General features: G+C 69.8%; 55 protein-coding genes (2 of these 55 cut by a window edge). 24 read left to right on the plus strand and 31 right to left on the minus strand.

The window, feature by feature from the left end:
* The 9 genes from OG878_RS21380 to OG878_RS21420 form a co-directional block, all read right to left on the minus strand.
* On the minus strand, window positions 1-1304 hold the 5' portion of the coding sequence (locus OG878_RS21380) for a type VI secretion protein (RefSeq protein ID WP_328888262.1). Its footprint begins 193 nt before the window's first position; 1304 of the gene's 1497 nt are visible here — the first part of the coding sequence; the start codon lies at window positions 1302-1304; its stop codon lies off the left edge, out of view.
* Between the two features lies 1 nt (window position 1305).
* On the minus strand, window positions 1306-2724 hold the full coding sequence (locus OG878_RS21385) for an ATP-binding protein (protein ID WP_328888263.1): 1419 nt from the start codon (window positions 2722-2724) through the stop codon (window positions 1306-1308).
* A gap of 19 nt (window positions 2725-2743) precedes the next feature.
* Window positions 2744-4294 carry an SCO6880 family protein gene (locus OG878_RS21390; RefSeq protein WP_328888264.1) on the minus strand — a complete coding sequence of 517 codons (1551 nt, stop codon included), beginning with the start codon at window positions 4292-4294 and terminating at the stop codon, window positions 2744-2746.
* Window positions 4291-5661 (minus strand): hypothetical protein, encoded by a 1371-nt coding sequence (locus tag OG878_RS21395; RefSeq protein WP_328888265.1) that lies wholly within the window; start codon window positions 5659-5661, stop codon window positions 4291-4293. The genes OG878_RS21390 and OG878_RS21395 overlap by 4 nt, the downstream gene beginning before the upstream one ends.
* Window positions 5651-6526 carry a hypothetical protein gene (locus OG878_RS21400; RefSeq protein WP_328888266.1) on the minus strand — a complete coding sequence of 292 codons (876 nt, stop codon included), beginning with the start codon at window positions 6524-6526 and terminating at the stop codon, window positions 5651-5653. Before OG878_RS21400 ends, OG878_RS21395 begins: the two co-directional genes overlap by 11 nt.
* 184 nt (window positions 6527-6710) lie before the next feature.
* A complete protein-coding gene (locus OG878_RS21405) occupies window positions 6711-7025 on the minus strand; it encodes a hypothetical protein (RefSeq protein WP_030924923.1) in 315 nt (104 codons plus the stop codon).
* A 287-nt stretch (window positions 7026-7312) separates the two neighbouring features.
* Window positions 7313-7564 carry a DUF397 domain-containing protein gene (locus tag OG878_RS21410; RefSeq protein ID WP_328888267.1) on the minus strand — a complete coding sequence of 84 codons (252 nt, stop codon included), beginning with the start codon at window positions 7562-7564 and terminating at the stop codon, window positions 7313-7315.
* The gene (locus OG878_RS21415; protein WP_328888268.1) at window positions 7557-7745 is read right to left on the minus strand and encodes a DUF397 domain-containing protein; all 189 of its coding nucleotides are present in this window, start codon (window positions 7743-7745) and stop codon (window positions 7557-7559) included. The genes OG878_RS21410 and OG878_RS21415 overlap by 8 nt, the downstream gene beginning before the upstream one ends.
* 11 nt (window positions 7746-7756) lie before the next feature.
* Complete coding sequence (locus tag OG878_RS21420; protein ID WP_328888269.1) at window positions 7757-8602, minus strand: helix-turn-helix domain-containing protein; 846 nt, start codon at window positions 8600-8602, stop codon at window positions 7757-7759.
* Between the two features lie 203 nt (window positions 8603-8805).
* Between OG878_RS21420 and OG878_RS21425 the strand changes: the two genes are divergently transcribed.
* Window positions 8806-9270 (plus strand): ATP-binding protein, encoded by a 465-nt coding sequence (locus OG878_RS21425; protein WP_328888270.1) that lies wholly within the window; start codon window positions 8806-8808, stop codon window positions 9268-9270.
* Window positions 9271-9345: 75 nt separating this feature from the next.
* Here the strand turns inward: OG878_RS21425 and OG878_RS21430 are convergent, their stop codons facing one another.
* A complete protein-coding gene (locus tag OG878_RS21430; RefSeq protein ID WP_328888271.1) occupies window positions 9346-10080 on the minus strand; it encodes a TetR/AcrR family transcriptional regulator in 735 nt (244 codons plus the stop codon).
* Window positions 10081-10202: 122 nt separating this feature from the next.
* Between OG878_RS21430 and OG878_RS21435 the strand changes: the two genes are divergently transcribed.
* A complete protein-coding gene (locus OG878_RS21435) occupies window positions 10203-11702 on the plus strand; it encodes an MFS transporter (protein WP_328888272.1) in 1500 nt (499 codons plus the stop codon).
* Between the two features lie 70 nt (window positions 11703-11772).
* Here the strand turns inward: OG878_RS21435 and OG878_RS21440 are convergent, their stop codons facing one another.
* From OG878_RS21440 to OG878_RS21455, 4 genes are all read right to left on the minus strand, one after another.
* Window positions 11773-12357: a DUF4328 domain-containing protein gene (locus OG878_RS21440; protein ID WP_328888273.1), complete on the minus strand. Its 585-nt coding sequence runs from the start codon at window positions 12355-12357 to the stop codon at window positions 11773-11775.
* Between the two features lie 171 nt (window positions 12358-12528).
* Window positions 12529-13593 carry a type III polyketide synthase gene (locus OG878_RS21445; protein WP_328888274.1) on the minus strand — a complete coding sequence of 355 codons (1065 nt, stop codon included), beginning with the start codon at window positions 13591-13593 and terminating at the stop codon, window positions 12529-12531.
* 596 nt (window positions 13594-14189) lie between these two features.
* On the minus strand, window positions 14190-15395 hold the full coding sequence (locus OG878_RS21450; RefSeq protein WP_328888275.1) for a cytochrome P450: 1206 nt from the start codon (window positions 15393-15395) through the stop codon (window positions 14190-14192).
* Between the two features lie 275 nt (window positions 15396-15670).
* Window positions 15671-16681 carry a DUF1259 domain-containing protein gene (locus OG878_RS21455; RefSeq protein ID WP_328888276.1) on the minus strand — a complete coding sequence of 337 codons (1011 nt, stop codon included), beginning with the start codon at window positions 16679-16681 and terminating at the stop codon, window positions 15671-15673.
* A 276-nt stretch (window positions 16682-16957) separates the two neighbouring features.
* Between OG878_RS21455 and OG878_RS21460 the strand changes: the two genes are divergently transcribed.
* From OG878_RS21460 to OG878_RS21480, 5 genes are all read left to right on the plus strand, one after another.
* Window positions 16958-17353, plus strand: a complete 396-nt coding sequence (locus OG878_RS21460) for a hypothetical protein (protein ID WP_328888277.1) — start codon at window positions 16958-16960, stop codon at window positions 17351-17353.
* Window positions 17350-19146: an alpha/beta hydrolase gene (locus tag OG878_RS21465; protein WP_328888278.1), complete on the plus strand. Its 1797-nt coding sequence runs from the start codon at window positions 17350-17352 to the stop codon at window positions 19144-19146. The genes OG878_RS21460 and OG878_RS21465 overlap by 4 nt, the downstream gene beginning before the upstream one ends.
* Before the next feature lie 17 nt (window positions 19147-19163).
* Window positions 19164-19685: a hypothetical protein gene (locus OG878_RS21470; RefSeq protein ID WP_328891322.1), complete on the plus strand. Its 522-nt coding sequence runs from the start codon at window positions 19164-19166 to the stop codon at window positions 19683-19685.
* An 81-nt stretch (window positions 19686-19766) separates the two neighbouring features.
* Window positions 19767-20777, plus strand: a complete 1011-nt coding sequence (locus OG878_RS21475; protein WP_328888279.1) for a C40 family peptidase — start codon at window positions 19767-19769, stop codon at window positions 20775-20777.
* Between the two features lie 273 nt (window positions 20778-21050).
* Entirely contained in the window at window positions 21051-21782 is a 732-nt protein-coding gene (locus OG878_RS21480) for a phosphatase PAP2 family protein (protein WP_328888280.1), read from the plus strand.
* A gap of 52 nt (window positions 21783-21834) precedes the next feature.
* On the opposite strand, the gene OG878_RS21485 is transcribed toward OG878_RS21480, so the two are convergent.
* Entirely contained in the window at window positions 21835-23439 is a 1605-nt protein-coding gene (locus OG878_RS21485; RefSeq protein ID WP_328888281.1) for an FAD-binding oxidoreductase, read from the minus strand.
* Window positions 23440-23553: 114 nt separating this feature from the next.
* Window positions 23554-23748, minus strand: a complete 195-nt coding sequence (locus OG878_RS21490) for a hypothetical protein (protein WP_328888282.1) — start codon at window positions 23746-23748, stop codon at window positions 23554-23556.
* A gap of 179 nt (window positions 23749-23927) precedes the next feature.
* Here OG878_RS21490 and OG878_RS21495 point away from each other — a divergent pair, with 179 nt between their 5' ends.
* Together OG878_RS21495 and OG878_RS21500 are read left to right on the plus strand one after the other, a co-directional pair.
* Complete coding sequence (locus tag OG878_RS21495; RefSeq protein ID WP_328888283.1) at window positions 23928-24836, plus strand: hypothetical protein; 909 nt, start codon at window positions 23928-23930, stop codon at window positions 24834-24836.
* Window positions 24837-24985: 149 nt separating this feature from the next.
* Entirely contained in the window at window positions 24986-25180 is a 195-nt protein-coding gene (locus OG878_RS21500; RefSeq protein ID WP_328888284.1) for a hypothetical protein, read from the plus strand.
* An 81-nt stretch (window positions 25181-25261) separates the two neighbouring features.
* Here OG878_RS21500 and OG878_RS21505 read toward each other — a convergent pair whose 3' ends face one another.
* Complete coding sequence (locus OG878_RS21505; protein ID WP_328888285.1) at window positions 25262-25645, minus strand: metal-sensitive transcriptional regulator; 384 nt, start codon at window positions 25643-25645, stop codon at window positions 25262-25264.
* Window positions 25646-25845: 200 nt separating this feature from the next.
* On the opposite strand from OG878_RS21505, the gene OG878_RS21510 reads away from it, so the two are divergent.
* Both OG878_RS21510 and OG878_RS21515 read left to right on the plus strand, forming a co-directional pair.
* Window positions 25846-26466 (plus strand): DUF47 domain-containing protein, encoded by a 621-nt coding sequence (locus tag OG878_RS21510; protein ID WP_037695792.1) that lies wholly within the window; start codon window positions 25846-25848, stop codon window positions 26464-26466.
* A 5-nt stretch (window positions 26467-26471) separates the two neighbouring features.
* Window positions 26472-27470 carry an inorganic phosphate transporter gene (locus tag OG878_RS21515; RefSeq protein ID WP_328888286.1) on the plus strand — a complete coding sequence of 333 codons (999 nt, stop codon included), beginning with the start codon at window positions 26472-26474 and terminating at the stop codon, window positions 27468-27470.
* A 196-nt stretch (window positions 27471-27666) separates the two neighbouring features.
* Here OG878_RS21515 and pstB read toward each other — a convergent pair whose 3' ends face one another.
* From pstB to mshD, 8 genes are all read right to left on the minus strand, one after another.
* Complete coding sequence (gene pstB / locus OG878_RS21520) at window positions 27667-28443, minus strand: phosphate ABC transporter ATP-binding protein PstB (protein WP_328888287.1); 777 nt, start codon at window positions 28441-28443, stop codon at window positions 27667-27669.
* Window positions 28444-28470: 27 nt separating this feature from the next.
* Window positions 28471-29556, minus strand: a complete 1086-nt coding sequence (gene pstA / locus OG878_RS21525) for a phosphate ABC transporter permease PstA (RefSeq protein WP_328888288.1) — start codon at window positions 29554-29556, stop codon at window positions 28471-28473.
* Window positions 29553-30551: a phosphate ABC transporter permease subunit PstC gene (pstC, locus tag OG878_RS21530; protein WP_328888289.1), complete on the minus strand. Its 999-nt coding sequence runs from the start codon at window positions 30549-30551 to the stop codon at window positions 29553-29555. Before pstC ends, pstA begins: the two co-directional genes overlap by 4 nt.
* Window positions 30552-30697: 146 nt before the next feature.
* The gene (gene pstS / locus OG878_RS21535) at window positions 30698-31834 is read right to left on the minus strand and encodes a phosphate ABC transporter substrate-binding protein PstS (protein ID WP_328888290.1); all 1137 of its coding nucleotides are present in this window, start codon (window positions 31832-31834) and stop codon (window positions 30698-30700) included.
* Between the two features lie 988 nt (window positions 31835-32822).
* Window positions 32823-33227, minus strand: coding sequence for an NUDIX hydrolase (locus OG878_RS21540; protein ID WP_328888291.1), 405 nt, complete (start codon window positions 33225-33227; stop codon window positions 32823-32825).
* Complete coding sequence (locus OG878_RS21545) at window positions 33224-34312, minus strand: CHAD domain-containing protein (RefSeq protein WP_328888292.1); 1089 nt, start codon at window positions 34310-34312, stop codon at window positions 33224-33226. The genes OG878_RS21540 and OG878_RS21545 overlap by 4 nt, the downstream gene beginning before the upstream one ends.
* Window positions 34299-36545, minus strand: coding sequence for an RNA degradosome polyphosphate kinase (locus tag OG878_RS21550; RefSeq protein ID WP_328888293.1), 2247 nt, complete (start codon window positions 36543-36545; stop codon window positions 34299-34301). The genes OG878_RS21545 and OG878_RS21550 overlap by 14 nt, the downstream gene beginning before the upstream one ends.
* 653 nt (window positions 36546-37198) lie before the next feature.
* Window positions 37199-38122, minus strand: a complete 924-nt coding sequence (gene mshD, locus OG878_RS21555; RefSeq protein WP_328888294.1) for a mycothiol synthase — start codon at window positions 38120-38122, stop codon at window positions 37199-37201.
* 429 nt (window positions 38123-38551) lie between these two features.
* Between mshD and OG878_RS21560 the strand changes: the two genes are divergently transcribed.
* Window positions 38552-40381, plus strand: a complete 1830-nt coding sequence (locus OG878_RS21560; protein ID WP_328888295.1) for a bifunctional metallophosphatase/5'-nucleotidase — start codon at window positions 38552-38554, stop codon at window positions 40379-40381.
* Between the two features lie 95 nt (window positions 40382-40476).
* Window positions 40477-40896, plus strand: a complete 420-nt coding sequence (locus OG878_RS21565; RefSeq protein ID WP_328888296.1) for a DUF302 domain-containing protein — start codon at window positions 40477-40479, stop codon at window positions 40894-40896.
* Between the two features lie 234 nt (window positions 40897-41130).
* Here OG878_RS21565 and OG878_RS21570 read toward each other — a convergent pair whose 3' ends face one another.
* The 5 genes from OG878_RS21570 to OG878_RS21590 form a co-directional block, all read right to left on the minus strand.
* Entirely contained in the window at window positions 41131-42507 is a 1377-nt protein-coding gene (locus OG878_RS21570) for a sensor histidine kinase (protein WP_328891323.1), read from the minus strand.
* A 50-nt stretch (window positions 42508-42557) separates the two neighbouring features.
* Entirely contained in the window at window positions 42558-43289 is a 732-nt protein-coding gene (locus OG878_RS21575; protein ID WP_328888297.1) for a response regulator transcription factor, read from the minus strand.
* Between the two features lie 175 nt (window positions 43290-43464).
* The gene (locus OG878_RS21580; protein WP_328888298.1) at window positions 43465-44598 is read right to left on the minus strand and encodes a S1C family serine protease; all 1134 of its coding nucleotides are present in this window, start codon (window positions 44596-44598) and stop codon (window positions 43465-43467) included.
* A gap of 105 nt (window positions 44599-44703) precedes the next feature.
* Window positions 44704-45750 carry a LacI family DNA-binding transcriptional regulator gene (locus OG878_RS21585; RefSeq protein ID WP_328888299.1) on the minus strand — a complete coding sequence of 349 codons (1047 nt, stop codon included), beginning with the start codon at window positions 45748-45750 and terminating at the stop codon, window positions 44704-44706.
* A 24-nt stretch (window positions 45751-45774) separates the two neighbouring features.
* Entirely contained in the window at window positions 45775-46587 is an 813-nt protein-coding gene (locus OG878_RS21590) for a response regulator transcription factor (RefSeq protein WP_328888300.1), read from the minus strand.
* Window positions 46588-46896: 309 nt separating this feature from the next.
* Between OG878_RS21590 and OG878_RS21595 the strand changes: the two genes are divergently transcribed.
* The 7 genes from OG878_RS21595 (at window position 46897) to OG878_RS21625 (ending at window position 52312) form a co-directional block, all read left to right on the plus strand.
* Window positions 46897-47790 carry an alpha/beta hydrolase family protein gene (locus OG878_RS21595; RefSeq protein WP_443049139.1) on the plus strand — a complete coding sequence of 298 codons (894 nt, stop codon included), beginning with the start codon at window positions 46897-46899 and terminating at the stop codon, window positions 47788-47790.
* A gap of 41 nt (window positions 47791-47831) precedes the next feature.
* Window positions 47832-48086, plus strand: coding sequence for a MoaD/ThiS family protein (locus tag OG878_RS21600; RefSeq protein ID WP_328888301.1), 255 nt, complete (start codon window positions 47832-47834; stop codon window positions 48084-48086).
* 10 nt (window positions 48087-48096) lie between these two features.
* Entirely contained in the window at window positions 48097-49392 is a 1296-nt protein-coding gene (locus tag OG878_RS21605) for a hypothetical protein (RefSeq protein ID WP_328888302.1), read from the plus strand.
* A gap of 170 nt (window positions 49393-49562) precedes the next feature.
* A complete protein-coding gene (locus tag OG878_RS21610) occupies window positions 49563-50252 on the plus strand; it encodes an LmeA family phospholipid-binding protein (RefSeq protein ID WP_328888303.1) in 690 nt (229 codons plus the stop codon).
* A 501-nt stretch (window positions 50253-50753) separates the two neighbouring features.
* Window positions 50754-51599, plus strand: coding sequence for a sulfurtransferase (locus OG878_RS21615; protein WP_328888304.1), 846 nt, complete (start codon window positions 50754-50756; stop codon window positions 51597-51599).
* Between the two features lie 50 nt (window positions 51600-51649).
* Window positions 51650-51937, plus strand: a complete 288-nt coding sequence (locus OG878_RS21620; RefSeq protein WP_030925040.1) for a DUF1416 domain-containing protein — start codon at window positions 51650-51652, stop codon at window positions 51935-51937.
* A gap of 114 nt (window positions 51938-52051) precedes the next feature.
* Window positions 52052-52312 (plus strand): DUF3099 domain-containing protein, encoded by a 261-nt coding sequence (locus tag OG878_RS21625; RefSeq protein WP_328888305.1) that lies wholly within the window; start codon window positions 52052-52054, stop codon window positions 52310-52312.
* A gap of 40 nt (window positions 52313-52352) precedes the next feature.
* Here OG878_RS21625 and OG878_RS21630 read toward each other — a convergent pair whose 3' ends face one another.
* A complete protein-coding gene (locus tag OG878_RS21630; protein ID WP_328888306.1) occupies window positions 52353-52715 on the minus strand; it encodes a DsrE family protein in 363 nt (120 codons plus the stop codon).
* A 105-nt stretch (window positions 52716-52820) separates the two neighbouring features.
* Here OG878_RS21630 and OG878_RS21635 point away from each other — a divergent pair, with 105 nt between their 5' ends.
* The 4 genes from OG878_RS21635 to OG878_RS21650 all read left to right on the plus strand — a co-directional run.
* Window positions 52821-53705 carry a hypothetical protein gene (locus OG878_RS21635; protein ID WP_328888307.1) on the plus strand — a complete coding sequence of 295 codons (885 nt, stop codon included), beginning with the start codon at window positions 52821-52823 and terminating at the stop codon, window positions 53703-53705.
* Complete coding sequence (locus OG878_RS21640; protein ID WP_328888308.1) at window positions 53702-54526, plus strand: hypothetical protein; 825 nt, start codon at window positions 53702-53704, stop codon at window positions 54524-54526. The genes OG878_RS21635 and OG878_RS21640 overlap by 4 nt, the downstream gene beginning before the upstream one ends.
* The gene (locus OG878_RS21645) at window positions 54523-55494 is read left to right on the plus strand and encodes a hypothetical protein (RefSeq protein ID WP_328888309.1); all 972 of its coding nucleotides are present in this window, start codon (window positions 54523-54525) and stop codon (window positions 55492-55494) included. Before OG878_RS21640 ends, OG878_RS21645 begins: the two co-directional genes overlap by 4 nt.
* A 281-nt stretch (window positions 55495-55775) precedes the next feature.
* Window positions 55776-56061, plus strand: partial view of an FABP family protein gene (locus tag OG878_RS21650; protein ID WP_328888310.1) — the 5' end (the start) only. 287 nt of this gene lie beyond the right edge of the window; 286 of the gene's 573 nt are visible here — the first part of the coding sequence; the start codon lies at window positions 55776-55778; its stop codon lies beyond the right edge, outside the window.

Here is a 56061-nt window from a genome sequence, read left to right on the forward strand (position 1 = left end):
CGGCCGTGCTCGACCACGTGTGAGGCGAGGGCGGTGAGCAGAGGCATCGCACCCGGGGCGGAGCGAGGATCCTCGATGGGTTCACCTACCACATAAAGAGTGCCCCCTTCGCCCGTAAAAGATTCCAGTGCGAGCGCATCGGATCGGTTCGGTGTGCAGGCTTCGCGGATGTGGATCGAGGAGAGCGCGGCGAAGGCCCGTACCGTCAACTCCTGTGCCATCTCTCTGCGTTCGGGGTGGCCGGTGAGCGCGGACTCCAGCAGGCCGGCGAGTCCGGAGGAGGCCTTGGGGTGTGTCCGGAGCAGGCGTACCGGTTCGTGGGCGCTGGAGCCGAGGGCCCAGCGGTGGACCTGACGGAACGGGCGGCCGTCTATGGCAGCGGCGTGGAGCCAGCACTGGAGGAGGGTCTCCGCGGTCTCCGCCGTCATGGCGTCGATACGGGCCTGCGGCCGGACCGGGGCGAGGAGCGCGAGGGCGCGGGCGGCTGCCGTGTGCGGTGCTTCGCACCCGGCGGTGGGGGACCAGTGGAGGCGGGCCGGGGTGTCGCAGAGATGACCCGGGTCGTAGACGAGAACGGGGCCGAGTTTGGCGCGGGCGTCCTTCGTCTCGGCCCAGACGGTGGGGTCCGAGGTGACGACCAGGGCCGGTCCGTCGGCTTCCCGGATGGCCTGTACGACGGTGGGGCGGCGGGTGGCGGCCGGGCCGTAGACGATGTGGGGCGTACGGGGGGAGGGGACGGCCGGGGAGAGGAGAAGGGCTTCTGTCGCGCTGGGTGCGCTGGGTGCGCTGAGTGTGCTGGACGTCCCGGGTCCGGCTTCTGCCGGAGACTCTGTGGGTGTCGGGGCCATGGTTACCGGAGCCTGCTCGGGGGCGGGTGCCTGCATCATGACGGGCTCGTCGTGTTCCGTGCGCGCCGTCTGCCGCGCGTGCCGGCGCTGGGTCCGTACCGCGCGCCAGCGGGTCACCACTCCCATCACGAATACCGTCAGAACCATGAGCACCATGAGCTCACCGATGAACAGGCCCCAGAACAGCCCGTATCCGGAGAGCTCGCCCGCCGGTGTGTCGGGCCAGGCGGCCGGGATGTCATGCGGCGACGCCGCCAGCCGGCGCATGGCGAGCGGGGTCTCGGTGAAGATGACGCCCTTCGGCCAGGCGCCGTGGGCGAACAGGCCGGACATGCCGGTGGCCGTCCAGACCAGGACCGTCAGCCCGAGCAGGAAGCCCAGCAGGCCGACCAGCAGACCGTCAGGGATGCCGCCGGTGCCCTGCTCGTTGCCCCGGTCCGGAGTGCGACCCGCCATGTCATGCCACCGTTGACTCGGACGACTCGTTCAGCCGTTGCTGGTGCTCGATGCGTGCCGCGCGCTGTTCCGCCTCCAGGTCTGCGGCGCGTACGTCCTCCGGGCGCAGGTCGGCGGTGGAGGACTCGGTCATGGCGCGGTCGGTGTAGACGAGGGGGCGTTCCGCCTCGGTGATCAGGTGTTTGACGACCTGTACGTTGCCGTTGACGTCCCATACCGCGATGCCGGGGGTGAGAGTGGGAATGATCTCGACCGCCCAGCGCGGCAGACCGAGCACCCGCCCCGTCGCTCTGGCCTCGTCGGCCTTCTGCGCGTAGATCGTGCGGGTCGAGGCCATCTTGAGGATGGCCGCCGCCTCACGTGCCGCGGCACCGTCGACCACATCGCTGAGGTGGTGGACGACGGCGACGAACGACAGACCCAGCCGTCGCCCGAACTTCAGCAGGCGCTGGAAGAGCTGGGCGACGAACGGCGAGTTGATGATGTGCCAGGCCTCCTCGACCAGGAAGATGCGCTTCTTCCGGTCGGGCCTGATCCAGGTGTGTTCCAGCCAGACGCCGACGATCGCCATCAGGATCGGCATCGCGATGGAGTTCCGGTCGATGTGCGACAGGTCGAAGACGATCAGTGGTGCGTCCAGGTCGATGCCGGCGGAGGTCGGGCCGTCGAACATGCCGCGCAGGTCGCCGTCGACCAGCCGGTCCAGGACGAGGGCGACATCGAGGCCCCAGGCCCGTACGTCGTCTATGTCGACGTTCATCGCCTCGGCGGACTCGGGTTCCGGGTGACGCAGTTGCTCGACGATGTCGGTCAGCACGGGCTGCCGGTCGGTGATCGTCTCGTTGACGTAGGCGTGCGCGACCTTCAGAGCGAACCCGGACCGTTCGTCGAGGCCGTGTCCCATCGCGACTTCGATGATCGTGCGGAGCAGGGCGAGCTGGCCGGTCGTGGTGATCGAGGGGTCCAGCGGGTTGAGCCGGATCCCGCCGTTCATGGCCGAGGTCGGGTCGAGCCGTACGGGGGTGAGGCCGAGTTCCTGGGCGATGAGGTTCCACTCGCCGACGCCGTCCTCGCCCTGCGCGTCGAGGACGACGACCTGACGGTCACGGAACCTGAGCTGGCGGAGCACGTACGTCTTCTCCAGCGCGGACTTGCCGTTGCCGGACTCCCCGAGCACCAGCCAGTGCGGGGCGGGGAGCTGCTGTCCGTACAGCTGGAAGGGGTCGTAGATGTAGCCCTTGCCGGAGTACACCTCGCGGCCGATGATCACGCCGGAGTCGCCGAGGCCGGGGGCCGCGGTGGGCAGGTAGACGGCCTGCGCCTGGCCGGTCGAGGTGCGTACGGGCAGCCTGGTCGTCTCCACCTTCCCGAAGAGGAAGGAGGTGAAGGCATCCGACAATGCGGACAGCGGATCTCGCATGGCGTGACTGCCCTCTCGGTTAGCGACGGATGCCGGTGGCGAACGGCAGGGTGTTCACAAAGGCGCGGTGGTGCTCGCGGTCGCACCACTCCAGCTTCAGATACGACTTGCCGGCCGAGGCGCGGATCGTCCGCTTGTCACGGGCGAGGGACTCGGGAGATCGCGACGACACGGTGATGTACCCCACGAGGTTCACTCCGGCCGCCCCGCTCGCGAGATCTTCACCCCGCTGGTCCAGCCTGCCGTGGGCGGCGATGTCGCGCGGGTCGACGGTCCGGTTCATCTTGGCCTGGCGGCTGGCCTCGGCCTCGTCGTTCGTCTTCTCGGTGAGCATGCGCTCGATGGCGACCTCGGTGGGTTCGAGGTCCATGCAGACGGCGACCGTGCGGATCACATCGGGTGTGTGGACGAGGAGCGGGGCCAGGAAGTTGACGCCGACGGGCGTCATCGGCCACTCCTTCACCCAGGCCGTGGCGTGGCACCAGGGGGCGCGGGTCGCCGATTCGCGGGTCTTGGCCTGCAGGTACGTCGGCTCGACGGCGTCCAGCTCGGCGGGCCAGGCGTTGCGCTTCGTCATCGCCTGGATGTGGTCGATGGGGTGGTCGGGGTCGTACATCGAATGCACCAGGGAGGCGAGCCGGCTCTGGCCGAGCGGCTGGCGCACCCGGATGTCCGCCTCGGCGAGGCGGGCGCAGATGTCGGTCAGTTCGCGTGCCATGACGACGGCGAGGCCGGCGTCCCGGTCGAGCTTGCGGCCGGCCTGGGGGCGGGCGGCGCGGGCCATGGCGTTGGCCTCGGCGGCGAGTTCGCGTCCGTAGTGCATGCATGCGACGAGGTAGGCGCGGTGCTGTTCGCTCGAGGTCGAGACCATCGACTGGAGCTGGTCGTACGACTCCTGCAGCCAGCCCGGGGCCGCCTGGTCGCCGCGCTGGGCGACGTCCTTGGCGTGGGCGTCGGGGTCGGCGGGAAGGGTGCGGGCCAGCATCTGAATACGGGTCACGAAGCCGTCGCCGTTGGCCACATGCTTCAGCAGCGTGCCGAAGCGGTCGACCAGTGCCTCCTGGTCCTCGCTGTCGCGCAGTCCGACGCCGGGACCCTCGATCTCGATCGCGGCGGTGACGGTGCGGCGGTCGGCGTGCAGCAGTACGGCGATCTCGTCCGGGCCGAAGGGCGCGGCCAGCCAGCTGATCCGTCCGATGCCGGGGGGCGGGCCGATCTCGACCTCGCGGCCGTCGGCCCGTACGCCCGCCTCCATGGCTGCGGACCGGTACGTCGTGCCTCGGCGGAGAGACCGCTTGAAGCTGCGGTTGATCTCGAACCACTTGTAGAAGGTGCGGTGCTTGTACGGGACGTACACCATGGTGAGCGCCAGCAGCGGGAAGCCCGTGAGGAGCACGATCCGCAGGGACAGGACGGGGACGATCAGCCCGCTCATCATGCCGAGGAACGCGCCGACGATGATCAGCGCGATCTCGCCGGTCTCGCGGTTCTTGCCGACGATCGCGTTCGGCCGGGCCCGGCCGATGAGATACGTGCGGCGGGGCGCGACCGGATGGGACTGGGTCGTCAACGCCCTCCACCTCCTGTGCGGTTGGTGCCTGAGTTACCTGATCCGCCGCGCGGGCTGCGGCTGCTGTGGGGGGTGCCGGCGGTGGGGCCGGACCCGCTGCGGGGCGGAGGTGCGGCGGAGGGGACAGATCCGCCGCCGACCCCGCTCCCGCCGGGGTTGCGGGAGCTGTGCGCGGCCACCCCGCCGCTGACCGGGTTGGCGGGCCGGCCGCCGGTGCCGCCTCCGCTGTTGTCGGCGCCTCCGCTGCGGCTGCTGTGGGTCTTGATGCCCTGCGAGACGAGAGCGGCCGGCGAACTGATCAGGGCGGCGGCCTGGGCGCCGTCGGTGGCCTGCTTGCGGTTGGTGCGGGCGCCCTGGATCTCGTCGCCGAAGCCGGGTACGAAGCGGTAGATCATCGCCGAGGCGAAGATCGCGAGCAGGATGATGGCGAGGCCGGAGACGACGGCGGAGAACGCGTTCGGGCCGCCGTCGGAGGAGAGCGCTCCGGCCAGCCCGAGCACGATGACGATGACCGGCTTCACCATGATCACAGCGATCATGATGCCTGCCCAGCGGCGGACGTGACCCCACATGTTCTTGTCGACGAGTCCGGAGTAGACGACGACACCGAGGAGAGCGCCCACGTAGAGCAGCGCGGCCCGGATCACGAGCTCGAGCCAGAGCACGCCCGCGGCGAGGATCGAGACGAGCGAGACGACGATCAGCATGATCGGTCCGCCACCGATGTCCGAGCCCTTGTTGAGCGCCTCGGCGAACGACCCGAAGAAGACGTCCGTCTGCCCGCCGGAGGACGACGCGATGACGTCGGTGACACCGTCGGTCGCCGAGACGACCGTGTAGAGGATCAGCGGCGTGAACGCGGAGGCGAGCACGGTCAGCCAGAGGAACCCGACGGCCTCGGAGATCGCGGTGGCCACCGGGACGCCGCGGATGGCGCGCTTGGCGACGGCGAGCAGCCAGAGGACCAGCGTGAGGAAGGTGGCGGCGGCGAAGACGACCGCGTACTGCTGGAGGAACTTGGGGTTCGTGAAGTCGACGTTCGCGGTGCCCTTGACCGCTTCGCTGAGCTTGCCGACGATCCAGGCCGCGGCGTCGGCGCAGCCGCGGGCGAGGGAGGAGAGGGGGTCGAGGGCGTTGGTGGCGTCGTCGGGGGAGACGGTTTTGGGGCTGCCTGCGTCGCCGTTCTCGCAGTAGTCCTTGGCGAGCCCGACGATGAGGTCGCACGCGTTGTTGCTCTTGCTCGGTGACGGGCTCGGAGTGGGACTCGGTGCCGCGGCGGCGTTGGAGGCCAGCAGGATGACTGCCGCTGGGAGGCTGCCCAGGACGGTCGCGAGCGGGATCGCGTGGGGGCGACGGCTATCGGGCATAGGTGAAGCCTCCGTACTGCTCAACCGCACCGGCGATTTCGTCCGCAGTCGAGGCCCTGTTGCCGCCGCTGACCGGCGTCGGGCCTTCTTTCTGGTTCGACGACTCAATTTTCCAGTCGTTCGCGACCCACTTCAGGTGCTCCGTGATGGTGAACCAGGTCTCAGTGACAGGCTTGGTGGACCCTTGCCCGGCCATCCCAACAAGGCCTGTGCACCACACCTCGACGGTGGCCGTCTCGTTGCTCTGATCGACCACCTTGGTACCAACCGGCACCGTCCGGGACACGAACGTCAGTCCACTGGGCGTGCTGCCGTCCTCGTTCAGGCCGACGTTCTTGAAGAGGCTTGCGGAGTAGGCCTTGTCCATGTCGGTCTGGAGACGGCCGACGACCGCCGGGTCGTGGGTAGCCTGCAGGATTTCCTGGCGTGAGGTGGCGTTGAACATCTCAGCGGAGCCCAGCGCGACCGCGTAATTCGTTGCCGCGCTCTGCGCCCCCTGCTCGTTGTGCGCGAACCCCGACGCGATCGTGCCGTTCTTTCCCGTCACCGGCTTCGTCCCCGTCGCCGCCGTCGGGGCCGCGCCCGCCTTGCTGTCGCCGCTCCCGCCGGCGCCCGAGGCGTCGTCGTCCGTGCCACCGCCCATGTTCGCGAATGCGATGGCCGCGAGGAGCAGAACGACCACGCCGACCATTGTCACCAGGGACCGTGAGCTGCGGGCCGGCCGACGGGTGCCGCTGTAGCCGTCGCTGTCGCCCTCGGCGAATCGGGTACGGGTCTGGCGCGTACCACCGAGGGTGCTGTATCCATCATCCGTACGGCTTGAACCGGAATCGCTGCCGTAGCCGTGACCGTCACCATGACTCATACCGCGTAGGCCCCCTCAACCGTGTGCGATTCCGCGTAGTACGACGGTAGCCGTGCTGGTTCCCGCGTGAGTGCGGTGTGGTGACTCGACATCAGGGAGACACAACCTCTGCCGGTGGGCACGACGGACGGATGGTGTGGAAGGCGGATGCGGTGGAGGGAGCTCCGATCAGGCCGATGGGTGGCTAGATGGCCATGCCATAGACGATGGTGAACAGGGTCCCGAGCGATCCGATGATGAACACACCGGTCAGACCGGCAACAATCAGACCCTTGCCCTGTTCGGCGCTGAACGTGTCGCGCAACGCCGTGGCACCGATGCGTTGTTTGGCCGCTCCCCAGATGGCGATGCCGAAGCAGAGCAGGATGGCGACGGCCATGACGACCTCGATCATCACCTTGGCTTCGTCGCCCAGGGCTCCGAACGGCCCCCACTTGGGCGCGATGCCGTTGATGATGGTGCTGATGCCGCCCTTATCAGTGTCAGCTGCCAGGACCATGTAAGTCACCGCCCCTGTTGGGTAGTTCATGCCCCTGCCACATGGCACGGGTCACCCTCTATCTTCGCTGATGAAACCGCTCTCGCACGACGACTTGGCGGCTCTCTTTCCTCGGACCCCGCACGTTTGACCGGTTCGACCGCCCTGACCTGCGGATCGAATCGGTGTGTGACCGAACACGTATGGTTACTCTGTGTATCACGGAGCGTGACCCCGAGCAATGATCGGCATCCCGCCACCCTGGCCGGGACGCACTTCGTGGGCCGAAAGTGCGAGGTGACGGGCGATCAGGAGGGAGCGTCCGAGCCCGCTCCGTCGAGCTCCGCGAAGTGGTCGAACTCGCCGGCCGTCACTCCCCTGGTGAAGGCATCCCATTTCGTCATGGTGGTCGTCACGACGTTTCCGGGGTCGCTGGTCTCCCGTAGATAGACGAACTCGTCCGGCCCGAATGCCACCTCGATCCAGGGGCCGGGCCCCTGTTCGCCGTCGGGTGCGGCGCGGATCCAGCGGAGGTCGGCCGGGATCGCCGGGTCAGCCACGGCAGGTGCCGTCCTTGACGGTTTGGATGAGCGCGGCCCAGGCGGTGGGGGTGGTGCGGAGTATCGCTCCGCTGGGATCGCCGCTCTCGGTGACGTTGATCGTGCCGTGATGGGCGGCGACGTGTACGCAAGAGTTCCCCTGGGCGCAGTAGGAGGACTTCTGCCAGGTGGGAGCGTCCATCGTGGATTCCTTCACAGGCTGCGGGCGATGTTGTGGATGAAGTCTCGCGAACGGTCGGCGTCGAGCGCTGTGGATTCCATGCGGCCGAGGAGTACGCGGTACTTCGTCAGCTGAGCCTCGGCGTCCAGGAAGACGGGCCCGTGCGACTGGTCGAGATTGACGGTGTCGAGCTGAGGTACCGGCCCGAAGAAGTAGTAGATCGACTGACCGGACCCGGCGAAGGTTCCCGCGGAAAACGGAATCACGTGGAGGGTGATGTGCTCTCGCTCGCCCATGTCGAGTAGGTGCCGAAGCTGTTGCCGGGTCACCGCTGCGCCGCCGAACTGCATCCGCAGCGCGGCCTCGTGGACGACTGCCTGGTGTGGCGTCGGTGACTCGCGGAACAGGACTGCCTGTCGCTTGATACGAAAGGAGATGCGGTGCTCGATGTCGGGCGGCGACAGCTCCGGAACGTCCTGGCGGAAGACTTCGCGCGCGTATTCCGCGGTCTGGAGGAGGCCGGGAATGTGGACGGTGACAGCGGTGCGAAGCCGGTGCGCATGGTGTTCGATCTCGGCCAGATCGAGCAGGGGGGCGGGCAGGATCTCCCGGTACTCCTCCCACCAGCCGCGCGTACGGTCGGCGGTCATCTCGCTGAGCGCTGTGATGAGGCCCTTGTCCGTGCAGTCGTAGTGGCAGGCAAGCGTGTGTACCCGCTCGGGGCTCACGCCGACGCGACCGGCCTCCATGTTGCTGATCTGGTTCTGTTTCACACCCAGCAGTCGACCGGCCTGGGTGGCGGTGAGGCCTGCGCGCTCGCGGAGCTTGCGCAGTTCGCCGCCGAAGCGGAGTTGACGACCCGTTGGGTTGGTTCTCACGGGCGGGTTCGCCTCCTTGAGCGGCTGGTCACCCACACGGGTGTCAGTTCATGGATTCTCTGGGAATCGGTTAACACGTTAGCCGTGAATCGCTACGTTGATGCTCAGGCCTTCGCCCGGAAGTACCCCGCTCGACGGAGCGGCCTCGTCACCGGGCAATCGGAAACGCACGATCCAACTTCCCTCCGTGATCGGAGACTTCCATGGTCCTGGCCACCGTAACGCCGCCCTGGGCGTACACCCTCCAACTCCCGCAAGATCCCCGGGCTCCCGGTATCGCCCGTGCCACTCTCCGTTCCGTGCTCCGGGTGCATGGCATGGGGGATCTGATCGAGACCGCTGAACTGATCGCGAGTGAACTCGTCACCAACGCGTACCTGCACTCCTCGGGCCCGTACTCGCTCCGGCTGCGCGACGCCGGACGGCACCGGATCAGGCTGAGCGTCTGGGACACCAACCCGGACATCCCGCCGCCGTTCCGGGGTGGCGCGCATACCCCGTCGGCGCTCGCCGAGCGGGGGCGGGGGCTGCACCTCGTCACCCTGTGGGCGGACAGCTGGGGCGGGTACCCGTTGCACGGCGGGCTGCCGGGGCACGGCGGGAAGCTGCTCTGGGTGGAGTGCGCATGGCGGCCGGGTGGGGGCGCGCTGTACGGCGTTCAGGACTGAGGCTGCCCGAAGTGCCCTGTGGTGTCGGGCGGTTCATGGCGGGCGAGGTGGTCGACCGTGACCCGCCGGTCGCGATCACGCCGACGGCGAACCCTGGTTCGGGAGCCGCATGGCCAGGCCGTCGAGGACGACGTCCAGGCCGTAGGCGAACTTGTCGTTGCGGACCTCGGCGGGGTTGGGGGCCGCGGCGGCGTAGGAGCCGGCGAGGTGCTCGTGATCGGCCGCGGCGCGCTGGGCGGCAGGCATGAGGCGGGCGATGAAGGCCGCCTCGGTCTCGCCGGAGCGGGCGACCGTGGTGAGCCACGCCGCTTCCGTGGTGCTCATGCCGATGACGTAGGAGAGGACGGTGTCGATCGCGCGGCTCGGCTCGGGGAAGCCGGCGGCCGTGAACAGGGCGGCCAGTCGCTCGGAGAAGGACATGAGGTTGGGGCCCAGGTAGGCGAGGCCCGCCTGGCCGAGGACCGAGGCCAGCCACGGGTGGCGCAGGGCTGTCGCGCGGAAGGACCGGGCGGCCTCGGTGGTGGCGGCGCGCCAGTCGGGACTGCCGGCCGAGGGGACGGCGATCTCCGCGAAGGCCTCGTCCACCGCGAGCTCCATCAGCTCGTCCTTGGTGGCGACGTGGCGGTAGAGGGAAGTGGCGCCCGCGTTCAGGCGCGCCCCGAGCTTGCGCATGCTCAGCGCCTCGATGCCCTCGGCGTCCAGCATGGCGATCGCCTCGCGAACGATCGCGGCCCGGCTGAGCGTGGGCTGATCGGGCTCGCTCTGCTGCCGGGCCCACACGGACGGGATCGGGTTCGTCTTGGCGGCCATGGCGCTCCTTAGTGCGTACACCGTTCGCATCCAGCGTACATGAGTGAGGCTTGCGCACGCCGTACCCATCTGCGTACAGTGTTCGCATCGAAGGAACAGTGTGCGCAGCCGAAGGGAAAACCATGGAAACCCGCAACCCACGCCGCTGGTGGATCCTCATCGTGCTGTGCCTCAGCTCGCTGGTCCTGGTGGTCGACAGCATGGCGCTGACCGTCGCGTTGCCGGCGATGGCCGAGGACATCGGCGCGAGCGCCCAGGACACCCAGTGGATCCTCGACTCCTACATCCTGGTCTTCGCCGGGCTGCTGCTCACCTCGGGCAGCCTCGGGGACCGGTTCGGCCGACGGAAGATCATGATCATCGGCCTGCTGCTCTTCGGGGTGGCGTCACTGGCCGCGACGTTCTGCACGAACCCCGGCGAAGTGATTGCCGCGCGGGTCGCGATGGGGGTCGGCGGGGCGCTGATCATGCCCTCGACGCTGTCGATCCTCATCACCGTCTTCGACGACGAGGAACGCGGCAAGGCGATGGCGGCGTGGAGCTCGGTGTCGATGCTCGGCCTCGTCGGCAGCCCGGTGCTCGGTGGCGTGCTGATCAACCACTTCTCGTGGCACTCGATCTTCTTCATCAACGTCCCGGTCGTCGCACTGGCCGTCCTGGCGGGTCTCACCCTGATGCCGGAGTCGAAGGGGCCGTGGCAGAAGCCCGACCCGCTCGGCGCGGTGCTGTCCGCGGCCGGCATGACCGCCCTGGTCTGGTGGATCATCGAGCTTCCGCAGCACGGTGCCTTCGGCGGACGGTCGACGGTCACCCTGGCCGTCGCGGTCGCCGCCCTCGGCGGGTTCGTGGTGTGGGAGAACGTCACCTCCGCGCCGATGGTGCCGCTGGTCCTGTTCAAGCACCGCAACTTCAGCGGCGGCTCACTGTCGCTGACCCTCGTCCAGATCGGCAACGGCGGCCTGCTGCTGGTGCTCACCCAGTACCTGCAGTTCGTCCTCGGCTACTCGCCGGTCAAGGCGGGCCTCGCGTTCGTACCGCTGGCCGTCACCGCGCTGGTCGGCAACCTCGCGGGTGCGGGGCTCGCCGCCAGGACCGGCAACCGGCTGCTGGTTCTGGCCGGGATGCTCGTCATGGCCTCGTCCTTCGCGCTGCTCACCACCGTCTCGGCCGACACCGCCTTCGCCGTCCCGGCGATCGCGCTCGGCCTGCTCGGACTCGGCGCGGGCCTTGCGATGCCGGCCGCGGTCGGCGCGCTGATGGGCACCATTCCGGCGGACAAGGCGGGCGTCGGCTCGGCCCTGAACGACACCATCCAGCAGGCGGGCACCGCGCTCGGCATCGCGATTCTCGGCTCGCTGCTGTCGAGCGGATTCGCCCGTGAGATGTCCGCCGACGCACCCGAGCAGGCGAAGCACTCGATCGCCGGCGCGCTGGCCGTGGCCCACGGCGACACCGGCCTGATCCAGGCCGCCCGGGACGCCTTCACCGCCTCGATGGCGACCACCTTCACGGTCGGCGCGATCGGCGTCGTCGCCGCCGCGGTCCTGGCCGCCCTGGTCATGCGCGACGCCGAGCCCGAGCCTGCCGCGGACCCGGCGGGCGAGGCCGAGCTCGTCGCCTGACCTCGGGCGGGAAGGCCGGTGCCCCTGTGGGTGCCGGCCTTTCTGCCGTTGCCGGAGACCCGGCACCGGTTCAGCGGACGGCTGGTGCGTACGTGGTCACGGCGCTCGTCTGGGCGACGGTGATCCGCTGGATGACCAGGACGAGGAGTACCGCGGCGATCAGATACAGCGCCTGGCTCGCCGCCGACACGACGACGGAGCCGGCGTAGGCCGAGGAGGCGGCCATCATGGCTCCCACCATGTGCGCGATCCACGCCGCCCACCAGGCGTTGATGAGGGTGATGGTGGTGTCCGGGGCGGGGTCGTGGCCGATGGCTCGATGGATGTCGAGGGCGATGCGGCGAGGCCGCCACCACATCAGCACCGGAGTGAACCAGGCGCCCACCGCCCAGCCCGGCGAGTGGGCGAACGGGCCGACCGACAGTGCCTGGGCGTTGTACCGGCATCGGCGGAACCAGAGGAGGAAGGTGATGAGCGTGGCGATCCCCACGACGAAGGAGACCGACAGGTAGCGGGAGTAGAAGAGCCCGTGGTCGGTCGCACTGAAGAGCCTCGGCCGCATGGGGTCGAGCAGGGCGTACAGCCCTATGAGGATCTGTGCGGCCCGGGCGAGCGACTGAGGGGTGCTGGGTATGGCACGGGGTGATCTTGTCATGGCCGGTGAATGTAGCCCAGAGGAGGACGTCACCCCGGGTGGTGTCGATCTTCGGGGACGGCCCCCGGTCCACAGGCCGGTGACGGTGCCTGAGGGCCGGGGGCCGGAGGTGCTGTGGGTGCCGGGTCTCCGGTCACGTTGCCGGATGTGCGTACCCCGCCGATGTGCGGATCACGCCTCCGCTTCGGGCTCCGAGGTCCAGCTGCCCAGGGAGATCTCGGCGGTGATGCCCGGGCCGAAGCCGGCCATCATGCCGCGTTGGCCGTGGAGGGTCGATGCCTCGTCGAACATCCGGCCCAGGGCGTCGAGCACCACCGCGCTGGCAATGTTGCCGTACTCGGTGAGTGTCGCCCGGCTGAAGCGGAACGCCTCGGGCGGAACGTCGAGGAAGCGGCTCAGGTCGTCGAGGATGCGCGGCCCGCCTGCGTGGATGATGTAGAAGTCCATTTTGCTGGCGTTCCATTGGTGCTGTTCCGCGAGGGTGCTCAGGGCCGGGGCGAGTGGTTCCATGGTCCCGGGCACGCGCTTGTCGAGCTGGAAGTGGAAGCCCGTGGACCGGACTGCGTAGGAGATCCAGTCCTCGGTGTCCGGGATGACGTACGAGCCGTTCCGTTCCAGGCGGATCCCGGTGCCGCCCCTGCCCCGTACCGCGACGGCTGCGATTCCGTCGCCGAACAGGCCGTTGGACAGCAGGGATCCCACGCCCAGATCGGTGGGCTGGTAGCAGAGCGAGCAGAACTCGCAGGCGACGATGAGCACGTTGGCGTCGGGGTGTGCCGTGCAGAAGTCGTGGGCCCGGTTGACGGCCGCACCGCCCGCGGCGCAGCCGAGTTGGGCGATCGGCAGTTGCCGTGTCTCCGGACGGAAGCCCATCTTGCCTATGAGCCACGCCGTCGGCGGAGGCATCATGAAGCCGGTGCAGGAGACGTAGATGATCAAGTCGATCTGTGACGGCTCGAGTTCCGCCTGGTCGAGTGCCTGGCGGACGACAGCCGGCACGCGGTCCTTGGTCTGCTGCTCGTAGATGATGCTCCGAGCGTCGAACCCCGGATGTTGCAGCACTTTTTCGATCGGCTGGATCAGGTGCCGCTTCTGCACACCGGTGTTTTCGATCAGGCGCAGTACGAGACCGAGCTGCGGATGGTCGCCGTGCAACCGTTTTGCCAGTTCGAGCGTTTCGTCGTTGGTGATGACGTACTCGGGAACTGCGATTGCCGGTTTGCAGAGTACCGCCATGGATCTCCTCCTAGCGGACGGTGGTCCACACGGCCGGGCCCTGCCGGTACGGGGGCATGCGGTCGACGACAGCAGCCACCACGGCGCCGCGCGGGTCGGCGCGAAGCCTGTTGTCTTCGGTGGTTGCGGTGCCGGGTTCGATGCTCCTGGAGTGGGCGCGGACGGGCCGACCGACGAAAGACCAAGTTCTCACCGTGTGGGCAGATGTATTTCCGCCTCACCTCGGCTGGCCTCCGCATCACGCTACGGCAGGCGCATGAGGGTCGCATGTCGGGCAGAACGCGCTGTCGGCCCGGCCCGGAATATGCCGGATTCCGTCGGCTCGGCGAGGGCGACGCGGGGCTGGTGGCGGGCCTTTCAGGACCGCCGTGGGGCGATGACAGCCCTTTCCTCAGCCACAGTGAGCCGGGCTCCGGGATCGGGTGCTGTCCCAGTTGTCCCGCCCGCGCACGGTGCCCCGCTGTCCCCGGCGGTGCGTTCCGCGGCCGGCGGGACGCACCGCACTTCACCTGATCGGCGCCTCTCCTGTTGCGCCTTCCCGGCCGGCCGTGTCCCGGCCGGCCGGGAGGGGCCGGTGCCTCGTCCGGGTACCGACGTCACCAGGTGACAGGCAGTGCAAGCGGATAGCGCCAGATCGACGTCTTGTTCCACCGCACTTCCTCGGCCGGCTTCGCGAGCTGCAGGTCCGGGAAGCGCTCCAGGAGGGTGCCGAGCGCGACCTCGAGTTCCGTGGCGGCGAGCGGGGCGCCGAGACAGTGATGGCCACCCCAGCCGAAGGTCATATGGGACGGACCCGTGCGCTCCAGATCCAGCTCGTCGGGACGGTCGAACTTCCGTCCGTCCCGGTTGGCTGTCAGGTAGGAGACGTGCACCACGTCGCCCGCCCGGATCTTCACGCCGCTCAGCTCCACGTCCTCCATGGCGATGCGGGGGATGCCGACGCCCTTGCGGAAGGGGATGAAGCGCAGCATCTCCTCGATGGCCTGCGGGAGCATCGCGGGCTCGGCGCGCAGCATGGCGAGCTCCTTGGGGCGGGTGAGCAGGGTGTAGGCGAGGTTCCCGATCTCGTACGTGGTGGTGTCCTGGCCGGTGATGAGCAGGACCATGGCCATGACGGCCAGTTCCTTGTCGTTGAGGAGCTCGTCCCCGTCGCGGGCGGTGGCCAGCGCGCTGATCAGGTCGTCGCCCGGGTTGGCCCGCCGGTCCGCCGTCAGCGTCGTGAAGTAGGCGCGGAGATCGGCCTTGGCCCGTACCGCGTTGTCCTTGTTGTCGATGGTGAGGTCCATCATGGTCCGCGCATGAGCCCGCAGTTGTGCGCGGTCGGCCTCGGGAATGTCGAGGACCTCGCAGATGGTGGTCAGGGGAAGCGGGGCCGCCAGGTGCTCGAAGAGATCGGCGGGGGAACCGTGCTCCTCCATCCGGTCCAGCAGCTCGTCCACGACATGCTGGGTCCGTGCCCGCATGCGTTCCATGTGGCGCGGCGCGAAGCCCTTGGAGATCAGGCTGCGCAGGCGGCTGCTGGCCGGCGGGTCCATCACGTTGATCGCCTCGTCCTGAACGATGGGTTCAGGAGTCATGCGGGGGAAGTCGGTGCCGATGATGGCGTTGCGGCTGAAACGCCGGTCGGTGGTCACCGTGCGCACGTCGTCGTAGCCGGTGACGAGCCATGCCTCACCCTCACCGTGGGGGAGCACGATGCGGGCTACGGGTTCTTCGTTCTGCAGTTGTCTGAGCACCGGGTCGAATTCGAGGGCCTCGGCGTAGTCGAACGGACAGTCACGGGCGGTGGAGACTGGTTCCATACGGAGCTCCAGATATGGGTTCTGAGGGGTGATTCAGTACCTACCGCAATGAAGCAGGGCATAGGTATGTCGTGGGTACCCGATCGACCGCCGGGACACTCACCGCTGTGCGGCAATTGGCCCCATAGGTCCCTGTGAAGCGGCCGCGGCCCGCCCCCGGTGAACCCCTGCGGGGCCGGTGGGGGCGGGCGGCCGACAGCGAGCGGTGCCACTGACAGCGAGGGGCAGTCACCGGCAGCGCGGAGACGCCGTGGCGGCCATGCGCTGCCTGCTCGTCATACTCCGCTGGTTGGCACGACGTTGGTGGCTTTCACCGCGCGGCCCAGCGCTCTGGCGAGCTTGACGGCGTCGCCCACGGCCCAGAAATGGGTGAAGAACAGGCGGGGGCTCTCCGTCAAGTGGTGGTTGTGCAGTTCGACGAGCTTGATCCCGCCCCGTCGCAGGGCCCCCAGCACGTGCTGGACCTCCTCGGCGAGCATGACGCAGTCGCCGCTGAGCGCGGCCCGGCCGCCACCCAGCGGCTGGAAGATGAACGCACTGGTCGCGCCCAGACCGGAGGGCAGGACCAGATGGCCGTCGCAGATCGTCTCGCGACGGGCGAAGACGGCCTTGTAGACCACGCCGTCGCTGGAACCCTTGGCGCCCAGCGCGGCGTCGATTGCGGCAGTGTTCAGGGCGACGGGGCGCGGCGGGCCGGCCGGCTTGGCCGGCGGGATGCCGGTTCTGTCGAATCCCGCGCGCAGGCCGCGTGCCAGGGCCAGTTCGTCACGGCCGTGTCCGTGGACGTGGACCCACCAGATGTCGGGGTGCTGGGAAGGCAGATGCTTGTGGAGCGCGGTCTGCGCGATTCCGTGTTCCTGCCAGGCGTCGATCACATGCTGCAGTTCCCGCTCGGTGACCGCCACGTCACCCATGCACATCGTGGTGCCGTCGGCGTAACGGACGAAGGCCACGTGCGCGCCCAGGGCGAGCGCCGGTGTGATGGCGACTCCCTCGGCGACGACATGGAGATCGTCGCGGGGGAAGGGTGTGTGGTAGGTCGTTCCCCGCAGCAGGTTGCCGCTGCGGCCCAGCACTTTGGCCACGCCTGCCCAGTCCGACATACGGGTGGTCAGCGGCTTGACCATCTTCTGCTTTCGCGACCCGGTCATCCCGCCGGGCATCGCGCCGGCCGCAGCCGGCGAGATGGCCGCCAGTGTCGGCGCCAGTGCGGCTGCGGTGAGAATGCGCCGCCGCGACGTGGCCCACCGCGGGTTGGTGTCCTGCTGTTGGTCTCCAGTCATCATCTGATTTCCTCCATGGCGAGATGGAACCATGCGGAATGGTAAGAAACGTGATATCTCGCCATCGAATGGGACTAGATGGGCTATGCGTGTTCTTTCGGGCCAGGTCGGGGGCGTTGGCGGGGGATGACGGCCCATCATTCGGGTGAATGCCGCGGCGGGTGCGGCGGGCGTACACCCTTGCAATTCGGGGCCGTACGCCTGTGACGGGTGCTGATGCGGCTGGCATGTCGGGTGTCCCGTCTTTGGCACAGTGCCGCTCCACGATCAAGGAGCGGGGTGAGCGGCGTGGCCGTGGTGAGCGGGCAGAGGCTGAGTGATCTGGGTGGGGCAGGAGGGGCCGGCGGTGGCTGTGGCCGGGACGAGCTGAGACACAGCGACGGTCCCTGGCGGCGGGCCGCCGGGGGAGCGGAGGCGGTGCACACGCTGCTGGGGCCGGTGAAGTCCGAGCTGGGGACCGCGCACGAGGGCGTGGTGACGGGGACCGCCGGACTCGGTGCACTGGCCGAGCTGGGCGCCGTACGCGAGTCGTGGGAGCGGCGGTTCGAGGCCGCGCGGGACGAGTGCCGGAGCCTCGCCGGGAAACTGCGGGACGTCGCGCGGGCGCAGGGCGAGACGGACGAGGCCGTGAGGTCGTCCTTCGCACCGGTCGCAGGGCAAAGGGGCGGCCGATGAGCTCCACGCTCACGTGGGCGCAGTTACGGGACCTGAAGTGTGCCGAACTGGAAGGCGCCGCCGACGGGTGGGGCCGGGCGAGCAACCTGGCCGACGCGGGCCGGGACCACATCGACAAGCAGCTGCTGAACGCGTTGCGGGGCACGCAGCAGGGCGAGGCGGCGGACGCGGCGGTGGGGCGGCTGCGGCAGTTGGGCCGGAACTTCCAGTACGTCTACACGGAGTGCGGACTGCTCCGTACCGCGCTGAACAGCCTGGCGCACGAGTTGAGGGCCCAGCAGCGGGCGTTGCGGGAGGCGCTGGACGACGCGGATGCCCTGAGGCTCACGGTGCACGCGGACGGCTCGGTGACGTACCCGGAAGCGGGCGAGGGCCTGATCGACGGGAAACCGCTGCCGGGCGGGACGCTGACGGGCGGCGGGGTGCCGGGGGTGCTGCCGGCGTCGGGGCTGGTCGCGCCCAACCCGAACGCGGCGAAGGCGCAGGACATCGCGGACCGGGTGCAGAAGGCCGTACGGACGGCGGCGGAGATCGACTGGCGGTACACACGGATCCTGCGGAAGTTGAAGGCCGAGGACGGCCTGAAGGTCCCGGACGCCACCTGGACGGACGCGGCGGCGGACGCGGCCTCCGTACGGGGCGCGGCGCGCGGGTACCTGAAGGACGCCATCCCGCACAACGCGAGTCCGGCTGAACGCAAGGCGTGGTGGGCCGGGCTGACCCAGGAACAGCGGGAGGAGTACCTCGCGGTGTACCCGGACCAGATCGGCAACCTGGACGGGATCCCCGCGGTGGTACGCGACGCTGCGAACCGGGACAACCTTCAGTTGCTGATCGGGAAGCTGGAGGGGCAGGGCGACGAGAAAGCGGAGACGCAGCTGGCGGGGCTGCGGGAGATCGACCGGCAACTGAACGATGGCCGGAAGCCGCCGATGTATTTGCTGGGGATCGGGGACGAGGGGAATGGGCGGGCGATCGTCTCGTACGGGAATCCGGATACGGCTCGGAATGTGTCGGCTTATGTGCCGGGGCTGGGGACATCGTTGGATGAAGAGTTTGCGAAGAACGATCTCAAGCGTGCGCGAGATACGGCGATTGGAACTCAGCGCCACGATTCGTCCAGCGCTGCGATTGTCTGGCTCGGGTACGACGCGCCACAGGCGCCGGTCGATGATCCCCTGGGGAGCTTTGCCGTTGCGGGCGATGAAAGGGCTGAAAAAGGTGGAACGGCCTATAACGGCTTCATGAGGGGCTTGGTAGCCACGAATGAGAACGAGAACCCACATCTGACTGCGATCGGTCACTCCTATGGTTCGCGCACTGTAGGCGCTGCGACGCAGCAAGGTGGCGGGATCCCCGGGGTGGACGACATCGTCTTGGTTGGCAGCCCAGGGGTGGGCGTGGACCGAGCGGAGGATCTCGGGGTGGGGAAGGGTCACGTCTTCGTTGGTGCTGCCGAGCACGATGTGGTGACAAAGCTCCCTTCCAAGCAGCAGGCCGCCGCCGGCGCTATGGGACTGGCTGTTGGCGGGCCGACCGTTGCCTACCTGGCTGGAGATATTGCTGACCAGGGAGACGACGATCTGTGGTTCGGAAAGGACCCGGCGAGTAAGGCCTTCGGCGCAAGGCGTTTTCATGTGGATGAGGGTCCACAGCTGGTAAGTGGTGATGGTTTGTCTATCGATGCACACTCTCAGTATTTCGACCCGGAGCGAAATGCTGTATCGGCGGACAGCATTGCTCTAGTTGCTGCAGGGCAGTCTCGCGAACTCAAGATGGAGGAGTTGCGATGAGGTGCAAATTCATGATTATGGCATCGGTGGCTCTGTTGTGTGTTTCCTTGTCCAGTTGCGTCAATAGTGGGAAGAGGGTGGATATGAATATGCAAGAGGCGGCGGCGCATGCAGACGGGATGCTCGACGCAGTGTTAAACGCTATCCAACCGGAAGTGCAGTGGGCTCATGGACCGACGACTACGGGGAGCTGTGACGTGTCCCGGAGGCGGACGGTGATGACCATCGTGTCTGCAGAGCGTCGCGGAAGCTTCCTGGGCGTCGTGGACCGCTACTGGCGGAAGAGTGGTTACAGAATCAAGGCGATCAATAACAGTACGGAAGTCCCTGCGATCTATGCGCAAACCAAGGACGGCTTTGGGGTCAGCCTTGTCATCGGCGGCAAGGGCCAAGCCTTCTTCGAGGTCGACAGCCCCTGCGTGAAGGAATCAGAGGTGGCCGAGTCCACCACCAAGCCCAACGGTCCTGCCTACGAAGACGTCTATCCGCTCCCTCGACCCAACGTGCACTCCGACTTCTGGTCCAGTGGCGCCGCCTGATGGCTGGTCAGTGATTCGGACAACTCGCACACACCCGCGAAACGGCCCTTGAACCCCGCCCCGATGGGGGATGGTTGAGGGGTGCGTAAATTCTGGGTGGTCGGTGGGATCGGCGTCGGGTTGGCCATGTGCTTCGTGGCGCTGCTCGTCGTCGGTACGTACTCGGCTGCCGCCGGTCTCTTCGGCGCCGGCGCCAACGGGGCCGTCGGCCTGGCCAAGGGAGCCGTGCCGGCGCAGTTCCAGCCGCTCGTCCAGAAGTGGGGCAACCTCTGCCCGGCCATCAACCCCGCACTGCTGGCGGCCCAGTTGTACCAGGAGAGCGGCTGGAACCCCCGCGCCCAGAGTCCGGCCGCCGCGCAGGGCATCGCGCAGTTCATCCCGGGGACGTGGGCCGGGCACGGGATCGACGGGGACGACGACGGGGACCGGGACGTATGGGATCCGGCCGATGCGATCCCGTCGGCCGCCAGCTACGACTGTGAACTCGCCGGATACGTCAAGAAGGTGCCGGGGGATCAGACGGACAACATGCTCGCCGCGTACAACGCCGGTGCGTACCGCGTGATCCAGGCGGGCGGTGTACCGCAGATCGCCGAGACACAGAATTACGTCAAAATCATCCGGACCCTGGAGAAGAGCTTTGCCCGGCCGGTCGGGCGGGTCGAGCCGTCGCGGCAGGCGGCCGGAGCCATCTACTTCGCGCAGAAGAAGCTCGGTACGAAGTACCTGTGGGGCGGGAACGGGACGGCCGAGCAGGGTGGGCGGTTCGACTGTTCCGGGCTGACGCAGGCCGCGTACCGGACGGTCGACATCGAACTGCCGCGCGTGGCGAACGATCAGTACAACGCCGGGCCGCACCCTTCACGGGACGAGCTGCTCCCCGGTGACCTGGTGTTCTTCTCCGACGATCTGACGAACTCCCGGGCGATCCACCATGTCGGGCTGTACGTCGGCGGCGGGTACATGATCAACGCGCCGTACACCGGGGCCGTGATCCGGTTCGACAAGATCGACACGCCCGACTACTTCGGTGCGACGCGTGTCACCAAGGACGGGGCCGCGGCTCTTCCGACGACGCAGCCGGCAGTATGACGCAGCGTCGGCCGTGGCCGGAACTCTCCGTGAAGCCTGGGCCCTGAGCTGCGACGATGAGTCACTCTTCGATAACGTCATGGTGATCATTCGGTGGAGAGCGGAACGTACGCCCGGAGCGTGTCGTTCCCTGGACTGGGACAGCGTGCGCACTGACCACGCGGCGCTGTCCGATGACGTCACACAGGTGATCGAATCGAACACGGGGGTTCGTCATGAGCGGTGCACACGGGCGTGCACCGCGGCAGCAGACAAGGCAAGGGGCCGCAGCAGATGGCTGGACTCGCACTGGATGGGTCGAACCCCGATGTCAGCCTGCTCTACGACATCAATGGGCTCGCGAAGTCCGCTCCGACCTGGTTCGACCGGGTCATGGAGTTCGTCGGTGAGTACGGGATCATGCTCGGCATGGTCCTGGTGGTCCTGTGGTGCTGGTGGAGCGTCCGCCGGCGCGGCACGGCCGAGGACTCGGTGACGGCCGTCGCCGGGCTCGTCTGGGCGCCTCTCGCCGCCGGAATCGCGCTGCTGGTCAACATCCCGATCCGGGGCTTCGTGGAGCGGCCGCGCCCGTTCCGCGACCATCAGGGACTGGATGTCCTGGTGTCGGGGAAGAACGACTTCTCCTTCGTGAGCGACCACGCGACGATGGCGATGGCCCTGGCCGTCGGAGTGTTCGTGGCCCACCGGAAGTTCGGCTTCGCCGCGATCGCCCTCGCCCTGGCGGAGGGGTTCTGCCGGATCTACATGGGTGTCCACTACCCGACCGATGTCATCGGCGGATTCGCCCTCGGTACCGCCGCCGCGCTGCTGCTCGCGCCGCTTGCGATGGCGCTGCTCACCCCGGTGGTGACGGCCGTCGCGCGGTCGGAGCGGGTCGGGTGGCTGGTGCGGTCGCGCCGGCCCGTGCCGGTGACGGCCGGGAGCCGGGGCGGGGCGCTCGGGATCCCCGAGCCGCGCCCGGGGTCGGGCGGCGGCGGGGCCGGCGAGAAGGATCTGGCGGCGTAGGAGGTCCGGCGGTGGTGGGCTGCGGGGCGGGGACGCTCCCGCAGCCCCGACGTCAGAGCGCCTGCGGGAACGAGAACAGGCGCCCGGGGTCGTACTGGTTCTTCAGACGGGTCAGGCGGTCGGCCGCCGAGCCGTAGTACGCCTGCCGCCAGTCGGTCAGCGTCGGGTCGATGTAGTTCTGGTACGCAGCCCCGGACGCATAGCGGCGCAGCGCCGCATGAGTGTTTTTCAGCCAGTCCTGCTGGGCGGTACCCGCCGTGCCGGGGCGCCAGGAGCCGATGTACTGGGCGAGCATCCGGGAGCGGCGGTGGACGAAGGCCGTCGAGGCCGGGTCGACCCGGTTGATCGCCCCGCCCAGCGCGGTGAGCACGATCGCCGCGCCGCCACCGCTGGGGCCCACGCCGATCCGGGTGAACGCTTCGGTCCGGTCGAGCAGGGCGCGTACGCCCGCCGGGGACAGGGAGCCGTCGAAGAAGTCGGACGCGGCGGCGTACGTCTCGCGCTGGAGCGTGCCCTGCGGGGTGCGGCCGGGCGTCGTTCCCGGCAGATGGCACTGGGCGTCGGTGATGCCCGAGCAGCCCGCGTACACGAGCATCGCCTCCTGGTAGCTGCGGCGGCGCAACGAGACCGAGGTGGCCGGTGCGCCGATCCGGTCGGCGAGGCGGTCGACGGCGTTCTGCAGGTCACCGTAGGTACCGAGGCTGAAGGCGGCGACCGTCACCGTCGGGTCGGCGCCGCCGGGACCGGCCGCGAGGTGTGCGGAGGACCAGATCTCGTCCGGCTGGTCGGGTCCCCACGCCTGCCAGGCCGTGATCACGGACTGGGCGCGTGACCACGGCCAGGACATGTAGGCCATCACGGTCTGCGGGGCCGGACGCGTGCGGAACTTCAGCTCGGTGACCACACCGAAGTTGCCGTTGCCCGCGCCGCGCAGCGCCCAGAAGAGATCCGAGTGGCGCTTGGCATCGGCGGTCACGGTCGTGCCGTCGGCGGTGACGAGGGTGGCCGAGGTGAGGCTGTCGCAGGTCAGGCCGTAGGCGCGGGACGCGACACCGTGGCCGCCGCCGAGAGTCAGGCCGGAGATGCCGACCGTGGGGCAGGATCCGCCGGGGATGGTCAGGCCGTGCCGGATGAGGCCCTGGTAGACGTCGATGAGTCGGGCGCCGGCGCCGATGGTGCCGTCCTGGTCGACCCGGGCGAGTGACGAGACGTCAATGACCAGGCGGCCGTTGCCGCTCGACCAGCCCGCGTACGAGTGGCCGCCGCTGCGGATGGAGACGGGGGTGGAGCTGCGGCGGGCGAAGGCCAGGCACTCGCGGATGTCCGCCTCGTGCCGGACGTAGGCGACGGCAGCGGGTTTCTGGGTGTCGTACCGGGTGTTGTAGAGCTGGCGGGCCGTCGGGTAGGCGGCGTCGTCGGGGCGTACGAGTGTGCCGTCGAGGCTCTTGGCCAGTGCCGACCAGCTTGCCGGACCCGTGGGGGAGGCGGGTGCGGAGGGGGATTTCGGCGGAGTGCTTGTCGCCGTGGCAGCCGAGGGGGTGCCGTCCGGGCTGCTTCCGGAGCCGGGGCTGCCGCAGGCGGCGACGGTGGCGGTGACGCCGGCGAGAGCTGTTGCCGCGCCCGCGGTGAGAACGGTGCGCCGGTTCGGCAGGTTCATCGGACCTCCGGGTGGTGGCCTCTTCGCGGGCCGGACGGATCCAGTGGATCGAGTGGATGTGCGGTGCGCGCGGCCGGGCGGATCGAGGATCGGCGGTCGCGAGGTGATCGGTGATCAGAAGGCGGAGCGGTGCTCTTCGGCATCGGTGCGGGCGCGGTCGCGGGAGCGGCGGGCCGGACCGGTCCAGCCGCAGTCGCAGCGGGCGATGCAGAACGAGCCGCGTTCGACGGTGTACGGCTCGTGGGTGGGAGGTGTGCCCGGTGAGGCGGGAGCGCTCGGGGGAGCCTCGGCGGTGTGTTGGTCGTACACGCGTCCACGGTACTGGGACGGTCGCCTGGTGGTGAGGTCCGGGGCCCGATCCGAGAGGTGCGCTGGGGGGAGCCGCTGAGGGGGGCTTGGAGGACACGGCGTGACGGTGGACACGGGCGGTCGTTATGCGAAGCGGGCGGGGCTCGGCAAGCAGTGACGTCGTTGGGGGTTGGCAGGCGATGGTGGTGCAGCAGCACAGGTCCGGAGGCGGGGCGCGTGCTGTCTGTGCCCTCGCCGTGGTGGGCGTGATGGCGGCGACCGCCGGATGTTCGGACAGCGGTGGCGGTGTCGTCGGGGACCGGGCCGTCGCGGACGAGCGGGGTGGCGCCGGTTCCGTCGAGGCCGTCCACCGGGCGGCCGAGGTGCTCGTCGGCAAGGGCAGCGCGGGTGGGAACCAGTCGGGGGCGGGCCGGGCCGTCGCCGGGAGCGCCGAGGTGCATACGTCGATGGAGACCGCCGTCGGCGGGACGCGGGTGACGATCACCGGCCGGGGGAGGTACGACTTCCGCAAGGAGCTCGGCCGGCTCACGGTCGTGCTGCCGGAGGACGCCGCGGGCGAGGCGGAACACCGCCCTATCACCGAACTCCTTGCACCCGGCGCGCTGTACATGAAGAACCGGGGCGCCGGAGTGCCCGACGACAAGTGGGTCAGGGTCGACACGACGACTCTGGAGGACGGCAATCTGGTCACCGGCGGGGTCACCGATCCGATGGCTGCGGCGGAGCTGCTGCGCACGGCGCGCAAGGTGACGTATGTAGGGGAGAGCAAGCTCGCCGGGGTGACGGTCCGGCACTACCGGGGGACCGCGGACATCGGGCGGGCGGCGCGGGCCGCCTCGCCGGGATCGCGCGATGCGCTCGCCGCGGCGGCGAAAGGGTTCCGCACGGACACGGTGCCGTTCGACGCCTATCTGGACACGGCGGGGAGGCTGCGCAAGGTGCGGCACCGGTTCAGCTTCGCCAACGGGGGGCCGGTGGTGGAGGTGATCTCGACGACGCTGCTGTCCGGATTCGGGGTGCCGGTGACCGTACGGCTGCCGGACGACCGGGACATCTACACCGGGAAGATCCAGCAGGGGCCGCGGTAGCGGGGCGGGGCTGTGCTGAGGGGGTGACGGTTGTGGCCGGGGCGCGTAGGCATCCGGCGGGGGCCGGAAATGGTCCGTCCGTGCCATGCGCGGCACGTGGTCCGCTCCCTACGCTAGGAAGTCGGCGACGGCAGTGAGAGGTGACGGACGTGGTGACGCTCAGCGCTCGGACCGATCAGGACCATGTGGCCCTCGCCGAGATCGAGCTGTGCGGTGAGCTGATGATCGCGGCGTCGGCGGCGATGGGGGACCGGCTCAGTGCGGACCGTATCGACGAGGTGCTCAACGTCGAGGTGAGCACGGAACGCACCACCGTCCCCCGGCAGGGCGACCACCGGGAGTGACGAAGGGGGCGGTGGAGGGACAGCGGAGGGGCGACGAGAGGCGACGTCAGGCCACTTCAGGCCACGTCGGGTGGGGTTGCCTCAGGTACGGAGAAGGCGGGCGATCGCCTTCGTGGCCTCCTCGACCTTCGCGTCGATCTCCTCGCCGCCCTTGACCGCGGCGTCGGCGACGCAGTGTCTCAGGTGCTCCTCCAGGAGCTGGAGCGCGAACGACTGCAGGGCCTTCGTGGACGCCGAGACCTGGGTCAGTATGTCGATGCAGTAGACGTCCTCGTCGACCATCCGCTGCAGACCGCGGATCTGGCCCTCGATCCGGCGCAGACGCTTGACGTGCTCGGCCTTCTGGTGGTGGTAGCCGTGTATGCCGCGATCGTGGTCGGTGACGATCGACGTCGGGTCCATCGCGTCCTCGGTGTCCGTGGAGCCCGTCGTCCCTGTCGGTTCCATGGCCTCGGTGGTGGTCATTACTGCCTCCCGTTTTCCCATTACCCTGCGGTTTACATACCCCTGGTGGGTATATCCTAACGAATTCAGCTGAAACGTGACCGGGGGCCCGTGCTGATCACCGTGTTCGATGCGCGACACTGAAGAATGCCGGTTAGCCGTGGCCGGATGATGCGCCTAGCATCAGCCTGACCGAATCCAAAGCATCCCGAGGACCCCACGTGCGCTTTCGTCTGACCCCCAGGGAGACGAGCTTCTACGACATGTTCTCCGCATCCGCGGACAACATCGTCACGGGCTCGAAACTCCTGATGGAACTGCTCGGGGCGGACTCTGCCTCCCGAGTCGAGATCGCGGAGCGTATGCGGGCAGCGGAGCACGCGGGGGACGACGCGACCCACGCGATCTTCCACCAGCTGAACTCCTCTTTCATCACGCCGTTCGACCGCGAGGACATCTACAACCTCGCATCGTCGCTCGACGACATCATGGACTTCATGGAGGAGGCCGTCGACCTGGTCGTGCTGTACCAGGTCGAAGAACTCCCCAAGGGTGTCGAGCAGCAGATCGAGGTGCTGGCGCGGGCGGCCGAGCTGACCGCCGAGGCGATGCCGAACCTGCGGACGATGGACAACCTCACCGAGTACTGGATCGAGGTCAACCGTCTGGAGAACCAGGCCGACCAGATCCACCGGAAGCTGCTCGCCCATCTCTTCAACGGCAAGTACGACGCCATTGAGGTGCTGAAGCTCAAGCAGATCGTGGATGTGCTGGAAGAGGCGGCCGACGCGTTCGAGCACGTCGCCAACACGGTGGAGACCATCGCGGTCAAGGAGTCCTGAACCACGTGGACACCTTTGCGCTGATCGTGACCATCGCTGTCGCGCTCGGCTTCACGTATACGAACGGGTTCCACGACTCCGCGAACGCCATCGCCACCTCGGTCTCCACCCGGGCTCTGACCCCGCGTGCGGCCCTGGCGATGGCCGCGGTGATGAACCTCGCCGGTGCCTTCCTGGGGCAGGGGGTCGCCAAGACCGTCAGTGAGGGTCTGATCGCGACGCCCGAGGGCGAGAAGGGGATGGGAATCCTCTTCGCCGCGCTCGTCGGCGCGATCATCTGGAACCTTGTGACCTGGTACTTCGGGCTTCCGTCGTCGTCCTCGCACGCCCTGTTCGGCGGCATGGTCGGTGCGGCGCTGGCCGGCGGAACGCTGGTGCACTGGGACGGGGTGCTCGACAAGGTCGTCATCCCGATGTTCGTCTCGCCCGTCGTCGGTCTGGTCGTCGGCTATCTGGTGATGGTCGCGATCATGTGGATGTTCCGGAAGGCCAACCCGCACAAGGCCAAGCGCGGATTCCGGATCGCGCAGACGGTGTCTGCGGCCGGCATGGCGCTCGGGCACGGTCTGCAGGACGCGCAGAAGACCATGGGCATCGTGGTGATGGCGCTGGTCATCGCCGATGTCGAGGAGCCGAACGACCCGATCCCGGTCTGGGTGAAGCTCGTCTGCGCGCTGATGCTCTCGCTGGGTACGTACGCGGGTGGCTGGCGGATCATGCGGACGCTCGGCCGGAAGATCATCGAGCTGGACCCGCCGCAGGGCTTTGCGGCGGAGACGACCGGAGCGTCGATCATGTTCGGCTCGGCGTACCTCTTTCACGCGCCGATCTCCACGACACACGTGATCACCTCGGCGATCATGGGTGTGGGGGCCACGAAGCGCGTGAACGCGGTGCGGTGGGGGGTCGCGAAGAACATCATCCTCGGGTGGTTCATCACGATGCCGGCTGCGGCGCTGGTCGCTGCGGCGAGTTATGGGCTTGTCGTGCTGCTGTTCGGGTGACGGTGGGCGGGCGGCGAGGTACCGGGACCGTCCGGTGACCGCCGCGTCGTCCCTCACCGGGCGGGCTTGATTCCGCTCGATGCCCGGCAGGCAGTCCGAGGTGAATTGGGTCCGCCCCCGCTCCCTTGTGGGAGCGGGGGCGGACCCTTTGCCTTGCGGGTGGCACCGCCATGCAGCACCCCAAGGCTGTCCTTGGTCACCCAAAGCGGCCGGAGATGTAGTCCTCCGTCGCCTGGACCGACGGGTTGGAGAAGATCCGCTCCGTCTCGTCTATCTCCACGAGCTTGCCGGGCCTGCCGACCGCCGCGAGGTTGAAGAATGCCGTGCGGTCCGAGACACGGGCCGCCTGCTGCATGTTGTGCGTCACGATGACGATCGTGAAGCGTTCCTTCAGCTCGCCGATCAGATCCTCGATGGCGAGGGTGGAGATCGGGTCGAGGGCGGAGCACGGTTCGTCCATCAGCAGCACGTCCGGCTCGACCGCGATCGCGCGGGCGATGCACAGGCGCTGCTGCTGGCCACCGGAGAGGCCGGAGCCGGGCTTGTTCAGGCGGTCCTTGACCTCGTTCCAGAGGTTGGCGCCGCGGAGGGACTTCTCGACGATGTCCGACAGCTGGCTCTTCTTGTACGAGCCGTTCAGCTTCAGCCCCGCCGCGACGTTATCGAAGATCGACATCGTCGGGAACGGGTTCGGACGCTGGAAGACCATGCCGACCGTGCGACGCACGGTGACCGGGTCGACGTTCGCTCCGTACAGGTTCTCGTCGTCCAGCAGCACCTTGCCCTCGACGCGGCCACCGGGGGTGACCTCGTGCATCCGGTTCAGGGTGCGCAGGAAGGTGGACTTGCCGCAGCCGGACGGACCGATGAAGGCGGTCACGGAGCGGGGCTCCACGGTCATCGAGATGTCCTCGATGGCGAGGTGGGAGCCGTAATAGGCGGACAGGCCGCTGACGTCGATGCGCTTGGCCATCTGAATCACTGCTTCTTTCGTGCCGCGTCAGCGGCCGGTCTGCGGGGCCTTCCAGCGGGCGATGCCGCGGGCCACCAGGTTGAGGATCATGACGAACGCGATCAGGACCAGAGCTGCGGCCCAAGCGCGGTCGTACGACGGCTCGCTGCCGATCTTGTACTGCTCCCAGATGTAGAAGGGGAGCGACGACTGCGCACCTTGGAAGGGATTGGCGTTGATCAGCTGGCTGCCGAAGACCAGCAGCATGATCGGCGCGGTCTCGCCGGCGATCCGGGCGATCGCGAGCATCACACCGGTGGTGATGCCGCCGATCGCGGTGGGCAGGACCACCTTCAGGATGGTGCGCCACTTCGGGATGCCGAGGGCGAGCGATGCTTCGCGGAGCTCGTTCGGGACGAGCTTGAGCATCTCCTCGGTGGAGCGGACCACGACCGGGATCATCAGGATCGTGAGCGCCAGCGAACCCATCAGGCCGGACGGCTGGAGCTTCGTCATCAGCATGATCGACAGGATGAAGAGGCCGGCCACGATGGACGGGATGCCGGTCATCACGTCGACGAAGAACGTCACGGCCTTGGCGAGCGCGCCCTTGCCGTACTCCACCAGGTAGACGGCGGTCAGCAGGCCGATCGGGGCGGAGATCAGGGTGGCGAGGCCGACCTGCTCCAGGGTGCCGATCAGTGCGTGGTAGACGCCGCCGCCCGGCGCCATGCCGAGCACACCGGCCATGGAGTGGGTGAGGAAGTAGCCGTCGAGGACCTTCGCGCCGCGGCTGACCGTCGTCCAGACCAGGGAGGCCAGCGGCACGACGGCCAGGAGGAAGCACACCCAGACGATGCTGGTGGCGAGCCGGTCCTTGGCCTGGCGCCGGTTCTCGACGACCGAGGTCGTGACGTACGAGATGACGACGAAGAGCAGCGCGGAGAAGAGACCCCATTGCATGCGGCTCTGCCAGCCCGCCGCCGCGCCGATGCCGACGCCGACCACCAGCGCGGCTGCCGCAAAGGCGAGGGGAGCCCAGCGGGGGAGCGCCCGGCTGCTGAGGCTGTTCGTGGAAGCGGCCGCCCTGGAGGTGGGGCGTTCCTGTATCCCGGTGTTGGTTGCCTGGCTCATGCGTTGGCCCCCGAGTACTCCTTGCGGCGGGCGATGATGAGCCGGGCCGCGCCGTTGACCAGCAGGGTGAGGATGAAGAGGACGAGGCCGGAGGCGATCAGGGCGTCACGCCCGAACTGGTCGGCCTCGTCGAACTTGGCGGCGATGTTCTGGGCGAACGTTCCGCCGCCGGGGTTGAGCACATGCGCCGAGATGATGAAGCTCGGCGACAGGACCGTGGCGACGGCCATCGTCTCGCCGAGTGCGCGGCCGAGGCCCAGCATCGACGCGGAGATCACGCCGGAGCGGCCGAAGGGCAGCACCGAGAGGCGGATGACTTCCCAGCGGGTGGCGCCGAGGGCGAGGGCCGCTTCCTCGTTCGTCTTCGGGACCTGGAGGAAGACCTCGCGGCTGACGCTCGTCACGATCGGCAGGATCATGATCGCGAGCAGGATGCCGACGGTGAAGAGCGAACGGGCGACGCCGACCTCGGTCTTCTCGAAGATGTACGTCCAGCCGAAGAACTGGTCGAGCCAGAGGTTCAGGCCCTCCAGGTACGGGACGAGGAAGAGGGCGCCCCAGATGCCGTACACGATGCTCGGCACTGCGGCGAGCAGATCGACGACGTACGCGAGGGGCGCGGCCAGCTTGCGCGGCGCGTAGTGCGAGATGAAGAGGGCGATACCGACAGCGACCGGGACCGCGATGACCATCGCGATGATCGAGCTGACGATCGTGCCGAAGAGCAGGACCGCGATACCGAAGACCGGCTTGTCGCCGACCGGGTTCCAGTCCAGCGTGGTGAAGAAGTTGCCCTCGTCCTTGGAGACGGCGAGGGTCGCTCGGTACGTGAGGAACACGGCGATCGACGCCATGATCACGAGCAGCAGAATGCCTGAACCCCGCGAGAGGCCCAGGAAGATCTTGTCGCCCGCGCGTCCTGCGGCCTTGGGCCGGGCGCGCCTGCGCTGCCCCGGGGGTGCCGGTGGCGTGTCTATCGATGTGGTGGAAGCCATGGTCTTTCCGGTCTGTGTGGGGGAGCGAGCAAGCTCCCCTGGCGGCGGTGCACCGGATGGGGTGGGACGGCGGGCCGGTCCGGGGTGACCCGGGCCGGCCCGCCGGTTGTTGCTGGCTGAGCAGGTGTTACGGGTGGTGCTTCTTGTTACGAGAGGGAGGCGATGGTCTCGCGCACCTTGGCGTTGATCTCGGTCGGGATCGGCGCGTAACCGGCCTCGCCGAGGAGCTTCTGGCCCGCGTCGCTGGCGGTGTAGTTCAGGAAGGACTTGACCGTGGGGAGCGTCTCGGCCTTGTTGCCCGTGTCGCAGACGACCTCGTAGGTCACCAGGACGATCGGGTACGCACCCTCGGCCTTGGTGGTGTAGTCGAGGTCGAGCGCCAGGTCCTTGCCGGTGCCCTTGACCTTGGCGGCGGCGATGGCCTTGGAGGCGTTCTCCGAGGAGGCCTTGACCGGGGCGGAGCCACCGGTGTTGATGTCGACCGTGGAGATGGACTGCGAAGAGGCGTACGAGAGCTCGAAGTAACCGATCGCGCCGTCGACCTGCTTCACCTGAGCGGCGACACCGGCGGAGCCGGACGCGGCCTGGCCACCCGGGGCCGGCCACTTCTTCTCGGGCTCGTACTTCCAGTCGTTCGGGGCGGTGGCCGCGAGGTACTTGCCGAGGTTCTGCGTGGTGCCGGAGTCCTCGGAGCGGTGGAAGGCCTGGATGGCCTTGTCCGGAAGCTTCGCGCCGGTGTTGAGCTTGGCGATCGCCTCGTCGTTCCACTTCTTGATCTTGCCGTCGAAGATCTTGGCGAGCGTGGGGGCGTCCAGCGTCAGGCTGTCGACACCCTCGAGGTGGAAGCCGATCGCGATCGGGCCGCCGACCATCGGGAGGTTGATGCCCTGGCCGGTCTTGCAGATCTTCTTCGAGTCGGCGACCTCTTCGGGCTTCAGCGCCGAGTCGGAGCCGGCGAAGCCGACGGTGCCCTGGTTGAAGGCGATGATGCCTTCGCCGGAGGACGACGCCTTGTAGTTGACCTCGACGCCCGTGCAGCCGGCCATGTAGTCCTTGACCCAGAGGTCCATGGCGTTCTTCTGCGCGCTGGAGCCGGAGGCGAGGAGCTGGCCCTTGGCGTCGTCGCACTTGACGTTCGACGCGGCGCTCGTCTTCTCGCCGCTGCCGCCCGTGCTGCCGCCGCTGTTGTTGTCCGAACCGCACGCCGTGAGGACCAGGGCGCTGGAGACGGCGAGGGCACCGAGCGCGGTGGCACGAAGCCGGTTCTTGCGCTGAAGCTTCACTTTCGGGTTTTTCCTTCCAGGAGCCGCCGAGGTCTTTTTCGTTCTACGACGGCGTGCGTTGTGGTGGGTGGTGCGGCGTTTCGCCGCGCACCGTGCACTGCCGAAATTAGGCAGAACAGGTGAAGCGGCCTACGGGGGAGAGTGAACGGAAGGTGAACCGTGGCGGGCGGCCTGGTTCCCGCGTGCGCGGCGGGGCCGGGGCGGGGGGTTCCGTCCTCAATCGCCGGACGGGCTTGGGGTGTCTGCCCCCGGGTCGGGAGTTTGCCGTCGCCTTGGTCGGGTGGGTGGTGTCCGGGGCCCCTCCGGGGCGGGGGTTCCGTCCTCAATCGCCGGACGGGCTTGATGGCCGGCGCCGTTCTCCGGGGGTGCGGTCGCCTTGGTTCGGTGGGTGGTGGTCCGGGGCCCCTCCGGGGTGTCTCCTCAAACGACGAACGTTCGGGTTCGTCGTCGGGGGAGCCCGGGTCTTTGTTCGTCGTCCTGCGGGGACCCCCTGCACGTCCCCGGACCGGCCGGTGCGCGCCTGCGGGCGGGTGGGCCTTCCTGTCACGACCACCGGGGGGCCTTCTTGTTACGACCTCCGCGGCGTCTTCTTGTTACGACATCCGGGGGCGGGGGCCTGTCACGACCACCGGGGTGCAGACGCGGGTGATACATGGGTGGGGCCGTGCAGGGGAGTCCCCGCAGGGGCTGGCGCACCTGCCGGGCTCGTCCGCGTTGCCGGCTTCCGCGCCAGTCCCGAGGAGACGCCCCGGAGGGGCACCGCCCACCCCACCACCGGGCAGGGGCGACGGCGCCCGTCCGTTGCCGGGCAACCACATCAAGCCCGTCCGGCGATTGAGGACGGAACCCCGAACCCCGGACCGGGGAGGGGCACCACCCACCCCACCCACCGGGCAGGGGCGACGGCGCCCGTCCGTTGCCGGGCAACCACATCAAGCCCGTCCGGCGATTGAGGACGGAACCCCGAACCCCGGACCGGGGCGCGACGTCATCCGAGGCGGAGCGTGTCCAGCAGGTCTCGGTCCCGGGGCTGGGTGAGGCGGGCGCGGGCCGCGTCGGGGCGGAGCCAGAGGATGCGGTCCACCTCGTCGTCCGGGACGAACGTGCCGTCCGTCGCCTCGGCCGCCCAGTACATGACTTCCTTGGGCCGGCCGTTCGCGACGTACCGGATCGTCGGCAGCCGGGCCCCCGGTATGCAGTGGTGCCCGGTCTCCTCCAGAACCTCGCGCAGGGCGGCGTCGATGGCCGGCTCGCCGCGCTTGAGCTTGCCCTTCGGGTGCGACCAGTCGTCGTAGCGGGGCCGGTGGACCAGGCAGATCTCCACCTCTCCGGAGTGCGGTGCGCGGCGCCACAGCACGCACCCCGCGGCCCGCACGGTGGTGGTGTCGCTCATGGCGCGGTCACCGCCGAGGTGTGGGGCCAGGTCTCCCGGAACACCTCGCGGGCCGCCTCCACCTCATGACGCTGGTCGGCGTGGAGCACGCCCAGGGCGTACGCGGTGGCCGGGGCGATCCGGGGTGTGCGGGCCGCCGCGGCCGCGGCCGCGGCCGCCTCCGCCGCGTCCCGGTGCAGGTCGAGCGCGTGCCCGGGCGCGGCCAGGACCGGGTCGGGGGCGCCGCGTACCACCTCGTGGGCGTACCGGTGCAGGCGCAGCAGAAGACGGGTCTGGTGCCAGGGCGCGTCGTACGCCTCGTCGTACGGCTCGACCGCCTGGTCGGCGGGGAGCGCGGCCACCGCACCGAGCAGCCGCTGCTCGGCCCGGTGCGCGGGTCCGTGCAGCATCTCGGCGGCCGGGGCGGTGGACGCGGCGGAGAGCGGGACCTCGGAGGCGAGCAGGGCGACCGCGTCGGCGACCGCGTGGAACCGGGACGAGCCGAACGCCTGGAGGGCCGCGGAGTGCGCACGGGTCCTGGCGAGGGTCAGCTGCCGCTCCAGCAGCGCCCCGGCCCGCGCCGCGCCGACATCGAGCGCGGCGCGGGTCCGGGGGGCGCCCACGGGCTGCGGGGTGACGTCGTGCGGAGGGGTTTCCGGCAGGGCGGCATCGGTGTCGAGGGGTGCGGTGCCCGAGGCCTTCGCGGTCCCCGCCGCCTTCGCGCGGGTGCGGGCCGCCGGTACCGCCGAGGTGCCGGACAGGGCGTGCAGCGCATCGAGGAGCCGGGTGAGCCGGGTCGCGTACGCGTGTTCGCGGGCCAGCGTGCCGGAGAGCCAGGCCAGTTCCGTACGGAGCTGCTCGGCCCAGCCCGGTTCGAGCGCCGAGCGGAAGGTGTGCAGGGTGCCGCTGATCCGGCGGGCCGACCGGCGCAGCGCACCGGCGGCCTCCTCGGCGGCGAGTGTCCCGGCGTCCGTGGGGGCACTGTTCTCGCGGTGCAGGCGTAGGCTCCGCAGGAATTCCGCGGCCTGATCCTGCAGGTACGGAGCGAGGACCGCGCCCGCGGTCACGTCCGTCCGGGTTGTCGTCTGGTGGTCAGGGCGTGGCACGCCGGCGCCTCCGGGCGTCAATGAGCATTTCCTGTACGTGCCGCAGCGGCTGGCCGTCCGCGTCCGTGGCGTGCCGGGTCCAGTTCCCGTCGGGACCGAGGTGCCAGGAGGAGGTGGTGTCGGCCATGCCGGTCTCCAGGAGCCGGCTGAGCGCGGCACGGTGGGCGGGGTCGGTGACCCGGACCAGTGCTTCGATCCGGCGGTCGAGGTTTCGGTGCATCATGTCGGCGCTGCCCAGCCACACTTCGGGTTCCCCGCCGTTGCCGAACGAGAAGACCCGGGAGTGTTCCAGGAAGCGGCCGAGTATCGAGCGGACCCGGATGTTCTCGGAGAGGCCGGTGACGCCGGGGCGGATCGCGCAGATGCCGCGCACCCAGATGTCCACCGGCACGCCCGCCTGGGCGGCCCGGTAGCAGGCGTCGATGATCGCTTCGTCGACCATCGAGTTGACCTTGAACCGTACGTAGGCGGGGCGCCCGGCGCGCTGGTGCGCGATCTCCTTGTTTATGCGCGCGATCAGCCCGTCGCGCAGGGACTTCGGGGCGACCAGGAGACGGCGGTACGTCTCGCGCCGGGAGTAGCCGGAGAGCCGGTTGAAGAGGTCGGAGAGGTCCGCCCCGACCTGCGGGTCGGCGGTCAGCAGGCCGAGGTCCTCGTACAGCCGCGCGGTCTTGGGGTGGTAGTTGCCGGTGCCGACGTGCGAGTAGCGGCGCAGCGTGTCTCCCTCCTGGCGGACCACGAGGGAGAGCTTGCAGTGCGTCTTCAGCCCGACGAGGCCGTAGACGACATGGCAGCCGGCCTCCTCCAGCTTGCGCGCCCACTTGATGTTGGCCTGTTCGTCGAAGCGGGCCTTGATCTCGACGAGTACGAGGACCTGCTTGCCGGACTCGGCGGCGTCGATCAGGGCGTCGACAATCGGTGAGTCGCCCGACGTGCGGTACAGCGTCTGCTTGATCGCGAGCACGTCCGGGTCGCCCGCCGCCTGCTCCAGGAACGCCTGGACGGAGGTGGAGAACGAATCGTACGGGTGGTGCAGCAGGACATCGCGTTCGCGCAGCGCGGCGAAGATGTCGGGCGCGGAGGAGGACTCGACCTCGGCGAGGTCGCGGTGGGTGCCCGCGATGAACTTGGGGTACTTCAGCTCGGGCCGGTCCAATGACGCGATGCCGAACAGCCCGGTGAGGTCGAGCGGTCCGGGCAGCGGGTAGACCTCGGCGTCGGACACCTTCAGCTCACGGACCAGCAGGTCGAGGACGTACGGGTCGATGGACTCCTCGACCTCCAGGCGCACCGGCGGGCCGAAGCGGCGCCGCATGAGTTCCTTCTCCAGGGCCTTGAGCAGATTCTCGGCGTCGTCCTCCTCGACCTCGAGGTCCTCGTTCCTGGTGACCCGGAACATGTGGTGGGCGAGGACCTCCATGCCCGGGAAGAGCTCTTCCAGGTGGGCTGCGATGACGTCCTCGATGGGCACGTACCGCTGCGGCGACGCCTCCAGGAACCGGGTCAGCAGCGGCGGCACCTTGACACGGGCGAAGTGGCGGTGGCCACTGACCGGGTTGCGCACCACGACCGCGAGGTTGAGCGAGAGCCCCGAGATGTAGGGGAACGGGTGCGCCGGGTCGACGGCCAGCGGTGTCAGTACGGGGAAGACCCGCTGCCGGAAGAAGGTGAACAGCCGGGCCTGTTCCTTCTCGGTCAGTTCGGGCCAGCGGATCAGCTGTATCGACTCGTCGGAGAGTGCGGGCGCGACGTCCTGCTGGTAGCAGGCGGCATGCCGGGCCATGAGCTCGCGCGACCGGGTCCAGATCAGGTCGAGGACCTCGCGGGGCTGCAGACCGGACGCGGAGCGGTTGGCGACGCCGGTGGCGATACGGCGCTTGAGACCGGCCACCCGGACCATGAAGAACTCGTCCAGGTTCGAGGCGAAGATGGCGAGGAAATTGGCCCGCTCGAGAAGGGGCGTCGCCGGGTCCTCGGCGAGTTCGAGCACGCGCTCGTTGAACGCGAGCCAACTGCGCTCGCGGTCCAGGAAACGGCCCTGGGGCAGCTCGTTGCCGTCGACATCGGGCTCGTACCCGTCCACGTCGGCATCGAGGTCGGGATCGAAGTCGGCGGCGGTGGAGAGACCGCCGTTGGATGCCGCGACGGCATGCGGACGGTGCGCGGCGAGAGAGCCGATGGACGGCTGCGCGGCGGGCTGGACCGGGACCTCGGAGCTGGGCTGCTGGCTCATGGCCCTATTGTTCCGCGCGGAAGGCTTCCGGGGCGCGTCGGAGGGTGCGGAGAACGCGGGAAACGCGCGGTCTCCGCCGGGATTTCTCCCGTTGCGGGGGGTCGGCACAGCTGGCTGCATCCTGAGAGGGTCGCAAGCGCTTCTGAATGGGCGGTAACGGCGACATGACGTGCAGGAAGCGGTGTGCGGTGGCGGGGTTGCCGCGGGTGTGCCGTCCGGGGCGCCCGGCCGGGGTGGCGGTCGGCCCGAGCTGGGCCCGGGCCGACCCGCGTGAACCGCCTCCGGCGACGGGCGGTGGCGCCGAGGACGGGCAGGATGCCGGCCCCGGCCGGCCGGGGCAGCCGGGGCGCGAGGCCGGATGGTGGTCGGTGACGCCGTGCTCGGCGAGGCGCCGGGCCTCGCCGGCCGTCGGGGCCGGAAGACCTCCATCGGCGGGCGGGCACCGCTGCCGGTGACACGGCCGGTCCCGACGGTGCAGACCCGGCAGGCATCCCGGTCCCGTCCGCGGCGGTGCTGATCGCCGTCCGCAGGGGCCGCGGTCCGCTGCGTACGGCTCCCAGGACCAGGATCACCGTGAACGGGCCGTGTGCGGCGAGGACGTCCTTCAAGGGGCGGCGGCGCGTGGCGCCGCCCCCGGGAGAAGCCGTGCGGCCTCAGGACTCCGTGCGGTACATCAGGTCCACCTCGTGGGTGGCGAATCCCATCCGCTCGTACACCGACAGGGCCGCCTTGTTGTCGGCGTCGACGTAGAGCATCGCGGTCGGCATCCCCTCGGCGGCGAGATGGCGCAGCCCGATCGCGGTGAGCGCCTTGCCGAGGCCGCCGCCCTGCGCGTCGGGCCGGATGCCGACGACGTACACCTCGCCGAGCTGCTCCTCGGCGTGCACCTTGGTCCAATGGAAACCGATCAGCTCGCCATCGCGCTCGGCGAGGAAGAAGCCCTTCGGGTCGAACCACGGCTCGGCCTTGCGGTCGTCCAGGTCGCGCTGGGTGAGCGCCCCCTGCTCGGGGTGGTGGGCGAAGGCGGCGCTGTTCACCGCGAGCCAGGCGGCGTCGTCCTGGCCGGACACGAAGGTGCGGACGGTGACGCCCGGCGGCAGTACGGGCTCCGCGATGTCCAGCGGGCTCAAGGTGCGGCGCAGCTGCCGCAGTTCACGGAAGAGGGAGAGGCCGAGGACCTGGGCGAGATGGCGCGCCGCGGACTTCCCGCCGTGCGCCCAGACGCGCAGCCGCTTCCCGGTCGCGGCGAGCAGTGCGGCACCCAGCGCCCGGCCGTGTCCCTGGCCCCGGTACGAGGGGTGCACGACCAGTTCGGCGGCCGGCGCCTCGACGGGGTCGGTGTCCTCCAGCTGCGCGTACCCGACGAGGGTCCCGGACAGGGTGAGCAGCAGATGCCGCACGCCCTCCCGGCTCCCGCCCCTGAGCTGCAGCCGCCCCTGCTCGGAGACCGCGGGCCGGCCGTCGGCGCGGGTGGCCTCACCGAGCAGGTCGAGGACGGCGGCGGCCTGGTCGTCGGAGAGCACGTCCAGCGTCTGGATCTCGCGCCCGGGGGCGGGGAGGGGTACATCAGTCGTCATGCGTACGAGCGTACGGCGGGGCGGGGGGAGGTGGGGGAGGGTCGGGGCCGACGGCCCGGGGCGTGCCCCCGGTCGAGCTGTTCGCAGGCACGGTGCGGTACGTCGTCCGTGCTGCGGGCGAGGCCCCGGCGCCGGCGCCGGGGTGTTCCCGTACCTGCGCCGGGGCCCACGCGCCCGGCTTGGCTCCGCCGGTCATCCGGCAGCAGCCGGAAGGCAGTTCGGGACTGTCCGGTCCCGCGCCATCGCGTCTGCGCCCGTGTACGCCCGCCGTATATGTACGCCATGCGGGTGATGCGCGGGACTTGGTCCACTTACTGACCACAAGGCAACCAGTTCGTAACTCGAAACACCTGTCGCGCTACGCGCGTTGACTCTAGGCTGCGGGCCGAAGCCTCCCTCTGAACTCCCGCTGAACTCACAAGGGGATCGATGTCAGCGACACCGCAGAAGAACCGTGCGTCACGGCGGGTGCTGTCCGCCGCAGCCGGGCTGGCCACCATAGGCGCGCTCGTCGCCGCGATGCCGGCCGGCGCCCAGGACCACGGTCACGGACACCATGTGCCCGCGCGTACCGTCGACGTCCAGCTGCTGTCCTTCAACGACCTGCACGGCAACCTGGAGCCGCCGGCCGGTTCGGCCGGCAACGTCACCGAGACGCAGGCCGACGGCACGACGAAGACCATTCCGGCCGGTGGTGTCGAGTACCTCGCCTCCTCGCTGCGCACCGCGCGCAAGGGCCACCCGTACTCCATCACCGCGGCCGGCGGCGACATGGTGGGTGCCAGCCCGCTGCTGTCCGGCCTCTTCCACGACGAGCCGACCATCGAGGCGCTCAACAAGATCGACCTCGATGTGACAACCGTCGGCAACCACGAGTTCGACGAGGGCGCCACCGAGCTGGCCCGTCTCCAGAACGGCGGTTGCCACCCGGTCGAGGGGTGCTACGAGCAGGGCAAGGAGTTCCCGGGCGCCGACTTCCCGTATCTCGCCGCCAACGTGACGAGCGAGAAGACCGGCAAGCCGATCCTCAAGCCCTACACGGTGTGGGAGAAGAACGGCGTCAAGATCGGCTTCATCGGGGTGACCCTGGAGGGCACGCCGAACATCGTCACCGCCAACGGCGTCAAGGGCCTGAAGTTCCACGACGAGATCGAGACCGTCAACAAGTACGCCAAGGAGCTCGACCGGCAGGGCGTGAAGTCCATCGTCGCGCTCATCCACGAGGGCGGGGCTCCGGCATCCTCCTCGTACAACTACAAGTGCGACAGCCCCGGCGCCGGTGACGGCATCTCCGGGCCGATCGTGGACATCGCCAAGGGCATCAGCCCGAAGGTCGACGCGCTGGTCACGGGCCACACCCACCAGGCGTACGTGTGCACCGTGCCGGACCCGGCGGGCAACCCGCGCCTGGTCACCTCGGCGTCGTCGTTCGGCAAGCTGTACACGGACACGACCCTCACGTACGACCGCCGCACCAAGGACATCGTGCGCACGGCGGTGAAGACGACGAGCTCGTCGAACCCGACCTCGGCCAACCACATCGTCACCCGGGACCAGCCCAAGGCCACCGACATGACGGACCTGATCGCCCGCTGGAACGTCCTCGCGGCCCCCATCGCGAGCAAGCCGCAGGGCTTCATCTCCGCCGACATCAACGGCCGCGGTTCCACGGCTCCCGAGAAGCCGCTCGGCAACCTGATCGCCGACGCACAGCTGGAGGGCATGGCCCCGGCGGACAAGGGCGGGGCGGTCGTCGCGCTCATGAACCCGGGCGGCATCCGCGCGGACCTGGTGTTCAAGTCGACCGGCAGTGAGGGCGACGGGGTGGTGACGTACGGCGAGTCGTTCACCGTGCAGCCGTTCACCAACATGATGAACGTCGTCGACCTGACCGGCGCCCAGCTGATCAGCGCGCTGCAGCAGCAGGTCAGCGGCGCCAACGAGGCCAGCCCGAAGATCCTGCAGGTGTCCAAGGGCCTCACGTACACCCTCGACATGACGAAGACGGGTGCGGACCGCGTCGTCGTCGGCACGATCAAGCTGAACGGTGCGGCGATCGACCCGGCCGCGACGTACCGCGTCGCGATGAACGAGTTCCTGGCCGGCGGCGGCGACGGCTTCGCGGCGCTCGGACAGGGCACCAACAAGCTGGTCGGCCCGTCCGACCTGGACCTGTTCAACGCGTACCTGGCGGCGCACTCGTCGGCCGCGGCGCCGCTGGCCCCGCCGGCGACGGACCGGATCACGGTCGTCCAGTAGGCCGGACGACCGGGTGAGCGAGGCGGTGGGCCATCCGGCCCACCGCCCCGCTGTGGTCAGCGGTTCGGGGCAGGGCCTCGCATAGTGTCGGAATCATGACTGCAGACGCAGATGACGGCTTGGTCACCGTTGCCGGGCACGGGACGGTCCACGAGACGATCGACCGGCTCCAGGAGGCGATCACCGCCTCGGGGTTCCAGGTGTTCGCGCGGATCGACCACGCGGACCACGCCGCCAGCATCGGCCTGGAGCTCCGGCCGACCGAGCTGCTGATCTTCGGCAAGCCCGAGGGCGGGACGCAGCTGATGCAGGACCGGCAGACCGCCGGCATCGACCTCCCGTCGAAGGCCCTGGCCTGGCAGGACGCCGCCGGTGACACCTGGGTGACCTGCAACGACGCCTCCTGGCTGGCGGCCCGTCACGGCCTGGGGCCCGCGAGCGAAGCGGGCGTCGCGGCAGTGGAGGCGAGCACGGTGGCCGCCGTGCGCCAGGCGACGGGGCCCGTCCCGGAATGAGCGCTGTCCCGTCATCCCTGGCGGGCGCACGACGACAGCTGCGGCACCTCGCTGCATTGCCGGAACACCCGGATACGCCCCGTACGAGGCCGCTCCTCCGCCGTGCGACGCACCAGGTCCGACGCCGCGCGCCGATCCACCAGGGATGACGGGACACCCCTCGGGCCGGTCCGGCGGAGCACGGCCGGGGCCGCGGCGCACGTGCCCCGCAGGCCCCGATCCGTTGGGCGGCCGTCAGGTCCCCGTCGTCTCCGGCGGTGGCTGCGGGGCGCCCGGCAGACGGATCCAGGCCTCCGTGCCGCCGCCCGGCGCCGGGCGCAGTGCGACGTCGCCGCCGGACTGCTGGACCGTACGCGCGACGATCGACAGGCCCAGGCCCGAGCCGGGCAGCTGGCGGGCGGACGGGGAGCGCCAGAAGCGCTCGAAGACGTGCGGGAGATCCTCGGGCGGGATGCCAGGACCCCGGTCCAGTACGGTCAGCTCCCCGCCGCGCAGGGCCACCTCGATCGTGCCGTGCTGCGGACTGAACTTCACCGCGTTGTCCAGGACGTTGACGACCGCCCGCTCCAGCGCCGCCGGCTCGGCCCGCACGTACCAGGGCTCGAGGTGCGCGGTGATGGTCAGCTCGGGCCCGCGGAGCCCGGCCCGCGCCAGGGCGGTGGACGCGATGTCGTGCAGGCCGACGACCTGCAGCGGGCCGCTCCTGGCCGCATCGGGGCGGGCCAGCTCCTGGAGGTCGCCGATGAGGGATGCCAGTTCGGTCATCTGCGCCGTGACGGACTTCATCAGCGCCCTGCGGTCGTCCGGAGGAATCGGCCGGCCGGTCTCCTCGCTGCGGGCGAGCAGCTCCACGTTCGTACGCAGCGAGGTCAGCGGGGTGCGCAGCTCGTGGCCGGCGTCCGCGATCAGCTGCGACTGCCGGTCGCGGGACGTGGCGAGGGAGGCGGTCATCGAGTTGAAGGAGCGGGACAGCCGGGCGATCTCGTCCTCGCCCTCGACCGGGATGCGGAGCGTGAGGTCCTCGGTGCGGGCGACGTGCTCGACGGCCTCGGTGAGTTCGTCCACGGGGCGCAGACCGGTGCGGGCGACCCACAGGCCGGCGGCGCCCGCGCCGATGACGCCGATGCCGGACACCATGAGGAGGACGACCGCGAGCTGGTTGAGGGGGGCGGTGACCTGCTCCATGGGCAACGCCACCGAGACGGCGAGACCGGGCCGGACCAGTGGGCCGATGTGGGCCTCCGAGGTGTAGACGCGCATCTTGACGCCGTCCTTCGCCTCGGTTGTGTGCACCGCGTCCCGCTGCTCCCCGGCTGCGACGGCCCGGTCGGCGGACTGCACCGGAATCGCGGACTTGCCCGGCCAGGTGCACGGCTTCGTGCTCGTGGGCGTCACGACCTGGATCGTGTAGGGGATCTCCGGCCCGCCGGAGTCGCTGTCCTGCGGCAGCCCCTGCAGGCAGGCCGCATGGAGAGTCTCGACGGTCTGCTGGCCGACATTGACCTGCCGGAGGCTGCTGTCGAGCTGCTCGATCAGCCGGTCCCGGGTGGTCAGCCAGCAGGCCAGGGCCACGGCCGCCACGGCGACCGCCACCGCGGTCGCGACCAGCATGGCCAGCCGGGAGCGGAGCGGCAGCGCGCGGAACCGGCGCAGCACGACCGTCACCCCTCGCCCCCGCCGGCCCGCAGCGCGTACCCGACGCCGCGCACCGTGTGCACGAGCCGCGGTTCCCCGCCCGCTTCCGTCTTGCGGCGCAGGTACATCACGTACACGTCCAGGGAGTTGGAGCTCGGCTCGAAGTCGAAGCCCCAGACCGCCTTCAGGATCTGCTCGCGGGTCAGCACCTGCCGCGGGTGGGCCAGGAACATCTCCAGCAGCGTGAACTCGGTCCGGGTCAGTTCGACGCGGCGCGAACCGCGGGTGACCTCACGGGTGGCGAGGTCCATCCGCAGATCGGCGAACGACAGCACATTGGCGTCGGCGACGTCGCCGCCCGTCGCGGCCGCGTACGAGCTGCGGCGCAGCAGGGCCCGGATGCGGGCGAAGAGCTCGTCCAGTTCGAACGGCTTGACCAGGTAGTCGTCGGCGCCCGCGTCGAGCCCGGTGACCCGGTCGCCGACCGTGTCACGCGCGGTGAGCATCAGGATGGGGGTGGTGGCGCCGGTGGAGCGGATGCGGCGGGCGGCGGTCAGGCCGTCCATCCGCGGCATCTGGATGTCGAGGACGATCAGATCGGGGGCGTACGACTCCGCCCTGGCCAGCGCGTCGAGTCCGTCGACGGCGACCTGCGTGGCGTATCCCTCGAAGGCGAGACTGCGCTGCAGGGCCTCGCGTACGGCGGGCTCGTCGTCGACGATCAGGATGCGCTGCGGATCGTCTTCGGCGGGGCTCATCGCTCGTCGTCCTCTTCTCTGTTTCCGGGCTGTGTTCGCTGTGTCCGGGGTCCTGTCCGGGGCTCTTCGCCCCGCTCTCAGCCTCGCACGGCCGTGGCGCGGCGTCGTGCGCCCCGGCCTGCGCGGCGGGCGGTGCCGGTGGGGGTGCAGGGCGGGTGGTTCACGGCCGGACGCCTCAGCCGTCGTTGCCGGACCGCAGCGTGTCCAGGTCGGCCTTGACCGTGTTCACCGGGATGGCGAAGCCGAGACCGACGCTGCCCGCACCGGAGCTGCTCGATCCGTCGGACGAACTCGCCGAGTACATAGCCGAGTTGATGCCGATGATCTCGCCCTTCATATTGATGAGCGCGCCACCCGAGTTGCCGGGGTTGAGCGAGGCGTCCGTCTGGATGGCCTTGTACGTGGTGGTCGAGTCGCCGGTGTCGCCGTTGAACTGCTGCCCGCCGAACCGGAACGGCCAGCCGCCGTCGCCCCCGCCCTGCTGCCCCCGGTCCTGGCCGTCCTCGCTGTCCTTGGCGACGGTGACATCGCGGTTCAGCGCGGAGACGATGCCGCTGGTGACGGTGCCGGTGAGGCCTTCGGGCGAGCCGATCGCGACGACCTGGTCGCCGACCCGGACCCCGGACGAGTCGCCGAGCGTGGCCGTCTTCAGCCCGCTCGCGCCCTGCAGCTCGATGAGCGCGAGATCCTTGTCCGCGTCGGTGCCGAGGACCTTCGCGGTGTACGTCCTGCCGGTGCTCAGCGTCACCTTGATCGAGGAGGCGCCCGCGACGACGTGGTTGTTGGTGACGATCTCGCCGTCGGACGTGATGACCACTCCGGAGCCGGTGGACTCGCCCGCGGTCGAGGTCGCACCGATCTCGACGATCGCCGGCGACACCGCCTTCGCGACGCCGGCAACGGTGCCCGCACTGCTCTGCGAGACCGTCGTGCCACTGACCACACCACTGCTGCCGGTGCCGCCGGAGCCGGCGTCGGTGAACTGGCCGATGGCGGTGGCGGTGACCCCGCCGACGACCGCCGCCGCGATGGCCACGGCCGCCAGGAGGACGACCGGCCGCCTGACCCGGCGTCCGTGCCCAGAAGGCCGGGGGGCGGGCTGCGGCAGCCCCTGGCCGTGGCCGCCGTAGCCGTCGCCGCCGCCACTGCGACCGTCGGCGCCGCCGTTGCCGGGCCACACGGTGGTTGCGGGGCCCGTGGAGATCGGCTGCGCGGGCCGGTACGCAGGCGGCGGCGGGTAGGCCGCGTCGCCGTTGCCGTACGAGGGGTACGTCGGGTACTCGCCGCTCGGGCGCTGGCTCTCAGTCATGTCTACGACTGTGGCCACGGAACATGAGAGAAGCCTGAGCGGGCGCTGAGAAGCCCGGCAGAACCGCGTATGCCCGATATAAAGGCCGTACGGGCGTCGGGCCGCCTACCGCAGGAGACCGGCCGCCGGTTCCCCGCACCCGCACGACCGCCGCACCACGAGGGCCGACGGGAACTGCTTCAGCCGCTCCCGCCGCGACCCCGACACCCGCAGCGCGTCGTCGAGCACCAGGTCCACCGCGGCGCGCGCCATCGCCGGGCGGTCCGAGGAGATCGTGGTCAGCGGCGGGTCGGTCAGACCCGCTTCCTTCACGTCGTCGAAGCCCGCCACCGCGAGCTCACCGGGCACATCGATCCGCAGTTCGCGCGCCGCCCGCAGCACCCCGATGGCCTGGTCGTCCGTCGAGCAGAAGATCGCCGGCGGGCGGTCCGGGCCGGCCAGCAGCCCGAGCGCCACCCGGTAGGCGTCGTAACGGTTGTACGGGGCCTGGAAGAGCCGGCCCTCGGTCGACCGCCCCGACTCGTGCATCGCCCGGCGCCAGCCCTCGACGTGGTCGGCGACCGGGTCGCCGACCGCCGGAGTCGTCTCCATGCCGCCGAGGCACGCCACGTACGCGTTGCCGTGCTCGAGCAGGTGCCGGGTGGCCAGCTGCGCGCCGCCGATGTCGTCCGTGACGACCGCGACGTCATCGATCGCCTCCGGGCGCTCGTGCAGCAGCACGACCCGCGCGTCCCACGCCTCTATCTCGGCCGCCGCCCGCTCGCTGGGGCCCTGGCTGACCAGGATCAGCCCGGAGACCCGCATCCCGAGGAAGGCCCGCAGGTAGTGGACCTCGCGCTCGTCGCGGTAGTCGGAGTTGCCGACCAGGACCATCTTTCCGCGCTCGGCCGCGGCCTGTTCGACCGCGTGCGCCATCTCCGCGAAGAACGGCTGGCGGGCGTCCGGAACGATCATCCCTATGAGATCGGTCCGCCGTGACGCCATCGCCTGGGCGACCCGGTCGGGGCGGTAGCCCAGCTCCTTGATCGCGCCGAGTACCCGCTCGCGCGTGGCCGGGGCAACCGGCCGGGGTCCGTTGTTGATGACGTAGCTGACGACCGCGGTCGACGTCCCCGCCAGTCTCGCCACATCGTCCCGCGTCACCTTGGCCACGCGCGGCAGTCTACGCGGATGGACCTACCTGTTGGCAGGCCGGACCGGGGCTTCTTCCGTGACCTCGGCTACCTCCGAATGCTCCGGACGGGTGAGGGCTCCGGCCGGCGCGTCCACCCCCGCCCTGGCCGCCTTCGCCTTGGCCTCCTCGGCCCCGCGCTCCACCTTCTCCGGCGCGACGAAGCGGTAGCCGACGTTGCGGACCGTGCCGATCAGCGACTCGTGCTCGGGGCCGAGCTTGGCGCGAAGCCGCCGGACATGCACGTCGACCGTCCGCGTACCGCCGAAGTAGTCGTAGCCCCAGACCTCCTGGAGCAGCTGGGCGCGGGTGAAGACGCGGCCCGGGTGCTGTGCGAGGTATTTGAGCAGTTCGAATTCCTTGAAGGTCAGGTCGAGGACCCGGCCCTTCAGCTTCGCGCTGTACGTCGCCTCGTCGACCGACAGATCGCCGTTGCGGATCTCCATCGGGGAGTCGTCGGAGGTGATCTGCTGCCGGCCGGTGGCCAGCCGCAGTCGCGCCTCGACCTCCGCCGGTCCGGCCGTGTCCAGCAGCACGTCGTCGATGCCCCAGTCGGCGGTGACGGCCGCGAGACCGCCCTCCGTCACGACGAGGATCAGCGGACAGCCCGGTCCGGTGGACCGCAGCAGCTGGCACAGCGACCGCACCTGCGGCAGGTCGCGGCGCCCGTCGACCAGGATGACGTCGGCACCGGGGGTGTCGACGAGAGCGGGGCCCTCGGCAGGGGCCACCCGCACGTTGTGCAGCAGCAGACCGAGAGCGGGAAGCACCTCCGTCGACGGCTGGAGGGCATTCGTCAGAAGCAGCAGTGAACTCATCGCCGCCCACCTGCCTGGGTCGTCGGTCGATGATCGTGCACGGTTTGCTCGCCTTGCTCGCCCATTACGTCGGTCCTCCTCGTTCCCTGCGAGAGGGGCACTCCCGGGCGGGGCCCGGGGGAGTATGCGGCACTTCTTCGTACGTTTTTACGGTGTTCCCGCACGACATCTGTCACACGGGTTTTACGGTGCGGCCCCGCGCCCTGGGCCCGCTGAGCTTGTCGAAACGTCGTCGTAACAACGCGGGGAAAGCACAAAAGGACCCGGGGGCTGCGTTGCCCGGATCCTCTTCCCAGCAGAATAGCCCACATGAGTTCTGTGTCCGAGAGTCCGTCTCGGAGTTCCCCTGTTTGTTTGATCACGCCGGGAGCCCGGCGTGCGACATTGCGGACGGATGACGGGCTGTCGATCGAGGCGGTGTACGAACCGTGTACGACCGGTGCCGGGCCCGGCACCGGCCCGGTCGGCGCCGGTACGGCGATCGTGGTCGCGCACGGATTCACGGGCGCGGCGGACCGGCCCGCGGTGCGGCGGGCGGCGCGGGTGTTCGCCCAGCGTGCGGCGGTGATCACGTTCTCCTTCCGGGGGCACGGCGGGTCCGGCGGGCGGTCGACGGTGGGTGACCGCGAGGTGCTGGATCTGGCTGCCGCGGTGGCCTGGGCGCGCTCCCTCGGACACCGCCGTGTGGTTACGGTCGGGTTCTCGATGGGTGGTTCCGTGGTGCTTCGGCACGGCGCGCTGTATACGGCGCCCGGTACGACCGAGGCCACGAGGGGGACTGCCCGTCCGGTTCCCGCGCACGGGGGGCGCACGGAAGCGCATGCGGATGCAGTGGTTGCCGTGAGTGCGCCCGCCCGTTGGTACTACCGGGGGACGGCCCCGATGCGACGGCTGCACTGGGTGGTGACCCGGCCCGTCGGCCGGCTGGTCGGCCGGTACGGCTTCGGCACCCGGATCGACCGCAACGAGTGGAACCCCGTGCCGCTCTCCCCGGTCGAGTCCGTCCCGCTGATCGCCCCGGCCCCGCTGCTGATCGTGCACGGCGACCAGGACCCGTACTTCCCGCTCGACCACCCGAGAATGCTGGCCGGCGCGGCCCGGGGTGGCGCCGAACTGTGGCTGGAGCGGGGCATGGGGCACGCGGAGAACGCGGCGGACGAGAGCTTGCTCACCCGTATCGCGGACTGGTCGGTGGCCGCGTGATTCATCATGGACAGCTGACGCGAGACGAAGGGAGCGTCGCCATGCCAGCGGTAACCATCCGCTACTGGGCCGCCGCCAAGGCCGCCGCCGGGACCGCGGAGGAGCCGTACACAGCCGTGACGCTCGCCGAGGCGCTCGACGCGGTGCGTGAGAAGCACCCCGGTGAGCTCACCCGAGTGCTGCAGAGGTGCTCGTTCCTGATCGACGGTGACCCCGTCGGGACCCGCAGCCATGAGACCGTACGCCTTGCCGAGGGCGGCACGGTCGAGGTGCTCCCGCCGTTCGCAGGAGGGTGAACCGCAGAACATGAGCAGCAGCGATCAGCAGCATCCGTACGGACAGGAGTCCGGGACGGGACCGGGTGCCGGGTACGGCTACGCGTACGGGCACGGACAGGAGCCGCAGGCGGTGTACGGCGAGCAGCCGTACGGGCAGCAGGCCCCGTACGACCCGAACGGCCAGGCGTTCCAGGACCCGGGCGTCACACAGACCTGGGAGGGCCAGACCTGGGACACCCAGTACCAGCCGGCCGTCCAGCCCGCGCCGCAGCCGCATCACGGGCAGCCGCAGCAGGACGGGCCGTCCTATGCCCAGCAGCAGTACGGGCAGTCGCAGCAGTACGAGCAGCCGGGCGCCCAGCAGCAGTACGAGCAGCCGTACGCCCAGCAGCAGTACGAGCAGCCGTACGCCGAGGCCGCTCCGCAGCCGCCGCAGGGCGCCACGGGCTCCTACCCGCTGCCGGCCGAGGTCCAGGCCGCCCCGGCCGCCCCCGGCGCAGTCGCGGCGGAAGCCGCCGCACAGGACACCTCCGGCTACGGCGCCCCCACCACACTGGGCAACAGCCGCATCACCGACGCCCAGCGCGCCCGCGCCGAGGGCCGTTCGCCGATCATCGAGCCGGGCATGCAGCCGGCCGCGATCACCGCGGGGCTCGGGCTGCTGCTCGCCCTCGGTGCCGCGATCGGCCAGTACGCCCTGTTCGTACCGCTGGTGCTGCTCCAGGCCGTGACCGCCGCGGGCTGGTTCCGGCTGAACGGCATGTGGCCGGCCAGGCAGGGCATCGCGCTCGCCATCGCCGGCGGGGTCGTCGCCGATGTCGTGCTGCTCGCCGCGGGGCGGGAGAACGCTCCGGCGGCGATCCTCGGCACCCTCGGCGTCTGGGTGCTGCTCACCGTCGTCCTCCAGCTGCGCAGCCACGCGGGCGCCGACGAGCGGATGTACGGGCTGATGGCCACCGTCGCCTCGGCGGCCCTGGCGATCCTCGCCGCCGGGCACCTTGCCGCGGTGCCGGATGCGGTGACGGTGGGCGGCGTGTCCGTCGCGGTCGCCGTGCTCGCCCGGGCGCTGCCGCTGCCCGGACCGGCCTCGGTGGTCGTCGCCCTGCTCGCCGCAGCGGGCGCCGGTGTCGCGGCCGGCGGGCTGACCGACCTCGGCGCGAAGGGTGCCCTCCTCGGGCTCGCGGCCGGTGGCTGCGCGCTGATCGGGCTGCGGGCGGCCAGCTATGACTACCCGTCACGTTTCGTGCACATGACCGCCGGTGTGGCGCTGCCCCTGACCGCCGCTGCGCCCGCCGTCTACCTGATCGGCCGCGCGCTCTCCTGACCCGGCACGACCTCCGCCCCCGCGGGCCCGGGCCGATACCTGTGTACCGGCCCGGGAACCGGGGAGGACCCCCCGCTCGTCGGTCCCCCCGGGTGTGCCGTGCAGCCACAGCAGGCGCACGGACACCAGGGGTCCGGCCGGAACGGATGCAGGGTGGGGGAAGAACGGGCATGCGCGCACTGCGAATACTGCTGGTCATCGTGGTGGTTCTGGGCGGAGTCTTCATCGCCGTGGACCGGGCGGCGGTGTACTTCGCCGAGTCGGAGGCCGAGGGCAGGGTCGACATCAGCGGCTCCACGGTCGACTCGACGGACGTCTCCATCAAGGGTTTCCCGTTTCTGACACAGGTCGCCGGATCCACGCTCGACGAGGTCGACATCAGGCTCACCGGCATCGAGACCGCCGCGGCGGGGCGCAGGATCCGGATCAGCGAGATGAACGCCGAACTCCACGACATCACGCTGTCCGGCGGCTTCTCCAGTGCCACCGCCGCCCGCGCCACGGGCACGGCGACCATCTCGTACGAGGACCTGACGCATGTGGCCGACGACGGTGTCGTGGTCGAGTACGGCGGCAACGGCAAGGTGAAGGTGACCGGCACCGTCGACATCCTCGGCCGGACGCTCTCGCGCAGCGTGACCTCCACCGTCACGCTGGTCGACGGGCACACCGTCCGGGTGCATGCGGACAAGGTGCCGGGTGAGGGCATCCCCGGCCTCGAAGGTCTGGTGCGCAAGAAGACCGACTTCGAGCGGGAGGTCGGCGCCCTGCCGAACGGCCTGAAGCTGCAGAGGATCGAGCCGACGAGGGACGGCCTGGAGATTTCGGTGACGGGTTCGGACATCCCGCTCGGCGGATGAACGGCCGGGCCGGCAGCCGGCAGCGGTCCGGCCCGCAAACGGGCCGGTGATTCGACACGTAACCCGTGTCGCGGCCGGGTAGGGGTCCTGGTGGCCCGTCGCGCCACATAATGAGACGGACCTGTCCGACCTGTAGATGACCGAGCGGCCCGGCCGGCCGGGGATCGGTGCGCGAGGCGGTGCCCACCCGCTCACGTACCACAGTGTGGACGATCGTGTCTCAAGATGCGACACAACGGTGACATGGCCGCCCGCACGTCCCTACGATCGGACGCATGAAGCGACAGGCGGATCTCACGAAGCGGCGGGCAGTAGACCTGTGCCGCATCGCCGCCATGCTCTGTCGCACCGTCTGAGCGGGGATCGACGCATCCCGCATTCCCGGCCCTTCGACCGCTGTCAGGGCCAGCCCCCGTGCATGTGTGTACGCGCTGAAACCCGCGCCCCGTACATCCCGCATCACGCACCATCTCGCCGCAGACTGCCCCGGAGGAGAACAGAATGAGCCGCAGTGACGTCCTCGTAGACGCCGACTGGGTCGAGGCCCACCTCGACGACCCGCAGGTCGCCCTTGTCGAGGTCGACGAGGACACCTCGGCGTACGAGAAGAACCACATCAAGAACGCGATCCGGATCGACTGGACCAAGGACCTCCAGGACCCGGTCCGCCGCGACTTCATCGACCAGGCCGGCTTCGAGAAGCTCCTGTCGGAGAAGGGCATCGGGAACGACACCACGGTCGTCCTCTACGGCGGCAACAACAACTGGTTCGCGTCCTACGCGTTCTGGTACTTCAAGCTGTACGGCCACCAGGACGTGCGTCTGCTCGACGGCGGCCGCAAGAAGTGGGAGCTGGACTCCCGCGACCTGGTCGACGGCGACCAGATCCCGTCCCGCCCGGCCACCGAGTACAAGGCGAAGGCCCAGGACGAGTCGATCCGCGCCTACCGCGACGACGTCGTGGCCGCGATCGGCAACCAGAACCTGGTCGACGTGCGTTCGCCCGACGAGTTCAGCGGCAAGCTGCTCGCCCCCGCGCACCTGCCGCAGGAGCAGTCGCAGCGCCCCGGCCACGTGCCGAGCGCCCGCAACATCCCGTGGTCGAAGAACGCCAACGACGACGGCACGTTCAAGTCGGACGAAGACCTCAAGGCCCTCTACGAGGCCGAGCAGGTCGACCTGGCGAAGGACACCATCGCGTACTGCCGCATCGGTGAGCGTTCCGCGCTGACCTGGTTCGTGCTGCACCAGCTGCTCGGTGTCGAGAACGTCAAGAACTACGACGGTTCGTGGACCGAGTACGGCTCCCTCGTGGGTGTGCCGATCGAGCTCGGCGCCAACAAGTAACTCCGCACGACCCGGACCAGCACGACCCCCGACCAGAAGGACAGAACGCCATGTGTGGAGCAAAGGCCGGCGGCCCCGACGCTTCGACCATCAAGCCCGGTGAGACCACCATCCAGGGCAGCGTGACCCGCGACGGCGAGCCCGTCACCGGCTACGTCCGCCTCCTGGACTCGACCGGCGAGTTCACCGCAGAGGTCCCGACCTCGGCGACCGGACAGTTCCGCTTCTACGCGGCCGAGGGCACGTGGACGGTGCGGGCGCTCGTACCCGGCGGCAGCGCCGACCGCACGGTCGTCGCGCAGACCGGTGGCCTCTCCGAGGTGGCCATCGCGGTCTGATCCGCGGCACAGATCGGCCGGAGGGCCGTACCCCAGGGGGTTGGACGCCTTCTGAACCGGGGTACGGCCCTTCGCGCCGTTCACCTGCGCCCGGCCGGGGCCTACGCTTGAAGCATGTACGCCCGGCGCCGTCGCGGCTATTTCCTGCTGATGGGCGGATGCATCGTCCTGTTCGTGTCCGCCTGGGCCGTCGTGCGGCTCTGGTCGATGCCCGTCGCCATAGGGATGTGCGTCGTCGCCATGGTCATCCCGCCGATCGCGGCGATGGTCGCCAACCGGCGGGGGCCGGAGGACCGCTGGTGGGACGATCCGTCCGGCGACCCGAAGTCGGACGAGTGGTGGGACGAGCTCGACGGCAAGAAACGGCGTCAGTAGACAGCGGCCCGGCGGTCGGCGGCCCGAGGGACCGGTTGCCTCAGTAGACGAGGGCCTGGACGTCCTCGGCCATGATCTCGCTGACGAAGACCTGGGCGCCCGCGATGCGTACGCCTTCCAGGACGTCGCTCTCGGTGATGTCGCGACGTGCGGCGCACTGCGTGCAGAGGGTGATCAGCCCGCCCGCCTGAACCGACTCGATCAGATCCGGCAGCGGTGCGGAGTGCGGGAGTTCGAACTCGGCGGCGCGGCCCGGCAGGGCGAACCAGGCGGACTCGCCGGTCAGCCAGAGGGAGACCTCCACACCGCTGGCGACGGCGACGGCCGCCACCGTGAACGCCTGGGAGCAGCGCTCGGCGGAGTCGGCACCTGCGGTCACCTTGATCACGAGCTTCTTCGGCATATGCAGAACTGTAATCCTCGGCCGCGCAACCCCGGTCCCTTGCTGTGGGTCAGTTGTGTGCGCAGGTAACGGAATCTGTGCCTCAGGGCTTGTGGGGGACCCCTTTTGGAAGCGAAAGACACCATTCCTGACGAGCCGGCCGAGCCGCCCGTGCAGGTCGAGGCGCCGGTCCGGGCCGTAGAGCCGCCCGCGCCTTTCCCGGTGGCGGAGCCCGCGTACGTCCCGGTGGCGGAGCCCGTCCCGACGGCATCGGCGGCCGGGCGACGGCCGCGCGGTCGTACGGCGCTGCTGATCGCGGCCGCCGCGGTGCTCGGGATCGCCGGCGGCACCGCCGTCGGTTACGGCGTGCAGGCCGACCGCGCCCCGACCCCGCTGCCCGCCCTGTCGCAGCCGGGCCTCGGTTACCCGGCGAAGGCGCTGCCCGCGGACAAGGTCCCGGACCCGCTGCCCGTGTCGCAGGACCGGCAGCTGAAGACGGACGGCGATCTGCTCAAGCTGCTCGTCGACAGGCCCTCGGGGGCGCGCAGCCTCCTCGCGTCGCTGCCGGCCGAGAGATGGATCTCTCTCGACGCGTACGCGATGGAGTTCAAGAGCGAGGACTACATGTTCGAGCGGCTCGCGGACGGCGATGTCCGCCGCATCGCAGCCGCCGACTGGGAGCAGGGACAGCACCGCGGGGTGAGCATCCGCCTCGTGCAGTTCCGCTCGAGCGCACAGCTCGGAGCCTCGGACCATGCGAACGGCCAGCTGGACTACATGCCCGATGCCGAGGAGGGCGCAGGCAACAGCGGCACCGCGATCAAGGGCAGCGGCAACGGCCGCTACTTCCTGTACAAGCCCCACTACAAGGCGGGCTATCTGCCGAGCTACGGGGCCCGGGCCATCGCTCAGCGCGGCGACGTCATGTTCGACATCCACGTCTTCGACACCGTGCCGATCAGCAAGAAGGACATCCGGACCCTGGCCGAGCGACAGCTGGAGCGGCTGTGAACGACGACATGACACCTGACAGCGTCCCCGCAGCCCCGCCCGTCCTGTCGGAGCCGCCTGCCCTCACCGTCACGCCCGCCCGGAGGGGCCGGGCCCGACGTGCGGTGCTCGCCGTGCTGCCCGTGGTCCTGGTCCTCGGCGCCGTCGGCGGTGCGGCCGCCTACACCAAGGCCACCGTGGACAACGCCGACCGCACGGTCGCCACCAAGGTCTGGGGCGGGGGCTCGGGGGCGCACTCCAAGGACCCCGCCGGGGACGTGGGCCGCGGCAGGGCGGACACGGAGCTCAGCAAACTGCTGCTGCCGGTTCCCGACGGCTACCGTCTCGGCCCGGACGTCGGCGAGTACGGGAACGACAGCGAGGTCAGCGGCAAGAAGGCCACGGCCCAGATGAAGGAGAGCGGCCGGGGCATCGCGGGCAAGGAACGGCGTGAGCTGGACAAGCGCATCGACCGGCTCCATGTCCAGGGCATCGCGCAGCGTTCGTACATCTCGGGCTACGGCGACCTGATGGTCGTCCACATCGTGAAGATGAAGGACAAGAAGGCCGTCCACGACATATACACCTTCCAGACGGAGCTGATGGACACCTACGGCGGCTTCCGCAAGGGGCCGAAGGTCGACGGCCACAAGAAGGCCAGGTGCTTCCAGGAGCCCACGACGAGCAAGGTGAAGCTGGACGGCCTGTCCTGCGTCGCGTACGACGGGGAGCTGTTCGTCACCGTCGACGCCTACGGAACCAAGCCGTTCAGCGCGCCCGACGTCGCCGATCTGGTGAAGGACCAGCTCGACCACATCGAGTCCCCGGGGGAGTACGTATGACCGAGAAGACGGCGGAACCGACCGCCGCGACGGCCCCGGCCGCGGAACTGACGGCCCCGGCCGTGGAGCCGGCGGCTCCGGCCGTGGAGCCCCCGGCGGCTCCGACGCACGAGCCCCCAGTGGCGCAGGCGGAGCCCGCACCGCTCGCGGAGCAGCCCGTCCCGGCTCCGGAATCCGTCCCGGCTCCGGAATCGACCCAGGCTCCGAAGCCGCCCCGCCGGGTCCTTCGGGCCGTTGCCCGCTGGACCGCCGCCGTGCTGGTGCTCGGGGGCCTGGGCACCGGTACCGCTCTGGGGATCACCTCGATGGAGCGCTCCGACGTACCGGGTCTGGCCACCGAGGACGACGGGCGCTGGGACTATCCCGAGCTGAGCCTGCCCGCGCTCCCGGCCGGCTCGCCCCGCCCGTTCAACGACGGCAACATCGCCGAGATCCACTACGCCGACCTGCGGAAGCTGCTGCTGCCGGCCCCGGCCGGAGCAACGCCGGACAAGAAACTCACCGGCGGGTGGGTGAGTACGGCGCAGTACCTCTCCGTCTACGAGAAGGGCAGGCGTGCCGAGCTGGACCAGGTGCTGAAGGACTCCGCGCTGCGGCACATCGCGGCGCGCGGCTGGACCATGCCGGACGGCACGTCGTCCCGGATCTATCTGCTCCAGTTCAATTCGACGGCGTTCGCCGAGGCGTTCCGGGACGAGATCTCCGAGGACACCTCCACCGCCAATCAGCTCGTCGGGTCGCCCCACGGGGAGATCGACGAGACCTGGCTGGGCGGCGGGCGGGTGGAAAACACCGCGAGCTACGTGTACGCCGAGGACAAGCCCTACGGCTCCGAGCAGGTCCGCCACGCGTATGCGCTCTCCGGCGACACGCTCGCCCTGGTCATCCAGTCCCGCAAGGGCACGGCCGGCACGGAGCGCGTCCCGTTCCACCAGACGCTGATCCTGCAGAACCAGCTGCTGGGCTGACCCGGACGCCCGGGGGATCCACTCCCCCGGGCAAGCCCCGAACCATCGCGCCGGGCCCCCACCCATTAGGCTGGGGCCCGGCCCCGTACTGCCGCCATACCGCTCGTTACCGCTCGTCCGAGGAGCTCCCGTGCTTGAGGCATTCTTCTCCACCCTGCTGGTCCTGGTCTGCGTCGGAGTTCTCGCCTTCGCCGGCCTGACCGTGAAGAAGCTGTACCAGGGCCAGCGCTGACCCGCGTCCGCACCGCTCATCACCCCCTCACAGATCGTCTGAGCCGCTCATGATCGAGATCCCGTCCGACCTCCACCCGGACCTCGTCCCGCTTGCCTTCCTGCTCGGCAACTGGGCGGGCGCGGGCGTGTCCGATTTCCCCGGCGCCGAGAAGTGCAACTTCGGCCAGGAAGTCTCCTTCAGCCACGACGGCCGGGACTTCCTCGAGTACGTCTCGCACTCCTGGGTGCTCGACGCCGAGGGCAACAAGGTCAAGCCGCTGGAGACCGAGTCCGGCTACTGGCGCATCGACGAGCACCGCAAGGTCGAGGTCGTCATGGTCCGCGACCAGGGCG

This window comes from Streptomyces sp. NBC_00316, assembly GCF_036158715.1.
GTDB lineage: Bacteria > Actinomycetota > Actinomycetes > Streptomycetales > Streptomycetaceae > Streptomyces.

Coding starts and splice junctions, on each gene's coding strand:
- OG878_RS21385 (WP_328888263.1), bottom strand. CDS start 2,724: ATGCGAGATCCGCTGTCCGCATTGTCGGATGCCTTCACCTCCTTCCTC.
- OG878_RS21395 (WP_328888265.1), bottom strand. CDS start 5,661: ATGCCCGATAGCCGTCGCCCCCACGCGATCCCGCTCGCGACCGTCCTG.
- OG878_RS21400 (WP_328888266.1), bottom strand. CDS start 6,526: ATGAGTCATGGTGACGGTCACGGCTACGGCAGCGATTCCGGTTCAAGC.
- OG878_RS21405 (WP_030924923.1), bottom strand. CDS start 7,025: ATGGTCCTGGCAGCTGACACTGATAAGGGCGGCATCAGCACCATCATC.
- OG878_RS21415 (WP_328888268.1), bottom strand. CDS start 7,745: ATGGACGCTCCCACCTGGCAGAAGTCCTCCTACTGCGCCCAGGGGAAC.
- OG878_RS21425 (WP_328888270.1), top strand. CDS start 8,806: ATGGTCCTGGCCACCGTAACGCCGCCCTGGGCGTACACCCTCCAACTC.
- OG878_RS21430 (WP_328888271.1), bottom strand. CDS start 10,080: ATGGCCGCCAAGACGAACCCGATCCCGTCCGTGTGGGCCCGGCAGCAG.
- OG878_RS21435 (WP_328888272.1), top strand. CDS start 10,203: ATGGAAACCCGCAACCCACGCCGCTGGTGGATCCTCATCGTGCTGTGC.
- OG878_RS21440 (WP_328888273.1), bottom strand. CDS start 12,357: ATGACAAGATCACCCCGTGCCATACCCAGCACCCCTCAGTCGCTCGCC.
- OG878_RS21445 (WP_328888274.1), bottom strand. CDS start 13,593: ATGGCGGTACTCTGCAAACCGGCAATCGCAGTTCCCGAGTACGTCATC.
- OG878_RS21450 (WP_328888275.1), bottom strand. CDS start 15,395: ATGGAACCAGTCTCCACCGCCCGTGACTGTCCGTTCGACTACGCCGAG.
- OG878_RS21455 (WP_328888276.1), bottom strand. CDS start 16,681: ATGATGACTGGAGACCAACAGCAGGACACCAACCCGCGGTGGGCCACG.
- OG878_RS21465 (WP_328888278.1), top strand. CDS start 17,350: ATGAGCTCCACGCTCACGTGGGCGCAGTTACGGGACCTGAAGTGTGCC.
- OG878_RS21470 (WP_328891322.1), top strand. CDS start 19,164: ATGGCATCGGTGGCTCTGTTGTGTGTTTCCTTGTCCAGTTGCGTCAAT.
- OG878_RS21480 (WP_328888280.1), top strand. CDS start 21,051: ATGGCTGGACTCGCACTGGATGGGTCGAACCCCGATGTCAGCCTGCTC.
- OG878_RS21485 (WP_328888281.1), bottom strand. CDS start 23,439: ATGAACCTGCCGAACCGGCGCACCGTTCTCACCGCGGGCGCGGCAACA.
- OG878_RS21495 (WP_328888283.1), top strand. CDS start 23,928: ATGGTGGTGCAGCAGCACAGGTCCGGAGGCGGGGCGCGTGCTGTCTGT.
- OG878_RS21505 (WP_328888285.1), bottom strand. CDS start 25,645: ATGACCACCACCGAGGCCATGGAACCGACAGGGACGACGGGCTCCACG.
- pstB (WP_328888287.1), bottom strand. CDS start 28,443: ATGGCCAAGCGCATCGACGTCAGCGGCCTGTCCGCCTATTACGGCTCC.
- pstA (WP_328888288.1), bottom strand. CDS start 29,556: ATGAGCCAGGCAACCAACACCGGGATACAGGAACGCCCCACCTCCAGG.
- pstC (WP_328888289.1), bottom strand. CDS start 30,551: ATGGCTTCCACCACATCGATAGACACGCCACCGGCACCCCCGGGGCAG.
- OG878_RS21540 (WP_328888291.1), bottom strand. CDS start 33,227: ATGAGCGACACCACCACCGTGCGGGCCGCGGGGTGCGTGCTGTGGCGC.
- OG878_RS21550 (WP_328888293.1), bottom strand. CDS start 36,545: ATGAGCCAGCAGCCCAGCTCCGAGGTCCCGGTCCAGCCCGCCGCGCAG.
- mshD (WP_328888294.1), bottom strand. CDS start 38,122: ATGACGACTGATGTACCCCTCCCCGCCCCCGGGCGCGAGATCCAGACG.
- OG878_RS21560 (WP_328888295.1), top strand. CDS start 38,552: ATGTCAGCGACACCGCAGAAGAACCGTGCGTCACGGCGGGTGCTGTCC.
- OG878_RS21565 (WP_328888296.1), top strand. CDS start 40,477: ATGACTGCAGACGCAGATGACGGCTTGGTCACCGTTGCCGGGCACGGG.
- OG878_RS21570 (WP_328891323.1), bottom strand. CDS start 42,507: ATGCTGGTCGCGACCGCGGTGGCGGTCGCCGTGGCGGCCGTGGCCCTG.
- OG878_RS21575 (WP_328888297.1), bottom strand. CDS start 43,289: ATGAGCCCCGCCGAAGACGATCCGCAGCGCATCCTGATCGTCGACGAC.
- OG878_RS21580 (WP_328888298.1), bottom strand. CDS start 44,598: ATGACTGAGAGCCAGCGCCCGAGCGGCGAGTACCCGACGTACCCCTCG.
- OG878_RS21590 (WP_328888300.1), bottom strand. CDS start 46,587: ATGAGTTCACTGCTGCTTCTGACGAATGCCCTCCAGCCGTCGACGGAG.
- OG878_RS21595 (WP_443049139.1), top strand. CDS start 46,897: ATGAGTTCTGTGTCCGAGAGTCCGTCTCGGAGTTCCCCTGTTTGTTTG.
- OG878_RS21600 (WP_328888301.1), top strand. CDS start 47,832: ATGCCAGCGGTAACCATCCGCTACTGGGCCGCCGCCAAGGCCGCCGCC.
- OG878_RS21605 (WP_328888302.1), top strand. CDS start 48,097: ATGAGCAGCAGCGATCAGCAGCATCCGTACGGACAGGAGTCCGGGACG.
- OG878_RS21610 (WP_328888303.1), top strand. CDS start 49,563: ATGCGCGCACTGCGAATACTGCTGGTCATCGTGGTGGTTCTGGGCGGA.
- OG878_RS21615 (WP_328888304.1), top strand. CDS start 50,754: ATGAGCCGCAGTGACGTCCTCGTAGACGCCGACTGGGTCGAGGCCCAC.
- OG878_RS21620 (WP_030925040.1), top strand. CDS start 51,650: ATGTGTGGAGCAAAGGCCGGCGGCCCCGACGCTTCGACCATCAAGCCC.
- OG878_RS21625 (WP_328888305.1), top strand. CDS start 52,052: ATGTACGCCCGGCGCCGTCGCGGCTATTTCCTGCTGATGGGCGGATGC.
- OG878_RS21630 (WP_328888306.1), bottom strand. CDS start 52,715: ATGCCGAAGAAGCTCGTGATCAAGGTGACCGCAGGTGCCGACTCCGCC.
- OG878_RS21645 (WP_328888309.1), top strand. CDS start 54,523: ATGACCGAGAAGACGGCGGAACCGACCGCCGCGACGGCCCCGGCCGCG.